This is a genomic window from Capnocytophaga sp. oral taxon 323 (genome assembly GCF_001278825.1).
Lineage (GTDB): Bacteria > Bacteroidota > Bacteroidia > Flavobacteriales > Flavobacteriaceae > Capnocytophaga > Capnocytophaga ochracea.
Genome location: NZ_CP012589.1, coordinates 346,028 through 403,698, shown reverse-complemented (window position 1 = coordinate 403,698; position 57,671 = coordinate 346,028). Strand labels below are relative to the sequence as shown.

Here is a 57,671-nt window from a genome sequence, read left to right as displayed (position 1 = left end):
TATATGAGACGACTCAATTTTATCGCATTGCTTTCTGCAATGTTTGTATTTTTCAGTTGCAATTCGCAAAAGAAAGCCTATAAAGATTTAGGAGATGGCTTATTTGCGGATATCGAAACTACTCAAGGAAATATTATTGTAAAACTAAACTACAAAGAAACTCCTGTAACAGTAGCCAACTTTGTTACTTTGGCAGAAGGTAAAAACACTTTCGTAAAAGCTGAATACAAAGGTAAACCGTTTTACAACGGAACAATTTTCCACCGAGTAATCAAGGATTTTATGATACAAGGAGGTGACCCTACCGGCACTGGAATGGGAGAACCCGGTTACCGATTTGAAGATGAGATAGTGCCCACTTTAAAACACGATAAAAAAGGAATCTTGTCAATGGCAAACGCAGGACCAGCTACCAATGGCAGTCAGTTTTTTATTACCCAAGTGCCTACTCCTCATTTAGATGGTCGCCACACAGTATTCGGCGAAACGGTGAAAGGTTTAGAAGTAATAGATGCTATTGCTAATACTAAAACAGTAATGAATGACAAGCCTGAAAAGGATATTAAAATCAATAAGATTACTATTATTGCTAATGGTAAAGATGCTAAAAACTTCAATGCTGTAAAAGTTTTTGAAGATTACTTCAAAGAAATTAACAAGAGAGAGCGAGAAAAAGAAGCTAAGACGAAAGCCGCTGCAGCTAAGTTCTTAGAAGAAGTAAAAGTACAGGAACCACAAGCTAAAGCACTTCCTTCAGGAGTAAAAATCTTTAAGTTAGTTGATGGCAAAGGCAAACAACCTAATCACACACATCAAGTAATGGTAAACTACGCAGGTTATTTGAAAAACGGAACCCTTTTCGATTCTAACGTAAAAGAAATTGAAGAGGCTTATGGTAAATACAACTCATTACGTGAACAACAAGGAGGATACCAAGCCTTCCCTATGCCTTATAACACTTCTGCGCAACTTATACCAGGCTTCAGAGATGCTTTGCTTACAATGAAAGTAGGTGATAAAATACGCGTATTTATTCCTGCTACTTTAGGATATGGCGAAAGAGGTGCTGGCGATGTGATTCCACCTAATAGCGACCTTATTTTCGATATTGAAATTACAGATATAGCTAAATAAGTATAGAAAATAAGAATATACAAACTTTGTCAAAGTCTCTAACAGCCTGTCGTGCTACGACCTTTGACAAAGTTTTTTACTAACAACTAAAATAACTAAAAACTAAAAATGGTATACAAATTCAGAGTGATACTTGACGTTAAAGAAGACGTTTTTAGAGATATTATCATTCAAGGAGAAGCTACTTTGGAAGATTTACACAATGTAATCAACCAATCATTTGGCTTTGCTGGTGACGAAATGGCTTCTTTCTATCTTACCGATGAGGATTGGAATCAGGGAGAGGAAATCACCCTTTTTGATGTATCAGAAAGTGGAGAAATGCGCTTGATGGAAGAGACAACCATCGAATCGGTAGTAAGTGAAGAAGAGCCTAAACTGTTGTACGTATACGACTTTATGTCGATGTGGACGTTCTTCGTAGAATTAGTAGAGATTGATGAAGAAGAAACAGGCGCCTCTTATCCTGCTTTGATATACGCTCACGGTTCTATTCCTGCTGAAGCTCCCGAGAAATCATTCGTAGCTGATGATTTTGATGAGTTTGAAGATGAATTTAACGATTTTGACCTCGACGAAGACGATTATGGAAGTTTCAGTGAAGAAGAATATTACTAATAATACGTAATAGTAACAGATAACAAGTAACTATGCTAAATTTATATACAACAAACATTGAAACACTTTCTATTCACAGGGTAGGTAATCTAAGCAAAGGAGAACCTTTATTTCTTTCAGAAAAACCTTATGCACTAAACGATGAGATTATAGGGCTACTGAAAGAATACTTCTTTAAACCTTTCCGTGAAAAAGAAGAAAACTACTTTCACTTAGTACACGATACCGATGTTGAGTTCAATGAACTTTACCAGCTAGTAACTCCTATTTTTGAGGACGAGAGCTCTATTCACGAGCAATCTAAGAAGATTGCGCAACACTTGTACAATCAGTCTAATCACCCACATATCAAAAACGGAGAGGTGTATGTAGCGCTTCTTCACGACAGTTATTTAGATAATGAAAAGGTAAAAGCAGTAGGTATCTTCAAATCGGAGATGAGGAACAGCTTTTTGCAGTTTGAAGAACAGGCTAACCAGTTGGAGATGATTATCCAAGAGGGAGTGAACATTCACCGATTGGATAAAGGTTGTATTATCTTTAATGTGAATAAAGAGGACGGATACAAAATACTTTCTATTGATAGTAATCGTTACGACACTAAGTATTGGTTGGAGAACTTTTTAAATGTCGATGCATTAATAGACGATAATTTCTATACTAAAAAGTACTTAAAATTCAGCCAAGACTTTGCCAAAGATGTAATCTTGCCTGCCGAAGATAAAAAAGAAGAGGTACTGTTTATGAACCGTGCGATTAATTACTTCGCTAAGAATGATGATTTTGAAGAAACCTCGTTTATGAATGAAGTGTTTGAAAATCCTGAATTAATACCAGAGTTTAAGCACTACAAAGTAGAGAAAGGACCTAAGTACCAAATAGAAGATGTATCAACCTTCCCGATTGTTAATAAGGCTGTATCGGATGTGCGCAAAAAAATTAAAAATGTGATTGATTTAGACACTAATATCCAAATACGTATGGACTTTATCAATCCAGAATCAGTTGATAAGTTTATTGAGAAAGGTTGGGACGAAGAAAAACAAATGTATTACTATTTGGTGTACTTCAATAAAGAACAAAAAAGCTAGATTTTAAATGGTAATAGCATAAAAAAAGAGTCTGATATCAGACTCTTTTTTTATGCTTGTATGTATCTTATACCTTCTACGAAAAATGTATAAACTTAAATTCAGTAAAGAAATTGTATTCTTCTTTAGGTCTTAACACTACATTATCGAACTGTGGATGTTTAGTAGCATCGGCATAACCTTGTGCTTCAAAACAAATTCCTCTGCTTTGCCCTATAGTTTTGCGATGAGGTGGTTGCAACTTAGGTAAATAATATCCTGCATAGATATGTAACACAGGGTGATTGGTACGCACTTCCATTGCCAATGAACCTTCTCCGTTAGTAATTGTAGCCATTACTTCCTCAGAGGGAATCTCACGTACAAACGAATTATCAGTATGAGCATATACCTTTTGCCCTTTTCGGTAATCCAAACGTGTGCCAGCCACAGGAGGGCGTTCACCTGTAGGGGTAAAGAACCCTTCTTCTAATGGCACGTACTTATCAGCTTTTATTTGTAAGGTATTGTTAAGCACATCGGTATTGTTTTCATTGAGGTTAAAATATGTATGCTGAGTGAGATTTAAAATAGTAGGTGCATCGGTGATGCCGTGATAATCAATGCGCAAACGGTTATCGGAAGTAAGCGTATAGGTTACACGCACCGTTACCTCTCCTGGGTAACCCTCTTCGCCGTCTTTAGAAACATATTGTAAGGTTACTGAAGAATTATCTTCTCCCCTATTTACTGCCACTACGTCCCAAAAGACACTATCAAAGCCTACTGAGCCTCCGTGTATTTGATTTTCTCCTAAATTGCAGCGTAATTGTACTTCCTTGCCATCAATAATAGCTTTTCCATACTTTATACGCCCTGCGTTACGCCCTATAATCGCACCAAGATACGGATACTCTTTGCGGTAAGCCTCACTTACGTACTCTTCAAACGTGTCGAATCCCAATACACATTCTACCTTTTTCCCTTTTACAGGCACTTTAATAGAGCTAATCACACCACCAAAATTAAGTACGATTACTTCCATACCTCCTTTATTAGAAAGAACAATAGTTTGTAATTTTTCTTTATGATATTCTTTTTTCATCAATAATTATTTTTTTAGATAAAGATATTGAAATAATGCGAATCAAGAGTTGGATTGAGTTGTATGTAAATGAAGTACGTTATTAAAATATATTCACTTCAAACTCCAAGGCAATGCCAAACTTTTCTTGCACTTGAGCTTTTACATAATTAGCCACCGCTAAAATTTCCTCACCTGTAGCTTCACCATAATTCACCAATACCAATGCTTGATGTTTATGCACTCCTGCATCTCCTTTCCGATAACCTTTGAGTCCTGAGCGATCTATAAGCCAGCCTGCTGGCACTTTCACTTCGGTTTCATTTACTGGATAACAAGGAATTTCAGGATATTGCTGTTGTAGTTTTTCGTAATCAGTTTTTAGAACAATTGGGTTTTTAAAGAAACTGCCACAATTACCTAAAACATTAGGGTTAGGCAATTTACTTTCGCGAATGGTAATAATCGCATCGGACAACTCTTCGGGGGTAGGTTTGGTAATTCCTCGCTCTGAAAGGACTTGCTGAATAGCCCCATATTGCGTGTGCAATTGGTGGTTCTTTTTAGTAAGTTTAAAAGTAACCGAAGTAATGATGTAATTACCCTTCTCTTTCCCCTTAAAAATAGATTCTCGATAAGCAAAAGCACATTCTGCATTTGTAAATATGCGTTTTTGCAGTGTATGAACCTCAATAGTCTCACAGCTCTCCATTACATCTTTTATTTCCACCCCATAAGCCCCTATGTTCTGTACAGGAGTGGTACCTACATTGCCGTAAATCAGTGAAAGATTTTCAAGTCCGCCATAGCCCTGTTGTAAAGTATAACGCACAAATTGGTGCCAATTCTCTCCAGCTTGTGCTTTAAGCCATATGTATTCATCAGTTTCTTTTACAGTGCTAATGCCTTTAAGCAAAATATGAAACACAGGTTGCGTAATATTTTTAGTGAGAAGCATATTGCTTCCACCCCCCAAAACAAATGGATTGTGATACTCTTGTAACGCACTGATGAGTTCCTTTTCGCTATGGATAGGAATATATTTTTCAGCTTGAACTTTAAGGTTAAAAGTGTTAGGTATTTGCATAACTTACGGTCTACTTACAAGTGCAAAGGTATGTAAAAAAAATGAATTAGCAAATGTGAAAAATTAGTAAATTAGCAAATGGAGATTGATGGCTTAGTAGTAGGGTCACGAAGAAACGGAAGATAACGGAGAGGTTCGGAAGATGGTTGAAGGGGATTTTGGTGAAAAAGGGTTATTAGGAGGGTATGCTTAGCTTATAGGAAGCTTATACGAATCTTGGAAGATTGGTATACAATAGCTATGTAAATAATTAAAAATGAGGAGTTAAGAGTTAATGAAAAACCGTAGTTTTGAGGGAAATAAAGCGATGTAAAACGAAAGGATAGACCGTTGTTTGCTCTTAGTCTGTAAGTCTCACAAAGTTATTAACAAACCCTTTTATTGCACTAAAAATAAATTTGTTACCTAATAAATTTTGGCTTTTCAACTTTTTTTTCTACCTTTGTGCCTTGAAAATGCCAACTACCTATCGAATAAGTAAAACACTACTAACAGTTTAAAACTAATAACAAATGGCTAAAATAGATTCTTTTAAAGAAACAATGCTCGCTGGATACTCCTTTAAAGGTGATTACATTACCTTAGGAGGGGCTATCTACGAAGGGCAACCTATTGAAAACGTATTGGTAAATTTACCTTTAAAAACACTTAACCGCCACGGACTTATCGCAGGAGCTACGGGTACAGGTAAAACTAAAACTCTGCAAGTTATCGCCGAAAACCTTTCTAAAAAAGGTGTTCCTGTATTGCTAATGGACTTGAAAGGTGACCTTAGTGGTATTGCTGAATCTGGTGAAGTAAAGCCTTTTATCTTAGAGCGTTTAGGTAAGATAGGCTTAGACTTTCAACCACAGGCATTCCCCACCGAACTACTGACCATTTCGGAGCAAAAGGGTGTGCGTATGCGTGCTACTGTATCAGAATTTGGCTCTGTGCTACTTTCACGCATTTTAGACCTAAGCGATGTGCAAGAAGGTGTTTTGGCAGTGGTTTTTAAATACTGCGATGACCACGCACTACCCTTGTTAGACCTAAAAGATTTAAAGAAAATACTTCAATATGCCACTGATGAAGGAAAGACCGACTTCGAGAAAGAGTACGGAGCGGTTTCTAAGTCCTCAACAAGTGCTATCTTGCGTAAAATTGTGGAATTAGAGCATCAAGGTGCTGAACTTTTTTTCGGCGAGCGCAGTTTTGAACCAGCTGACTTAATGAGAACCAATGCACAGGGCGAAGGTTATGTAAACATCATTCGCCTTACAGACATTCAAGACCGTCCTAAGATGTTCTCGACCTTTATGTTGAGTCTTTTGGCTGAAATTTACACTACTTTCCCCGAAGAAGGCGATATGTCGAAACCTAAGTTGGTTATCTTTATCGACGAAGCGCACCTTATTTTCAATGAGGCTTCCAAAACGCTTCTCAACCAATTAGAGAACATTGTAAAGCTCATACGTTCAAAAGGTGTGGGACTTATTTTCTGTACTCAAAACCCTACCGATATCCCCGATGCGATACTCTCTCAGCTGGGTATGAAGGTACAACACGCTCTGCGTGCTTTCACCGCTAAAGACCGTAAAGCCATTAAGCTGATTGCAGAGAATTATCCTTCATCAGAATTTTACGACACTACCGATACGCTTACTTCCTTAGGAACAGGAGAAGCACTGGTAACAGTACTGAACGAAAAAGGAATACCTACCCCATTGGTAGACACAATGATGCGCGCACCGATGAGTAGAATGGATATCCTTAGTGATAGTGAAATTGAAGCGTTGGTAGGGCGTTCGGAGTTAGTGCGCAAATACAACGAAGTTATCGACCGTGAAAGCGCTTATGAAATCTTAAATAAGAAAATAGAGGACGTGCGGAAAGAGGAAGAGAAGCAAAAAGAAGCTAAGGAAGCCGAAAAAGCTTCTGCTCCTAAGCCCACTACACAAAAAACCACTACTAAGCGTTCGGGTACTAATCCTTTGATAAAAATGGTTACAAGTGCGTCGTTCGTCAGAGGAGTTTTAGGAATATTAAATAAAATTATCAAGAAATAATGAAAAAATACTTTATCATCATTACTGTTCTTTTAACTATTGTGGCGTGTAACAATAAAAAGAATGAGTTCCTCATCACTAATAACAGTGTAGGAGTTCTCCAAAAAGGCACTCCCATACAAAAGTTAGATTCTATCTTTGCTAAGGACTCCATAGTAAACTCGACTATGGAAGGAGAGTTGCGTTATGCAAGTGCTGAGCGCATTACTATTTTAGACAAAGAAGGTAAAGAGCTTCTTGAAATTACTCCCACTACCAATGATAAGGGGGACAAAATAGTAGAAAGTGTATTGATATTGTGCGATAAATACGCTACCGAAAAAGGGATTTCGTTACAGAGTACTTTTAAAGACGTAAAGAGCAAATATCCCGATTTAGAAATTGAGCCTTCTATCAGTAGCGTAATGGTTACTCCAAAAGGAAAGAATTACTACTTTACTTTCGACAAATCGGCTCTTAAAACAGCTTTTGACCTTACCGATAATATCTCAGAAGGAGATATTGAGGAAAGCGCCAAAATCGCTCGTATTACAGTTAATTTTTAAGTTGAACGAAGATTAATAACTATTTATAATTTTAACACGAGTGATACACTCGTGTTCATTTTGTATAAAATCAATTGATAAAGATGAACAATATTAAACTAAACAGCATTGAAGAAGCTGTTGAAGACATAAAAAAAGGAAAAGTCGTTATTGTAGTAGATGATGAAAACCGCGAAAATGAAGGCGATTTTATTGCTGCTGCTGAAAAGGTAACTCCTGAGATGATTAATTTTATGATTACCAACGGTCGCGGGTTAGTCTGTGCTCCTCTTACTGAAAAACGTTGTGCTGAGCTTGACCTTCCGATGATGGTGCAAAACAACACCGTACTGCACGAAACTCAGTTTACTGTTTCAGTAGATTTAAAAGGTCAGGGTTGTACTACCGGTATTTCAGCTTTCGACCGGGCAAAAACTATTCAAGCATTAGTAGACCCAAAGACCACTCCTTTCGACTTAGGGCGTCCTGGACATATATTCCCTTTACGCGCTAAAGAAGGCGGAGTGCTTCGCCGTACAGGACACACAGAAGCAACTATTGACCTCACTCGTATTGCGGGACTAAAACCTGCCGGTATTTTAGTAGAAATCTTAAATGAAGATGGTACGATGGCACGATTACCTCAGTTGGTGGAAGTAGCTAAGAAATTCGACCTTAAAATCATTTCTATTGAAGACCTTATTGCTTATCGTATGCGCAAAGACACACTTGTGATAAAGAAAGAAGATTTCTTGTTGCAAACCCCTTATGGAGAATTCCGCTTGCGCGCTTATGAACAAACTACTAACAAGCAAATACACTTAGCCTTTACACAAGGCACTTGGAAAGCAGATGAACCTGTGCTTACGCGCGTTCATTCATCGTTTATCAGTAATGATATTCTGGAAGTTATAGCAGGAGATAAGGACAACCCTCTTGAACGCATTTTCAGAAAAATTAATGAGGAAGGCAAAGGAGCTGTGATAGTAATTAATAAAGAAGGTTATTCGAAAACGTTGTTACAGCACATTACCGAAATCAAAGAACACCAAACAGGACACCCTCTTCCTCAAGTAGGTAAAGATACCAAAGATATTGGGATGGGAGCTCAAATACTCAACGATTTAGGTATTAGGAAACTTCGATTACTTACCAACTCTAAAAATGCGTCTAATTACGTAGGAATGTCGGGCTACGGTCTTGAAATTACGGAAGAGATACCGTATTAATTAGAATGGGAAGATAGGAAATAATTATATGACACATATCATTATGAGAAAAATAACACTCTTTTTAGCCCTAATTGCCAGCTCATTTTCTTTTTCACAAGAGTTGAATGCCGTGGTAACGGTCAATACACAACAGGTAAATTTAAGTAATCGCTCAGTCTTTAAGACCTTAGAAAAATCTTTACAAGAATTTATCAATCAAACCCGTTGGACAGATTTGAAAGTGCGCGAAAACGAACGTATCCGTTGTAGTTTTACTCTGGTGATTAATAAGTTTGAAAATTCGCACTATGAAGCAAGTCTTTTGGTGCAATCTTCTCGTCCTGTATACAATTCAGCTTATCAATCTCCTGTATTTAACTTGCAAGATAAAGAAGTAGCTTTTGACTATCAAGAGTTTGCCCCTCTTACCTTCAATGAAAATGCCTTTGAGTCGAACCTCACGTCGGTAATAGCTTACTATGCCTATTTGCTATTAGGGTTCGATGCTGATACGTTTGCTGAAAATGCAGGGAGACCTTATTTCTTAAAGGCACAACAAATTGCTAATATAGCACAAAACAGTAGTTATACAGGTTGGGCTGATAATGGTAAAAACAACCGATTCTTGTTAATAAATGAGCTCATTTCAGAAAATTACACTGATTATCACAAAGCTTTATACCAATACCATCGTTTGGGCTTAGATATAATGAGCACCGATGAGAAAGGCGGAAAAGAAGCTATCCAGAATGCTATTATTTTACTTGAAAAAATACCAAGCCTACGGTTGAGCTCCTATGCAATGATATTGTTTTTTAATGCAAAAACTGATGAAATTGCCTCTATTTACTCAGGTGGAATGATTTTTAATACCAAAATGCTAAAAGAAGCCTTAATGAAATTAGCTCCCACCCAAGTAACTAAGTGGAATGAAATAAAATAAGGAATATGCTCAACACTCTATCTATAAAAAATTATGCATTAATTGATGACCTAAAAGTTGACTTCCCTAAAGGCTTTATTATTATCACAGGCGAAACAGGTTCAGGAAAATCTATAATGCTTGACGCTCTTTCCTTAGTATTGGGGAAACGTGCCGATATGTCTGCTTTGAGGAATAAAGATGAAAAATGTGTAATTGAAGCCGAATTTTCTTTGCAAAATTATGAATTTCAATCTCTCTTCAATGAGCTGGAAATAGATTATGACCCTCAAACTATTATACGTCGTGAAATTCTTCCTTCGGGAAAATCTCGAGCTTTCGTCAATGATTCTCCTGTAACATTAGACGTGCTTTCACGTTTAGGTGAAGTACTCGTAGATATTCATTCTCAGCATCAGACGCTTTCTTTAAGTGACACAGCTTTTCAGTTTGAAATTATAGATGCAATGGCTGAAAATAAATCTTTATTAGAGGAATACCAACGTCTTTTAGTACTACTTAAAAACGAACAAAAAAAACTACAAGAGCTCATAGATTTCCAACAGACAGCTAATAAAGAATACGATTACAATCTGCACCAACTCAAAGAACTGAAATCGGTTACTTTAGGAGAAGGCATTTTGGAGGAATTGGAAGAAAGCTATGAAGAAGCCTCTAACATCGAAGAGATAAAAGAAAATGTAGCTGAAAGTTTATATTTGCTCAACGATGAGAACATAGGTATCTTGAATAATTTGCGTGAACTGCGTCGCGCTTTTTCAAATCTTACAGAATACAAACAGCAATACCGCGAATTATACGAACGCATTGACTCAGCTTTCTTAGATTTAGAAGATTTGAGTAGAGATGTATCAGACATTGATGAAAACATAGAAACAGACCCAGAAAATTTAGAGGAAATATCTAAGCAACTCAATAAAATCTACTCACTTCAGCAAAAGCACAAAGTAACAACTGTTGAAGAGTTGATGAGTATTCAAGAGCGTTTAGAGAAGGCTGTTTCTAAAACTGAAAGCGCAGATTTCGACCTTAAAGAACAACAAGAGTTAGTTGCAAAACAACAAGCAGAAACCTCTAAAAAAGCAACTGAGTTACACAAAACTCGTGAAAAAGTAATTCCTACTCTCACTAAACAATTAGAGAACTTTATGCACGAATTAGGAATGCCCAATGGGCGTTTTGATATCAAGCTAACATCTACCTCACATTTCTTTAACAACGGAAATGATGAGCTCTCATTTTTATTTTCTGCCAATAAAGGGGGAGATTTTGGACCATTAAAGAAAGTAGCTTCAGGAGGAGAATTATCACGTATAATGTTAGCTGTAAAAGCTATAATGGCAGCACATACAGCACTCCCTACTATTATGTTCGACGAAATTGATACAGGAGTATCAGGTGAAATTTCTCAAAAAATGGGTGATATAATGAAACAAATGAGCAAAAACAGACAGGTATTTGCTATTACCCATTTACCACAGATAGCGGCTAAGGGTGCTTATCATTTTAAAGTGTTTAAAGAAGATATAACTGGTAAGACGACTACCCATCTTAAAATGCTCACCGAACAAGAACGCATTTCAGAACTCTCAGAAATGCTTGAAGGAAAAAATAGTGGTGAATCAGCTCGTAATCACGCAATAGAGCTTTTAAGAAAAGGATAAAAAACAGACAAGTATTAACTTTCTAGACTAATAATAAATTATTATGCTTCCCATTGAAGAGTATAAAACAGCTTTTTTACAGCATATAGAAAAAATTTTTACTCCCAAAGAGCCTATTCACCTCTATGAACCTATTCAGTACATTCTTAACTTAGGGGGAAAGCGTATTCGCCCTATACTTACTCTTATTGCAACCGATATTTTTGGTAAAGACTATCGCAAAACACTTAATGCAGCTACTGCCATAGAGGTTTTTCACAACTTTTCACTTATCCACGACGATATTATGGATAATGCTTCTCTAAGGCGTGGCAAACCTACTGTACATCAAAAATGGGATACAAATGTAGGTATACTTTCAGGAGATGCTATGCTTATCATTGCCTATAAATTATTAGAGGATTATCCTTCAGAAATATTTCAAGAATTAGTAAAAACATTAAGTGAAACAGCCCTTAAAGTATGTGAAGGACAGCAAATGGATATGGATTTTGAAAAGCTACAAGAGGTAAGTATTGAGGCATATATGCAAATGATTTCATACAAAACTTCAGTTCTTATAGGAGCTGCCTTACAAATGGGTAGTATTATCTCTGAAACTACTAAGGAAAACCAAATAAATATGTACAATTTCGGTTTAAATTTAGGAATAGCTTTTCAGTTACAAGATGATTATTTGGATACTTTTGGAGATGCTTCATTTGGTAAAAAAATAGGAGGTGATATTATAGAGAATAAGAAAACTATACTCTATTTAAAATCTTTAGCCCTAAGCAATGAAAAACAACGTGAAGAACTATTGAGAGCATATACTTTAAATGAAGTTGATAATAAAATAGCAAGAGTAAGAGAGATTTTTCAGATAACAAATGCAGACAAAGCAGTTCGCCAGCTGATAGAAAATTATACTCAAAAAGCTCTTATGATATTAGAGAAAATAACTATAGGAGATGATAAACGAGAATACCTCAGAACTTTTGCCCTACAATTAATGGATAGAAAAATATAAAACGGTATAGATTTTGTGCTTATAAAACAAGATTTCAAAACCTTTTAAATAACTTATGATATGAAAAAAACAACTGTTTTTATACTCCTAATTATGGCTGTTGTTCTTAGTTCTTGTGCTAGTGTATATGTAGCTACAGATTATGACCAACAGGCCGATTTTTCTGCATACAAATCATTTGCTTTCTTTAAAGAAGGTATTGATAAAGTTCCTATCTCAGATTTAGATAAGAAACGTATTTTACGAGCTATTGAGCGTAATTTAACTTCTAAAGGAATAACACTTTCTGAAAAACCAGACGTTTTAGTAAATATCTTTACACGTGAACAAGAAAATGTAGATGTATATAACAATTCTCCGTACTATTGGGGCTGGGGAATGGGTTGGGGGCCTTTTTGGGGAGGAGCAACCTATAATGTAGCTCGAAGTACAGAAGGTTCTCTTTATATTGAAATTATAGACGCTCATAAACGCGAACTTATTTGGCAAGGTAAAGGTATAGGTAACCTACCTCAAACAACGGAACGCAAAGAAGAAGCTATTAATAACTTCGTAAATAAAATATTAGAAAAATATCCTCCAAAACAGTAAGTCTCATAAATTATTCAAGTACTTACTCATAATAAAAGTTTCCAAAAATATGGAAACTTTTTTTGTTTATTAAGTTTTTTATCGTACCTTTGCCCCCGATTTAGAACAAACAAAAGATGGATTTAATTAAACTTTCTATTAAGCGTCCCAGTGTACTTATTGTGATGCTCTTGTTGTTGCTACTTGGTGGCTTCTATTCGTATAAGTTATTGAACTACGAGCTCATTCCTAAGTTTGAAGTGAATGTAGTTACAATCTCTACTGTGTATGCGGGAGCCTCTCCTTCGGAGATTGAGAGCACCGTGACAAAGAAAATCGAAGATGCCGTTTCGGCTTTGGAAAATATCAAAAAGATACAATCATATTCGTATGAAAGCCTTTCGGTGGTAGTAGTACAACTTACTAACGATGCGAATGTAGATAACACCCTTAATGAGGCACAGCGCAAAATTAATGCAATAAGAGCTGATTTGCCCGATGATGCTAAAGAACCATCATTGAGTAAATTCTCTCTTTCCGATTTGCCTATTGTGTCCATAGGGGTTACCTCTAATCTATCGGCACAAGAATTGTACGACTTGGTAGATAAAAAAATACAGCCGGAGTTATCACGTGTTCCAGGAGTAGCACAAGTGAATATAATAGGTGGTCGCAAACGCGAAATACGCGTGAGCATTGATGCTAAGAAGTTAGAAGGTTATGGTCTTTCTATAGCTCAAGTACAACAATTGATTGCAGCTTCGAATATGGAAATTCCTGCGGGTAAAATTAAAACTCGTGAGAATAGCACTTCTATACGTTTGCTTGGTAAATTACAAGATGTGAAACAATTACGCAACCTTATACTTGCTTCACAGAATGGACTAGAGATACGGCTTTCGGATGTAGCTGATGTGCAAGATACCGAAGAAGAAGCTACCAAAATAGCGCGTATAGACCAAGAAAATACTCTCTTGCTACAAGTATTGAAACAAACTGATGCTAATGCTGTATCGGTGAGTGAGTTGGTACGCAAGAAGATGGAACAAGTAGAGCAGACTTATAAAAATGATGGAGTAAAGATGCTATTGGCTGAAGATACTAGTGAGTTTACCTTGGAAGCAGCCAACTCTGTAATGTCCGATTTGATATTGGCAATTGTATTGGTAGCAGTAGTGATGTTCTTCTTCCTTCACAGCCTACGTAATGCTATTATTGTAATGGTATCTATACCTACTTCTCTCATTGCTACTTTTATAGGTATGTATTTCTTTGGTTTTACACTGAACTTGATGAGCCTTGTTGCCCTTTCGATGGTGGTAGGTATCTTGGTGGACGATGCTATTGTAGTATTAGAAAACATTCACCGCCATATGGAGATGGGTAAGAATAAAGTGCGTGCTGCTTTTGATGGTTCTAAGGAAATTGTGCTTACTGTAATGGCAATTACCTTAGTAATTGTGGTAGTGTTCGTTCCTATTTCATTAGGTAATGCTATTGTAGTAAAAGTATTGCGTGAGTTTTGTTTGACTGTAGCTATTGCTACAATGCTTTCATTATTGATGTCTTTTACAGTAGTCCCTTGGTTGTACTCTAGGTTTGGAAAATTAGAACACGCAAATCCCAATTCATTTTTAGGAAAGATGACCATAGGATTTGAAGGATACCTCAAACGCTTTACACAGTTCTTCTCTGACTTATTGGTATGGGTATTTGCCAATAAATGGAAAACTATTATTTTGGTATTTTTCCTTTTTGTAGGTTCTTGTTCATTGATTCCTACTGGATTTATCGGATCTGAGTTTATGCCTAATATGGATAGAGGAAAGTTTTTAGTGCAGTTTGAATTGAATAAAGATGCTTCCTTAGAGCAGACTAACTTTATGACCCAAAAAGCTGAAAATTATCTTCGTAGCTTAAAAGTTGAGGGTACCAATAAACCTTTGGTAGAGAGTATGATTACTACTGTAGGACAGTCTACCAGTGGTATGGGAGCTTCACAAGCAACCCCTTACAAATCGGAAATACAGCTTACTATTATCGATAAGAAAGAACGTAATGAATCGACTAACGTAATTGCGGCAAAGCTGAAACGCAAACTGAGTCAGTATTTAGTAGAAGCTAAAGTGAAGACTGTACCGGTAGGATTGATGGGAGCTGAACAATCCCCAATTGCTTTGGTAGTTACTTCTGACAATGTGGAAGTAGCCCAACAGTACGCTGAGAAAACAGCTGAGCTTCTTAAAACTGTTGAAGGTGCTACTGAAATTAAGCTTTCCTCAGAATCTGGTAATCCCGAAATAAATGTGCAGATAGACCGCGATAAGATGGCAATGTTAGGACTTAATATTGCTACTGTAGGGGGAACGATGCGAACCGCTTTTAATGGTAATGACGACAGTAAGTTCCGTACAGGAGATTCAGAATACAATATTAATATAGTGTTTGAAGAAGGTAGCCGTCAGTCTATAGACGATATAGAAAATATGATGTTTATCAACTCGGTGGGACAACAGGTAAAACTATCACAATTTGCTAATATTGTTTATGCTTCAGGACCTACACAGCTAGAACGTTATGACAAATCGCCTTCGGTAACCGTAAAAGCTCAATCGGTAGGTCGTCCTACAGGTACTATAGTTTCAGAATGGAAAACTAAGATAGACCAATTAGAAAAACCTGCTAACGTACACTTTGTGTTTACAGGTGACCAAGAGATGCAAGACGAAGGTTTCGGTACCTTGTTTATATCGCTCTTTGCAGCTATTCTCTTAGTTTATATGGTAATGGTAGTATTATACGACAGTTTTTCACGACCTTTTGTGGTATTGTTCTCTATACCGCTTTCGTTCATTGGAGCTTTAGTAGCTTTGGCATTAGCCAATATGTCACTCAATATCTTTACTCTTTTAGGTATCATTATGCTTATTGGGTTAGTTGCTAAGAACGCAATTATGTTAGTAGACTTCGCTAACCACCGCAAGCAAGAAGGGGAAGATACTGTAACTGCATTAATACAAGCAAACCATGCCCGTTTACGCCCTATCTTGATGACGACTATCGCAATGGTAGCAGGTATGATTCCGCTTGCTATTGCCAATGGAGCAGGTGCCGAAGTGAACAATGGTTTGGCGATTGTAATTATAGGTGGACTTATTTCGTCATTGTTCTTAACACTTATTGTAGTGCCTTTGGTATACCTTATTTTTGACAATATTGGCAGACGTTTCGGTAAAGGTACTAAGACTGATTACGAAAAACTGATGATTGCCGATTACGAGCACAGAGACATCAAAGGCGAACACGAAGTATAACTATAATTCATCTTATTTTTTACTTATCTCTTAGACGGTGTGAGGTCGTAGCACGACAGGCAGATAGAGCGAGACGCATAGGCAGATATAGTGAAAAGACGAACAAAAGACGAACAAAAGACGAACAAAAGACGAAGGAATGACAGACCTAAGAGGATATTAAGTTGAACTAATGTTAGTCAGTTCATTTATTACCGCAACGGTATGACAGGCTACTATGGCTGCTGTTTCGGTGCGTAAGCGAGTATCTCCTAATGAGATAGGCACAAATGCTTGTTGCAAAGCGGTGTTTATCTCATTAGTAGAGAAATCGCCTTCAGGACCTATAAGCACGGTAATACGCTCAGGAAAGGACTTGAGTGCGCGAGAGAGCAAGCGCTTTTCATTTTCTTGACAGTGAGCTATATATTTAGCTGAACTATCTGTCAGCATCGTTTTGAAAAACTGAGCTGATGCAATAGGAGCATTCAGTTTAGGCAAATAGCATTGCAACGATTGTTTCATTGCTGAAAGGAGTATCTTTTCAAAACGTTCTACTTTGATAGTGGTACGCTCAGAATGTTCACAGATAATAGGAGTAATTTCATCAACGCCTATTTCGGTGGCTTTCTCCAAAAACCACTCATAACGTTCATTCATCTTGGTAGGTGCTACCACCAAATGTAAGTAGTAAGGACGGGGAAGCTGAGGAGTACATTTCAGTATAGACACCTCACATTGTTTAGGTGTAGCGAAATCTAATTTTGCTTCAAAAAGAAGTCCTTTACCATTGGTAATATGGAGTGTATCGCCTGCTTTTTTGCGCAGTACCTTTACTATATGTTGGCTTTCTTCCTTATCAAAAAAGCAATTTGTGCTACTTGAATGAAGGTTGGAGTGGAAAAATAATTGCATACTCATAATTTTATTTTCTTAGAAAAAATGGGCTTTATTGCGGGACAAAGATACAACAAAATAAAAAAAAGTAGATTTTTTATTTTGTAATTATAAAAATTGACTTACTTTCGCCCCGTGAAAAGTAATATTAATATGAAACGTGTAATAGTAGACTACAACAAACTAACTAATGAGATTCTCTCAATGTTGGTAGAGAAATACCCCGAAGGGTATACAGATGCAGATGTGATTCGTTTTAAGAACGCTAAAAATGAAACAGTTGATGCCTTGGAAGTCCGTACTGATGACACTATATATTTAGTGAAAGTAAGTACCCGCTTAGCTGACACTATGGAAAACTTCGACGAAGATGATGACTTTATGAATAACGAAGAAGATGATATGAGTGTAAGCAATTTAGATATACCTGATGACTCTTCATTAGACGACGAATAATAAAACACTAAAAAGCGTATGATTACCGCTTATATTCCTTATCAAAATATTCGTTTTTTCTCTAAACTCATCACTGATTATGTAGGTGAGAATAAAAAATTACGTCCTTTTTATCATAATTTCCCTTCATTGTTAGAATTTAAAAAGCAAATAGAAGAAAAAGCTCTTGATTTTACTGAGGAGAAACGCCATATTTTGGTCAGTAGTTTAAAAGAACAATACGCTGAGGTAAAAACTACTCCGAAAGTACTTAAAAACATCGAACTTTTATCCAAAAGTAATACTTTTACCATCACTACGGGACATCAATTAAGTCTTTTTACAGGACATCTTTACTTCATTTTCAAGATAATTTCGGTAATTAATACTGCTAAACAGCTCGCCGAAAAGTACCCTGATAAGCACTTTGTACCTGTATATTGGATGGCTACAGAAGACCACGATTTTGAGGAAATTAACCACTTTCACTTCAACAATCGCACAATTTGCTGGAATAGCGACCAAACAGGAGCCACAGGCAACTTTGCTACTGACACACTTGAAGCGGTGTTTCAGACTTTTGACAAAGCCATAGGTCTAGGCAAAAATGCTAATACTTTGCGCACACTCTTCCACGATAGTTATCTGAAAAATAAAGATTTAGCCTCTGCCACTCGTTACTTAGTAAATGCTCTCTTCGAAACATACGGAGTTGTAGTAATAGATGGTAACGATAAAGCCCTAAAAAGGCAATTTATCCCTTACATAAGCGATGATTTACTACACAGTGTGGCACATACTGAGGTTACTAAAAGTATTAAGGCTTTACAGACTGTAAATAGCTCTTATCCCGTGCAAGTGAACCCTCGTGAGGTGAATATGTTTTATCTTACAGAAGGAGGACGACATCGCCTTGTGCGCAGTGCGGACGGCTTTGAAGTACACGGTACGGATATTTGTTTTTCTGAGGAGGGGATTTTAGAGGAACTACGCACCTATCCAGAACGATTTTCGCCCAATGTAATCTTACGACCTTTATATCAAGAAGTAATATTACCCAATTTGGCATATATTGGTGGAGGCGGTGAAATAGCCTATTGGCTGGAATTAAAAGGCTTTTTCAATAAGGAGAAAGTACCCTTCCCAATACTAATGTTGCGTAATTCAGCAATGCTTATTTTGCAAAGACAAGCTGAAAAACTACAAAAACTACAACTTTCAGTAGAAGACTTATTTCTAAAACCAGAAGATTTAAAAAACAAGAAAGTAAGACAGTTAAGCGAATTTCCTATAGATTTTACTCCTGAAAAAGAGTTACTACACAGACAGTTTGAGCATTTATATGAGTTAGCTAAACGCACTGATGTTACTTTTGAGAACGCTGTAAAAGCACAAGAAGTAAAACAGCTGAAAGGGTTAGACAAACTGGAAAAACGCCTCTTAAAAGCCCAGAAAAGAAAGTTTGCAGAGGAATTGGAACAGACTATTTTTTTACAAAATGAACTCTTTCCTAACGGAGCCTTACAGGAGCGTTTTGCTAACTTCACAGATTTCTATTTGATGAAAGGAGAAGAACTCATTCCTGAGTTAATAAAAGACTTTAATCCGTTTGATTTTAGGTTTGTGGTAATACAATGAAAATGTTGTATCTTTGCACCCAAAATAACGAACAATGAAAAGTATTCTTGAAATAAGAACAGACTTCCCTATACTCTCACGCACTATTCATAACAAACCTCTTATCTATTTTGATAATGGAGCAACTTCGCAAACGCCTACACAAGTGATAGAGGCAATAGTGCATTATTACAGTTACCAAAACGCTAATATACATCGTGGAGTACACACTCTCAGCCAAGAAGCTACCGATGCTTATGAAGAAGCGAGGAAGAAACTACAACGCCACTTCAATGCCCGTAAAAGCTCTGAAATTCTTTTTACTGCGGGAACTACCCACAGTATTAATTTAGTGGCTAATGGTTATGGCGCACTGATGCAAGAGAGAGACGAAGTAATTATTTCGGCTTCAGAACACCACAGCAATATAGTACCTTGGCAATTGGCTTGTCAACGGAGTGGGGCTACCCTAAAGGTAATCCCGATGAATGAAAAAGGAATTTTGGACTTAGAGGTGTATAACCAACTGCTAAATAAACGTACGAAGATAGTGTGTGTACAGCACGTATCGAACGCCTTAGGAAATATTCACCCTATAGAAGAAATTATAGAAAAAGCACACCGCGTAGGAGCTGTTGTATTAGTAGATGGAGCACAAGCAGCCCCACATTTGCAACCCGATATGCAAACTCTCGATGTTGATTTCTATGCTGTTTCAGCTCATAAAATGTACGGACCTACGGGGGTAGGAGCGTTGTATGGTAAAGAAGAATTACTATTACAATTACCTCCTTATCAAGGAGGGGGAGAAATGATAAAAGAAGTGCATTTTGAAGAGAGTACTTATGCCGACCTCCCTTATAAGTTTGAAGCAGGTACTCCTAATATTTGTGGAGGTATTGCGTTTGGATCTACAATTGACTATATACAGCAATTGGGAATGGAAGCTATTGCTACACACGAACACAAATTATTAGAATATGCTATCGCTAAATTACAAAATATAGAAGGCATTACTCTTTACGGTAATGATGATTTGAGTAAGCGTACCGCTGTTATATCATTTAACTTACAAAACATTCACCCTTACGATGTAGGTGTAATTCTCGACCAATTGGGAATTGCTGTACGTACGGGGCATCATTGTGCCCAACCTATTATGGACTTCTACTGCATACCAGGTACAGTTCGAGCGAGCTTTGCTGTTTACAATACCTTTGAAGAAATAGATACCTTTGTAGAAGCTGTAAAAAAAGCTCAGAAAATGTTAAGCTGATAAACGTATAAAAGGAATTTAAGATATAAATACTATAGTTTCTCGTAAAAAGGTCTCTCTATATCAAAGATTTCTTGCAATAGTTGCTCGGTATACTGACTGTACAAAGCGAGAGTTTGAGCGGTTACATCATAGTCTTTTACCTTGTTGATATAGGTGTGGAAACGCAAGAATCCTTTTTGCAAACGCTTAAACGATAGGTTGGCAACTATCATCGGTTCATCAATCTTGAAATGCTGGGTAATCATATAAGCATAAGTGAGGAGTTGGAAGGCTTTGCCATACTTAATATCGGTAATGAGGTTATTCCAATCTTTGATGCGCACATCGGTTTCTTCTACAATACCTGTTTTGTAGTCGATGATGTGCAACACTCCGTTACGTCTATCCACCCGGTCGATAATCCCTTTGAAATTAACAAGAAAAGGCAAGTGAGAAGCTTGGAAAGGTATTTTTATCTTCTGTTCTAAATACAGAGGAATAATTTCAGTACCACTCTTTATTTCGTTGAGTTCCAAAGTTAAAAAACTACGCACATATTTCTCTATTACATTGAAAATAAGCCAGTTTTTACCCGTCCTAAAATCAGTACTTCTGTACTCTTCTTCAAAGCGTTTTTCGATAGTAGGGAGTACCAAAGGTTGCATTTTTTTGATGTGCTCTTCGGTGAGTATTTCGTTTAAAAAAGGTGTGTACAAATCTTCTAAAGTGCCGTGTACGATATTTCCAAAAGTACGGGCTTCAACAGTTTCTTCTACCTCTTTTTCTTCGTATACCTGTAGTACTTGTTGCTCGTAGAAAGTGAGTGGGTTGCGGATATAGGTAGTTAGTGCTGAAGGTGAAATGCCTTTCTCCGCAAGTGCCTTTAGTGCATCGATTACAGCGGTCGTTTTTTTGATATTAAGAGGTCGCAACACAGCAGGATATACCTCAGGTGCCTTAATTTGATGCACTACCTTGTGAGTGGGAATTTTCTCTGCCAACAATTGGAGGATAAACCTACTTTTTTCCTTACTTTTCAGACTATTCATCTCGGTATCGTAGAATAGGTGTACTTGTTTGGCGCGCTGTAAAATGCGGTAGAAGTTGTAACTGTACACCGCATCACGCTCTTTGTAGGTAGGCAATTCCAGTTCGTACTTCACATCATAAGGAATCAGAGAGCTGTCGCTTTTGCCTAAGGGTAATACACCTTCGTTTACCGAAGTGATAATCACGCGTTCAAAATCTAAACTACGGCTTTCCAGTACTCCCATCACTTGCAAGCCTTCCAAAGGCTCACCGCGGAAATTGAGCGAACTCTTCTGTAATACATCTAAGTAAAAATGATAGAGCGTTTTCACCGAATCGATATAGTTGTACTGCTCTTGCAACTGCTTCAACTGATTGAATAACTGGAAGAAGCGATAAGCATACTCTTGAGTGAGTAGGTGAGTATTGCTCTTAGGGTCGATTTGTGCTTTTAGGCGATAGATAAGCGTAATAGCATTGTCGATAAGAGTAATGATGAGTGCTTTGCCTTTGGCATCGGGGAATAGTAAAGTGAGCATCTCGTGTTCAGTATCATCTACCGACTCGAATAGCTTTTTACGGGTGATATAAGTGAGGTTATGCGTTTTGATGTGCTGCGAAATATGGCGCACCACATCTTCTTTTAGCAAGGTGTGCAAGAAAGGTTGAGAGAGCAGGTTCAGTATATCTTTATGGTAAAAACTCTTGGAAAGATGCAAGCGAAAATAGGCAACAAAAAGGTCGTTGAGAGGAGTTTGTTGCAAGGGGTAGCCCATAGTAATGTTCACACTTGTTTTGGGTTGCACGGCTTGTAGTACAGGTATGAGCAAATTCTCATCGGCGATGATGAGGGCGGTTTTTTCTAATGCTTTGGCAGGGGTATTTTTGAGCAGTTCGGCTACACTATGTGCCTGATTGATGCTTTTGGGTACCCCCGTAAGATAAAGTTCTTTCTCTTTTTCGTAATTGCTTTGTATGAACTTAGGTTTATGGGTTTGGTAATAACGCCAACTGTTAGTATATTTGCGCAAGAAGAACCCTGCATCGTGAGTAGGATTGTTCAAAAAATAAGTATCACCATCCCAATAAATTTCACCACCTATATCCATTAATATAGATTGAATCACGTGCTGTTCGGCTTTGGAAAGGGCGTTGAAACCGACGAATATATGAATGCTATTGCTGTGTGTTTGTAGGTATTTGGGGAGTTCTTCTACAGCTTTTTTGGCGATGAAACCACCATAACCTTTACCCATTTTGGTGAGTTTACTGCTGAGGGCAAAATAGTAATCGCCGAGGCTATTCCAGAATGCTAAGTGTTTCTTCTGCATCTCGCTAAGCTCGTCCATACCCGACCAATGTTCGACTTCTTTGAGGGCGTGAATATAAGGGAATATCTTATCGGGATTTACCAAATACTGGTCGATTTCACTAAAATCTTTGAGAGCCGTTTGTCCCCAGCTGAGGAACTCTTCAAAGCTATCAGGGGTATCTTTGCAAGTTTTTACATAACAATCGTAAAACTCAAAGAGCAAAGGCAAATTGCTGATAGGTTGCACGTCCGAAATACGCGTAAATAGGTCGGCTATTCCGATGAACTCAGGGGCAATAGTAGCGTGCTTTACTTGCTCGGCAAAGTGTTTTTTGAGGAAGAGTGCAGGGCGTTTACCCGTAGTAACAAACACAAGACGCTCTATCTTATCGGGATAGTTTTCTAAAACATCGGTAATAACTTCTTGTAAATAACTCATAATGATTTGCTAATTTTCTAATTTCCTCATTTCTTCAGCAATCGTACTCCCATATAGCCCAAAGGCAATGCCATTACTCCCAAATAGAAAGCGTGGCGTATCACTACCTCAGGAGCGTAGATTATTACTACTGCCAAGCCAAAGAGTGCCCCACCTAAATGAGCTGCGTGTCCTAAATTGTCTCCTTGTTGTGGGTTGAACATCATAAATACCGAATACCCAAAGTATAATGCTCCAAAGAGCCATCCTGGCAAGAAGTTTACACTCAATGCTGTAGGATATAGAGCAATAGCTGCAAAGATAATCCCCGATACAGCTCCCGAAGCTCCTATGGCAGAATAATAGGGCTGTTTTTTGTAAATGTACAAACTGAACACACTCCCCAGTAGCATTGAACCAAAATAGATAAGCAAGAACATTAGGTTCCCCATAGAACCGATAATCACATCTTGAAAGAAGTAGAGTGAAATCATATTAAAAATGAGGTGTTCCCAGTTGGCATGCAAGAAGCCTGAGGATACCAATCGCACATAATCGCCCTTTTGCACTGCTCCTACATTAAACTTATAACGGTTGAAAAAAGTAGGATTCTTAAATCCATAATAACTCATTGCTATAGTCGCAAGAAGAATGATAATAAAAGTGATATTCATAAGTTTTATATTTTAAATCCACAATAAGATAGTAAGTACTACTGCAAAGATAATCACCAATGGCATACAAAACTGCAACCACTGTTTGTAGTTAATATTCACCATTGCTAGTGAAGGTAAGATAAGTCCCGTAGGGGTGATAAGCCCCATAATACCCATTCCAAAAAGATAAGCACTCACCACACTGTGTCCTTCTACTCCCACAACCGAAGCCAGTGACCCTATGATAGGCATCGTGAGTACCGCCATTCCTGAGGAAGAAGCTATAAATAAACTCAGTACACCAAATACTAACATCAGCATTGGCAAAAAGACCATTGGCGACATTCCTTGTACAAGGTCGGTGGCATAATGCAAAATCGTACCCGATATTTGTCCGTCGTTCAGTATAAACGATACCCCTCTGGCTATTCCTATAATGAAGGCTACGCTCAGCAAATCACGTGCTCCTGCCATAAACTGACTGATAAACTGTTGTTCACTACTGCGTTGTAAGATAGCAATCACAACAGCAGCTACCAAGAAGAGAGCTGTCATCTCTTGAAACCACCATTCCCATTGCGATACACCTACAATCATCACTATAAACGAGAGCGCAAATACTAAGAGCTCTATTTTAGTAGAAAGCTCTAAGGAAGTGGTCTTTTCTGGGGTATTAGCACTGTAGATTTCGGGAAGGACTACTCCATACACAATTGACTTTTCGGGGTGTTTGCGTACTTTTTCGGCATAACGAATAATATAAATAATACTTATCAGTACACATACCGCTAAGGCTATCACACGTATGCTAAGCCCCGACGTCCAATCTACTCCGGCGGCATCTGAGGCAATAATCACCGCAAACGGATTGGTAGTCGATGCCATAGAGCCCACATTTGAACCTATGTAAATCACTGCTAAGGGTACCATTAGGTCGTAGCCCGCTGCTAAAAAAATAGGCACTAACATAGGGTAGAAAGCAAGCGTCTCTTCGGCTAATCCAAAGGAAGTGCCTCCCAGCGCCAACAGAGTAGTGAGCAGAACGATAAGGATACCCTCGCGCCCTTTGAGTCGGTGTGCCAAATAGCCTACGCCCATATTTAGTGCTCCCGAACTGTTGAACACCCCTATAAAGCCTCCTAATATGAGTACGAAAAGAATCACCTCTATACTGTCGTAGATTCCTCGTATAGGTGCAAAAAGCACAGATTTAGCTCCTTGCGGGTGAGGTACGCTCTGCACATAAGTATTAGGTATCGAAATAGGCTTCTTAATCTTTTCATCTTTAAACTTGCTCAACTGAATATGAATACCCAAGTCGTCGAGTTGTTCTTGAGTAGCAGGTACAGTATAAGAATTATTTGCAGTGTGTATCACAAAAGTGTCTTGTTGTTTATCATATTGCAAAGTGCTATACGAACCCGATGGCAACAAAAAAGTAAGGCTGGCAGCCAACACTATCACCAACATCAGGACGGTGTAAGGGGTAGGGAATTTGAGTTTTTTCATCAGTTCTGTTCAAGGTTATTAAAAATCGACTTGTCTCCAAATATTCATTAGGCAAAGATATGGTTTATTTTTTTATTTGAGCAAATTTTTAATACTTTTCTGAACCAAGTACATTAAATTTGCTCCAACTTATCTTTGCGTTAGATTCACTTTATCCCCATCCTTTCTTCGTTCATTGTTCGTCTTTTGTTCGTCATTCCTTCGTCATTTGTTCGTCTTTTGTTCGTCTTTTGTTCGTCTTTTGTTCGTCTTTTGTTCGTCTTTTTCCCATCTGCCCGTGCGGCTCGCACCGTCTTTTATTCGTTCTTTATTTGTCTTTTCCGCATCTGCCCGCGTCGCTCGCACTCGTAGAATATACTTTTTCGCTTTTCACTTTTCACTTTTCACTTTTATTCGTACCTTTGCCACCCAAAAATATATAATTCAAAACTCAAAAAATGTCTAAACGTTATACCATTACGGCAGCCCTACCCTATACCAATGGACCTATTCACATCGGTCATTTGGCGGGAGTATATGTGCCAGCTGATATTTTTGCACGTTATCAACGCTTAAAAAACAACGATGTAGCCTTTATTTGCGGAAGCGATGAACACGGAGTAGCCATCTCTATCAAAGCTAAAAAAGAAGGTACTACCCCACAGGCTATTATCGATAAATACCACGCGATTATCAAGCAATCATTTGCTGATTTTGGCATTTCATTCGACAACTATTCGCGTACTTCTGCCCCTATCCATCACCAAACAGCTTCCGATTTCTTCAAAAAACTGTATGAACAAGGTGATTTTATCGAAGAAATATCCGAACAACTCTATGATGAAGAGGCACACCAATTCCTTGCCGACCGCTTTGTGATTGGTACTTGTCCGAAATGTGGCAATCCTGAGGCTTATGGCGACCAATGCGAGCGTTGTGGTAGTTCACTCAACGCTACCGACCTCATCGACCCTAAATCGTCAATCACTGGTAGCAAACCTACGCTAAAAGCTACCAAACACTGGTTTTTGCCCCTCAATCGCTACCAAGAGTTTTTGGAAAAATGGATATTAGAAGGTCACAAATCCGATTGGAAACCCAATGTATATGGGCAAGTAAAAAGTTGGCTCGACGATGAACTCAAACCGCGTGCTGTAACCCGCGACCTCGATTGGGGAATTCCCGTACCCGTAGAAGGCGCTGAAGGCAAAGTACTCTACGTGTGGTTCGATGCGCCTATCGGTTATATCTCTTCTACTAAAGAGTGGGCTGAACGCGAAGGCAAAGACTGGCGTCCTTATTGGCAAGACAGTGATACCCAGTTGGTGCATTTCATTGGGAAAGACAATATCGTATTCCATTGCATTATCTTCCCAGCAATGCTCAAGGCTGAAGGTAGCTTTATACTGCCTGCAAATGTGCCTGCAAATGAGTTCCTAAACTTAGAAGGCAACAAGCTCTCTACCTCTAAAAACTGGGCTGTGTGGTTACACGAGTACTTGCAAGATTTTCCTAATCAGCAAGATGTATTGCGTTATGTTCTTACCGCCAACGCTCCCGAAACCAAAGACAACGACTTTACTTGGAAAGACTTCCAAGCGCGTAACAACAACGAGCTTGTGGCTATCTTTGGGAATTTTATCAACAGAGTGGCAGTGCTAACACAGAAATATTATGAAGGAGTTGTACCACAAGCAGATACTTATAATAACGTAGATAATGAAACACTTCGTCAAATCACAGAATTTACCGAGAAGATAGAACAATCATTAGAACGTTACCGTTTTCGCGAAGCCCAACAAGAGTTGATGAATATGGCACGCTTAGGCAATAAATATTTAGCTGATGAAGAACCTTGGAAACTCATCAAAACTGACCCAGAGCGCGTAAAGACTGTAATGTACATAGCTTTACAAATTGCAACAGCTTTGGCAGTTGCCAGCGAACCTTTCTTGCCTTTCACTTCCGAGAAACTCAAACGTATGTTGCAATTGGGATCTATCACTTGGGAGAACCTAAAAACAAATGCTACTGAGCTCCTCAAAACAGGACATCACATAGGCGTTGCAGAACTTCTTTTTGAAAAGATTGAAGATGCCGCTATCGAAAAGCAATTACAGCGTTTAGAGAACACTAAATTAGCTAATAAGCAAGAAGCCCAAGCCAATGCTGAAACTGAAGTAGCTCCACAAAAAGAACTTATCAGTTACGATGATTTTGCAAAGATGGATATTCGCATTGGTACTATCTTGGAAGCTGAAAAGATGCCTAAGGCAGATAAACTCCTCGTTTTAAAAGTAGATACAGGTATTGATAAACGTACTATTGTTTCGGGTATAGCCCAAAGTTTCGCTCCTGAAGAGATTATAGGTAAAAAAGTAACCGTATTGGTAAACCTTGCTCCACGCAAACTACGCGGTGTGGAAAGCCAAGGAATGATACTAATGGTAGAAAATTCCGAAGGCAAATACACCTTCATCAATCCTGATGCCGATGGAATTAGTAATGGTACAGAAGTAAAGTAAGAATATTATAAAAGTAGAGTTACATTGTGTCTCTACTTTTTTCTTTTTAAGATATCTATCATTACTGCAATGATAATGAGTAGTACTCCTATAATAAGATTTGTTGTAAGACTTTCTTGCTGGAATATCCAAATACTGATAGCTACTGCTACAATGGGTTCCATTACCCCAATGATAGCTGTGGGCGTTGAACCTATTATTCTGATAGCATAAATAAGGGTGATGATAGAAAACAAGGTAGTTACTATACCGAAACTTGTGAGCAGTAAACTCATTTTTACTTCGGGGATAGGGAGAGGGGTACCTATAACCCATAGTTTTACAAGAAAATAAACTGAAGAAAATAAGGTAGAATAAAACGACACTTTTATTCCTGAAGCTGATATTTTTGACTTATTGACAATAAGCATATAGAGTGCATACGAAATTGCCCCAAGTAATGATACTCCTGCCCCTATATAGTCGATTGAAAAGTTTGTAACATCTTTTACACTAAGCAAGAAAACACCTATTAATACAATAAAAAGTGCTAAAATTGTAGGAAAAGTAATGCGTTCTTTGAAGAAAACACCCAAGGCAAGTGCTACTATAAGCGGATACATAAAAAATATAGTAGAAGCAATTCCCGGGGAGAGCAAATCATAAGCAATAAAGAGAAACTCAGCTGAAATGGCATATAAAAGCCCTAAAATAAGAAAGAGAAATACTTCACGAGGGGTAATACGCAGTGTTTCCTTTCGGTAGAAAAGATACCCCATAATAAAGAGACTTGTTGTAATGAAACGATAGAAAAGTGCTGCATCTACTGAAAAACCTTGTTGTTTGATAGGAATCATAAACAGCGGAATCATACCATAAGTAACCGCTGAAATAAAAGCTGCTAAATACCCTTTTACTATATCTTTCATAGTAAAAATTAAAAGAGTTCCATTACATAAGGATAATAGATGATACAGAGCACAATGCTTACAGGTATCACTGCAAAACCTACACTTCCGGCAGCAACATCTTTGATAATCCCAATAGTTTTATGATGATCGGGGTGGATGAAGTCACAGAGTTTCTCAACGGCTGTATTGAGACCTTCAACTGATAACACTATAGCGATACACAACAGTTGTACAATCCACTCATTGGTAGTAATGCCGAAACAAAAGCCTAAAATCACCCATACTAAAGAGATGACAATGTGTACCATCACTGGAGGTTCATTCTTTATTAAATAAAACAAACCTTGAAATACATATTGTAAGCTTTTGAGTCTTTTTCTTATAAATTCCATAATTCTTTATGCTGATTTATTTCTTAAATCGCATTCCGATAACGCCAAAGATAGCTTCACGGATAATGCTTTTATTCATTTTTGATTTTCCTTTAATTCTATCGGTAAAGATGATAGGTACTTCTGTAATTTTAAACTTTTTAAGATAAGCACGGTACTTCATTTCTATTTGAAAAGCATAACCCACAAATCTAATAGTTTTGAGATTGATATGCTCTAATACCCTTCGATGATAACACACAAAACCAGCGGTAGGGTCTTTGATTTTCATTCCTGTAATCACCCTCACATAGATAGAAGCTCCATAGGATAACAAGATGCGTTGCAAAGGCCAATTCACTACATTCACACCTTTTACATAACGCGACCCAATCGCAACATCAGCACCTTGCTGACAAGCCTCATAAAGTCGTAAGAGGTCAGTGGGGTTATGAGAAAAATCGGCATCCATCTCAAAAATATATTCATAGTCACGCGCTAATGCCCACTCAAAACCGTGAATATAAGCTGTTCCTAAGCCTTTTTTCTCAGTCCGTACCTCTAAAAAAAGTCGGTTAGGGTAAATAGTTTGTAATTCGCGTACCTTATTGGCAGTACCATCAGGTGAATTGTCGTCTACAATAAGAATATGAAACTCATCACTTTGGGCAAATACTGCCTTTATGATAGCTTCTATATTTTCAATTTCGTTATATGTAGGAATGACAATTAACAATGGACAATTAATAATTTAACAAGGTGGGCATACACAAAAACTTTGCCAAAGTTGGTCGTAGCACAGTAAGCTATCTCACTTTGGCAAAGTATTTTTTTCAATTTAATAATTAATTACATATCTCCCATTTCTTTAGTAAGTTCAGCATTCATAGCGCGGTATACGCCTGTTTCGAGTTTCTCACGAATCGCTGAGAATGCTTCCAAAGTACGGTCGATATCTTCTTTACTATGTGAAGCGGTAGGGATAATACGCAAGAGTATCATTCCTTTTGGAATCACAGGATAAACTACTATTGACAAGAAGATACCATAGTGCTCGCGTAGGTCGTTTACCATAGCCATTGCCTCAGGAATACTACCGTGCAAGAATACAGGCGTTACGCAAGTATTGGTATTACCAATATTGAACCCACGCTCTTTAAGTCCGTTTTGCAAACGATTTACGTTATCCCATAACTTTTGTTGTAGTTCAGGCATTGTTTCCATCATTTCCAAACGTTTCAAAGCACCTTTTACATAAATCATCGGAAGTGATTTAGCAAACATTTGAGAGCGGAGATTGTATTTGAGGTAGTCCACTACTTTAGCATTTCCAGCGACGAAAGCTCCAATACCTGCCATTGATTTGGCAAAAGTAGAGAAATAAACATCAATTTCATCTTGTACGCCTTGGTGAACACCAGTTCCTTCTCCACGAGGGCCTAAGGTACCAAAACCGTGCGCATCGTCTACTAAAAGACGGAAAGGATATTTCTTTTTAAGGGCTACGATTTCTTTAAGTTTGCCTTGTTCGCCACGCATCCCGAAAACACCTTCTGAAATCACCAAGATACCGCCTCCTGTAGTTTCAGCTAATTTGGCAGCACGCTCTAAGTTTTTCTCAAAGCTCTCCATATCGTTGTGTTGATAGGTATAGCGTTTACCAAAGTGCAAGCGTACCCCATCGATGATACAAGCGTGTGCATCAACATCGTATACAATCACATCGTTTTTGGTAACCAAAGCATCGATAATAGACACCATTCCTTGGTAACCGAAGTTGAGCAAATAAGATGCTTCTTTGTGTACAAATTTGGCTAAACGTTTTTCGAGTTCTTCGTGCATAGTAGTATGCCCGCTCATCATACGAGCCCCCATAGGGTAAGCTGCACCATACTCGGCAGCTGCTTCGGCATCTACTTTGCGGACTTCAGGGTGGTTTGCAAGTCCTAAATAGTCGTTGATACTCCAGTTGAGGATTTCTTTTCCTTGAAATTTCATATGAGGGCCTAATTCGCCTTCCAATTTAGGGAATACATAATACCCTTCGGCGTGGTCAGACCAGCGCCCTATACTTCCTTTATTTGCATAAATATGCTCAAATAAATCTTTCATTCGTTCTTTATCTTATTTTGTTAATTGATAATTATTAGTCAATAAATCCTTGTTTTTTCATCCAGTCGTCGCTGTAGATTTTGTTCATATAGCGCGAACCGTGATCGGCGAGGAGGGCAACTACAATACTATTTTCGTCGAATTTACCTGCCTCAGCATATTGTTTTACGGCTTGCATTGCTGCTCCACTGGTGTAGCCCATAAAAAGTCCTTCAGTACGTGCTAATTTACGAGCCATAAGTGCTGCATCTTTATCGGTTACTTTGATGAACTCATCAATAACATCAAAATCAGTAGCAGTAGGAATCAAGTTTTTACCCATTCCTTCTATTTTGTATGGATATACTTCAGCAGGGTCAAACTCTCGGGTTTCGTGATATTTTTTGATAGCCGAACCATAGGCATCTACCCCTAATACTTGCACTCTTGGGTTTTGCTCTTTTAGGTAGTGGGCAATACCTGAAATGGTACCGCCTGTTCCACTACATACCACCACGTGAGTAATCTCGCCTTGTGTTTGTTGCCATATCTCACGACCTGTCTGGTAATGAGCTTCAGGGTTGAGCGGATTGAAATACTGATTGACATAGATAGAATTAGGAGTTTCGTTGTGGATACGTTTTGCTACTTCGTAGTAAGAGCGAGGGTCATCGGGAGCAACATTTGCAGGACACAAATGTACTTCAGCCCCTAAAGCTTGTAGCATTTCCACTTTGTCGTGAGAAGATTTATCGCTAATTGCAATGATACAGCGGTAGCCTCTTAGAGCACTTATCATTGCCAAACTGTAGCCTGTATTACCTGAACTGGTTTCTACAATAGTATATCCCGGTTTGAGAAGCCCTTTGCGTTCGGCGTCTTCAACGATATACTTGGCTACTCTGTCTTTAGCGGAGTGACCTGCATTAAAAGCCTCAAGTTTAGCAAAATAACGCCCTTTGAGACCTTTGGTAATTTTGTGCAATTCCAATAGAGGTGTATTGCCAATGAGTTGTAGTAAGCTGCTATGTACGTTCAATGATTCATTTATTTTCATTGGTTACTTTCTTTATTTTTGAGTGGCAAAAGTACGAATAATTTGTCAATTAGCAAATTTGTCAATTAGCAAATTTCGATAAGCCCTTGAAAGTTGAGTTTATAAGGTTCATCTTTATATAGAGGGAGGGTTTCATCTGTTACATTGCTAAGCCCTACACCTGCATAGAAAGTGCGAGCGTTATGTTTTTCGGCGTGTTTGCGCACCACTTCCATAAATACGATATCATATTCGGTAGGGTCGTCGCCATAAGGGACAGCCCGCACAATGATGAAGTACTTTTGGTTGTTTTTATCTACACATACAAACTGAGGGTCGCGCTTGAGTTCACTATTTACCAATAGGAATTCCCATTGTAGTTCCTTTTGTAAGGCTTCACCTACAATGTTCATCGCTAAATTGTGGAGTTCTTGACCTGTGAGAGGTGTCATATTCACTTTTTATATAGCGACTATTTTGCCAATTGTTCTAAGCCATACACTATCAAGTCTTCTACTACTTTTTTAGTATCCTTAGTGAAAGTACCTGTAGGGCGGTTGGCAATGATAGCATTGAGTGAAACAGCTTGGTGTCCTAAGAGTTTAGAGAGCCCATAGATGGCTGAGGTTTCCATTTCGAGGTTCGTCATACGATGACCATTGTGATTGAAGCTATGGAGCTTGTCGTTGAGGTCAGGGTCTTGCACTGGCAGGCGCAATACGCGTCCTTGAGGACCGTAAAAACCTGGAGCAGTACCTGTAATACCTTCAAATACTCTATCGGTGAGGAGGCGTTTTTTGAGTTCCTGTCCGCAAGCGATGATATAAGGGCGACCTTTGAGAGGATTCCAACCTGTATGAGCAATAAAAGCCTCTTCCATAGCGAGTTCACGTACCTTAGGACTATCTTTATATGAATGGAACATATTGTCCATACCCAATCCGTAAGAAGAGAGTACAAAACTATCTACGGGTATATCGGCTTGTAGAGAGCCCGAGGTACCGAAACGCACTATATTGAGCGATGTGAGCTGTTCTTTGGGCTGGCGCGTATGCAAATCGATGTTGGCAAGGGCATCGAGCTCGTTGATCACAATGTCGATATTATCAGGACCTATACCAGTGGAAATTACAGTAAGGCGTTTACCTTTATAGGTACCTGTATGGGTACAGAATTCGCGTTTTTGGGTGCTAAATTCTATATTGTCAAAATAAGCGCTCACACGAGGTACACGATTAGGGTCGCCTACCAAAATAACAGTATTGGCTACTTGTTCAGGTCGCAAATTGATGTGGTAAATACTACCATCGGAATTCAAGATAAGTTCAGATTCTTTAATCATAGTATGGTGGGTTTTAATTCTAAAATATTATTACTTATTATATTTGACTTATTGCATTATTTTCTTTAAATAACTTTCAATAGCTGGTTTGCATTCATTGTTAAACAGCTGTTCTAACTTATGAATTTGAGAATGTAAATCTGAAATGCTTTCATTAGTTACCTTATTTAAGTAGATAAGTATTTCGGATTCACGCTTGGCATTTATCTGTGCAAACATACTAGTCATTTTATGAGCTATTGCCTTAATACCTTTGTAATCCTTATTATCAACATAGATTTTTAAGTTTTCCAAGTTAGTATCTGTTTCGGCTAAGAAATGTTGATAAATATTAACAATACCTTCTATATCATCTCCCATAAAGTTCTCCAATACCTCAGGAGTATATCCTCCTGTGGTAACATTATCGGTTAAGATAATTGTCTTTTGTTCTACTTTGGTGTCGAGTTTAGGGAAAAAGACTTTTAGTTTCTCATAAAACTGCTCAGGAGTAAAGGGTTTAGGAAGGATACCGGAGAAGCCACTCTTCATATAAAAACTTTCGGGCACGTCGCGTCTGCCTGTAATGGCTAATACAGGAAGCGGGTTGTTCTTATACTGTTCATTGAAGAGCGTTACAAAGTGGAAGCCATTCATTTCGGGCAATTGTATATCGGTAATTACCAAGTCGAAATTATGGTTAGTCATTTGAGTAAACGCATCTTTACCATTGTTAAACGTAATAGCGTTAATATTTTTCTGCTTTAACAGTTCTTCAATGAGACTAAGGATAGAGAAATCGTCATCAATTACTATAATTGAAATCTTATTGGCGGGCTTGTTTGAGGTTATAATTTGAGGTGCTTTGGTTCGCTCTACTACTTTTTCGGCTAAGAAGCGTAAGGTAAAGGTACTGCCCTTGCCTTCGTTACTCTCTAAATATATCTTACCTCTGAGCAAATGTGCTAATTTTTGAGAGATATGCAAGCCTAAACCAGAACCTCCATAACGCTTAGAAATCTCATCGTTGGCTTGAGTAAACTCATCAAAGATGTGTTGTTGCTGTTCTTTCTTTATACCAATACCCGTATCGGTAACGGCAATACCTATTTCATACACATCGTTGTTTAACGGACGTGCATCGGCTTGTATGTGTACGTTGCCACGTTCGGTAAACTTAAAGGCATTAGAAATGAGGTTATACAATATCTGCTTCACACGATAAGCATCACTTGAAAAGTTTAGATTATTTACCGTTTCGGAAAAAGTAAAGGTAAGGTTTATTTCCTTAGTTTTATAAGCTGACTTCACATTATTGGCTACCTCATCAATAATTTCGGCGGTATTGAAAGGAACTTTTTCAACAGATATTTTTCCTGCCTCGATACGAGTATAATCTAATAGTTCATCTACTAATTTAGATATATATTCTGATGAATACTTGATATGTGAAAGATAATTCTTACCCTTATCGGAGATTTTCTGTTTGCTAAGCAATTCGGAATATCCCACAATAGAACTCAATGGAGTACGCAAATCGTGGCTTACCATAGAAATGAGTTGCTCACGGTTTTTCAGTAGGTTATACGATTTCCGGTTAGCGGTTTCGAGTTTACGACGATAACGTTGAGAGGTGACAAAATCATTGATAATCACAATAGAAGAAATGGCTATAATGCCCAAAGCTACCAAAAAGGCTAACATCAATAGGTTTTTACTATTCTCAAAAATAGCTCGACGCTCTTGACTTAGCTTTTGTGAATTAGCCAATACCTCTTCTTCAAAATTATGTAGTAGGTCGTCAAGTTTTTGAGATAAACGCACATCGTTTTGCCAAAGGCTTTGCATTCGTTCATTAATTTGGCTTTTAGACTCTTGCGTATCTTCATTTACCTTATTGAGCAAGGTAAGCGTTTCCATTACTACCTTATCGAATTTGGTATTTTTGAACGTTTTTGGAATCTTAATGTTCTTATATTTCTTTAAGATAGAAGCAATATCAGTAGCGGGAACAGGGGTATATTCTCTATTTTTACGTCGGGAATAGGTTTTGTTATATACTTCATAACCTAAATAAGGTTCCAAACTTGAGAGCTTACTGATGGCACTGCGAATAATGATAGAAGTACTGTCGCTTTCTTGAAAAGCTTTTAACTCCTGTAAGTTTTCACTTTTAAGATTTAGCAAAGAAGTAATAGTATCGAGGGTTAAGAGCTGTCTTTCGGAAGTAATATCACGACGAAATTTTAGTACCTCATTCTGTAAAGTAACATTCTTTTCTAAGAAAACTTGAAGCGCTTCTCTATCATCGGTACGTATAGCGACCCTTCCTGCGCTTTCGGTATCGTTCATCAGGGTGAGTATCTTGCTAATTTGGATAATTTTATTTCTGTCTTGCTGGTTAATTTCTTCTTGGTGTGAGAGTTTTTGTATTTCTTTATAGACTACATATCCTGCTACAATAGACACGCAGATAAGCAACACATAGCTCACAATAACTTTAAGAGTTACTTTGTTTGACTTCATTTTGAGTATTTTAGTGCGTAAAAAAGACATTTATTAACCGACAAAAGTACGACTTTTTTTTAAATGTACAACTATAATAGGAAAAATCTATATTTTTAAGAAGTAAAAGATAAAAAAATAGTTAATGATTAATGGTGAATGGTTAATGGTGAAATTAGGAGAGGATTATAGAAAGCTTATAAGATAGTTGAACAATGAGTGGCTCTACAGTGGCTCTACAGTGGCTCTACAATGAATAAAAGACGGTGCGAGTTGCACGGGCAGATAGAGAAAAGACGAACAAATGACGAACAATGAACGAAGGAAAGACGAACAATGAACGAAGGAAAGACGAACAATGAACGAACAATGAACGAACAATGAACGAACAATGAACGAACAAAAGACGAACAAAAGACGAACAATGAACGAAGGAAAGGCGAAGGTAAGTTAACGTTAAAACAGAGATAAAAAGAAGGTTATTGAGAGGACTTCTACTCTGCCAAAGTTAAATCTTGGCAAAGTCCATAACAGTAAAGCGAAGATAAGATTGAGAGCAGAAGATAATTTGTTGTAGAGCTGGTGTTTATAAGAAATGATTTATACAAGGGGATTTCCAGGGTGAGAAAAAAAGAAGAAAAATTTATTTTTTTTATTGTATGTATTAATATTTTTTCTACTTTTGTGGCATTAACTTAAATATTCAATGTTTATGGAAACAAAAAATGTAAATTTCCTAAGTATTGCACTTAGAAACGGTATTTTATTAGGGGTTGCTTGTGTAGTTTTAAGCGTATTGCTGTACGTAACAAACCTTTTGTACACTGGAAGTTTTTTGATAGGTGCTATCACTTGGCTATTAAATTTAGCTATCTGTGTAGTTTTTATCGTGATGGCTGTTCAGCAGTACAAAACGGCTAACGACGGTTTCTTAACTGTAGGTGAAGCTATTAAAGTGGGGATAGTAACCGCTCTCGTGGGAGGGGTAATCGCTGCTATTTACAGTGTAATCTACACTACTGTTATTGACCCTAACTATTATGAAAAAGTAGTAGAGGTTACAATGGAAAAAATGAGTGCTTTTACCTCTAATTTCAGTGAAGAACAAATGGAAGAGCTCCGTGAAAAAACACTTGAGAGCAAGCCTTCTGTGGTATGGACATTCTTTTCATCGATATTGGGCTCTGCCATTGGAGGTGTTATTATCTCGGCTATAGTAGGGGCTGTGAAGAAGAAAGAACGCCCAATGCCTCTTTAGTGGTTGCTCCTTCTCAATAGATAAAAACAACTGATTATCAGTAATAAAACTTTGCCAAAGATTGTAGCGCAACAAGCTATTGAAACTTTGGCAAAGTTCTTTTATAATAAAAGAACTAACATTGCTCGTTGCTTGTTGATGCTATTAAGTCAAACACATAAAATTTTCTTTTAAAAAGAAGAAACAGAAATTGAAACAAATTAGTTTCAAAATTTTAAAAAAATCGGTAGCAAGCTACCCAAAATACTTTGCTAAAACCTTTCACACAAGGGGAAACCTCAATTTTTGTTTAATTCATAATGACGTAAGCCTCACTTCTTTACTCATTGAATTTCGTACGTTTTCCTTAGTTAGTTCTTAACTATTACTTGCTAATTGTTATTTATTTTGTACCTTTGCACTCTCTTTATGATATTAAGATTATGGAAAAAATAAAGAAATTCAGACTTGACTTCATAGATGTGATTCGCGCCTTTGCTATCTGTATGATGCTACAAGGGCATTTTATAAATGGACTACTTGCTGACCGCTACCGCGACGAAAATAACTTTATATACTGGCTATGGCACTACTGCACTGGTATTACCGCTCCTGTGTTCTTCACTGTTTCGGGGTTTATCTTCACTTTTTTATTGGTAAAAGAAAGTGATGCTACAAAAGTAGGCTGGAATAACCCTCGCGTGAAGAAAGGTATTAGGCGTGGACTGATGCTCATCGGTATTGCTTACTTCTTGCGTATGAGTTTCCAAAGTGTAGATGTACTGCACTGTATTGGGCTTTCACTCTTGTTGCTCATCGCTACTTACTTACTTTCATATAACCGCAAGTCGTGGGTAATGCCTACGATATTGCTCACCACTACCCTACTGGCGTTCACTTTTGAGCCTTTTTACAAGGATTTGCGCTTTGATTCACTACCCTTGCCTATTGCTAATTACCTGACTCGTGCACACGGTAGTTTCTTTCCTATTTTTCCTTGGTTTGGTTATGTGTCGTTTGGAGGTTTTATGGGATATCTATTTCAGCGATATAAAAATCACCCTCACCTATACCGTAATGCTATTCTGCTATTTCTAAGCGTAGGAGCATTCTTGTTGTGGGGTTCTCACTTTGTGATAGAACAATTGTTCTATATCAACCATTCGCCATTTTTTGAGCGATTAATGCAGGACTTTGCTTATTTGCGTTTGGGGAATGTATTACTCGTGTTTGGTTTCTTTGCCCTAATGCGCAATGTGATTACTTCACAACTGATTAAAACTATTGGGCAAAACACCCTATCGATTTACGTTATACACTGCTTTATCATATATGGTAGTATTACCTCACACGGGCTTATACAGCACTTCGGAGGGCAGTTGAAACCTTATCAAGTGGTATTAGGAGCGCCTGCCTTTATAGCCGTGTGCGTATGGTTATCATTTATTTACAACCGGATAAAACCTGTTATCAAATCAGGAATTGCTTTTGTATTAAAAGAAATCAGAGCATTTTTGGTAGAGAGTTACCAATTTATTGTAAAACTATTAGGAAGGCTTGTTGCCTTATTTGTTAAGGAATGAAAAAACATCTTATTATTTTAGCTTCGGTTATGGCATTTAATAGCATACAAGCACAACAACCTCTCACCCCCGAAAAACTATGGGAACTACATCGCGTGAATGGTATAGGTATTACCCCCGACCAGCAATATGTATTGGTGAGTGTGAGTACTCCAAATATAAAGGAAAATACTTTTAACAAAGAATACTATAAACTTGCCGTAAAAGGAGGTGTTCCCATTCCTATAAGCAAAGAAGAGGTAGAAAAGCTCACGGCTAAATACAATACTGATAAAAGCCTAAAATTGACTCATAAGGAAGTAAAATTAAAGTCGGTTTTAGGGAAAGACTTCTATACCGACTTAGAAAAATCATCAGGGAAGCTGTACAATAGCTTAGACCACCGCCATTGGGACACGTGGAATGAAGGTAGTTACAATCACGTGATGATAGAAGATAGTAATGGTAAGCAAACTGATATAATGGAAGGACTGCCCTATTACTGTCCGCAGTTGCCTTTTGGAGGTGATGAGGATTATATATGGAGTCTCGACGGTAAAAAGGTACTTTATGTTACCAAAGCCAAAGTAGGCACTGATTATGTACTGAGCACTAATACTGATATCTATGAGTACGACCTCACCTCGAAAAAAACAACAAACCTCACCGAAGGAATGGTGGGGTATGACACCAACCCTCAGTATAGCAAAGAGGGCGTACTTGCGTGGCTCAGTATGGCACACGACGGTAATGAAGCTGATAAAAACGACCTTTATATATTGAAGGACGGCAAGCGCATTAACCTTACAGCTAACTGGGATAATACTGTTTTCAGTTACCGATGGAGCAACGATGGGAAGCAAATATACCTAATTGCGGCTACCCAAGGAACAGAGCAAGTGTTTGTAGTAGCTCCTTTTAGTAAAGATACTTCTCCAAGACAACTCACACAAGGCGTATTTGATGTGAATAGTATAGTAGGACAAGCAGGCGACCAATTGGTTATGATGCGCACGGATATGAACCACGCAGCTGAACTGTATACTATCAATTTAAAAGAGAAAAAAGGACGGATAACACTATCACAGCTTTCACATTTTAATGATGAGCTATACAAAGGGATTGCTGAATGTCCTATTAAGGAGCGTATCATCAAAACTACTGACGGCAAGAGAATGCACGCTTGGGTAATTTACCCACCCAACTTTGACCCTAACAAGAAGTACCCTACCCTACTCTACTGCCAAGGAGGACCACAATCTGTTGTAAGCCAGTTTTACAGTTTTCGTTGGAACTTCCAAGTAATGGCTTCACAAGGTTATATAGTGATAGCTCCCAACCGCAGAGGATTACCAGGCTTTGGAGTAAAATGGAATGCGGAAATTAGCGGAGATTGGGGCGGACAGCCGATGCGCGATTACCTATCGGCTATTGATGATATAGCCAAGGAACCTTATGTAGACAAAGAACGATTGGGAGCTATAGGAGCCAGCTACGGAGGATATTCAATCTACTACTTAGCAGGTATTCACCAAAAACGTTTCAAGACGTTTATTGCCCATTGCGGAGTATTCAACTTACAAAGTATGTATGGCACTACCGAAGAGCTCTTCTTCAACAATAACGAAATAGGAGGTGCTTATTGGGATAAAAAGAACGCTGTAGCGCAAAAATCGTATAAAGAGTTCAATCCTATAGAAAAGATTACAGAATGGGACACCCCTATTCTCATCATTCACGGAGGGAAAGACTACCGAGTACCCGAAGAACAGGGATTCCAAGCTTTTACAGCAGCTCAACTGAGAGGCATCAAGAGTGAGTTACTTTATTTTCCTGATGAGAACCACTGGGTATTACAACCTCAAAACGGACTCTTATGGCAGAGGACGTTTTTCAAATGGCTAAAAGAAACATTATAAAACTAAAAGGAGGCTACCATAATCGGGTAGCCTCTTTTTTCTATATATTAGAAGAGTCCTTCTACTGACCAATAGCGTTCGCCTGTATCATAGTTTACAGTAAGGACACGTGCCTTAGGGTCTTTTTTGAGCACTTTGGCTACGGCTGCCAAAGAAGCTCCCGTAGAAATACCAGCTAAAATACCTTCTTCTTTCGCTAACTTGCGGGCATATTCAAAAGCCTCATCTTTACTTATTAATAGAATATCATCTACAAGCTTCGCATCATAATTCTTTGGTACAAAACCAGCACCTATCCCTTGTAGAGGGTGAGGACCAGCTGCCCCTCCACTGAGCACGGGTGATAGTTCAGGTTCTACGGCTATGGTTTTAAGATGAGGGAAGTGTTGTTTAAGCACTTTGGATACTCCAGAAATATGTCCACCAGTACCAACTCCTGTTACAAAATAATCAAAGCCATCGGGGAAGGATTGCAAGATTTCTTGAGCAGTAGTGCGCTCGTGTACCTCAGGGTTAGCAGGGTTCTCGAACTGTTGAGGCACCCAATAGTTAGGTTTACCTTCGGCTATTTCGAGGGCTTTGGCAATGGCACCTCCTGTTCCTTTTTCTTTTGGAGTTAATACAACCTCAGCTCCATAAGCCGATACCAATTTACGGCGCTCTATACTCATAGATTCGGGCATTACCACAATGAGTTTATAACCTTTTACGGCAGCTACTAAGGCAAGTCCAACCCCTGTATTACCTGAGGTAGGCTCTACAATCACAGTATTTTTATTGAGGATACCTTTGTTTTCAGCATCTTCAATCATTGCGAGTGCGATACGGTCTTTAATACTACCGCCTGGGTTCAAGCGTTCTAACTTGATAAATACGTTGGCATCTTTACCAAACAATCGATTAATTTTCACTTCGGGAGTACGCCCGATAAGTTCTAAAACATTTTTGTACAACATTATATAATTATTTATTAGTTACGTGTTTGTTAATAGTTAGTGGTTAATGATTAGTGAATTGGTATTAGGGACTAATGTTTAAAGACTAAATTACAAAATTAATAGGTTCTTCATACACTTCGTTGTCTTTTACTATGATTTGACTCTTGTGGAAAACTTTGGTAAAAGGTTCTATGCTATGGGTAAGCCATACGTTCCCGCCAATAACGCTATCGTGACCTATTACGGTTTCACCCCCTAAGATTGTGGCACCTGAATAAATTACCACATTGTCTTGAATAGTAGGATGACGTTTGGTATGAGCCTTATCTACCGATACTGAGAGTGCCCCTAAGGTAACCCCTTGGTATACTTTTACGTGGTTACCTATAACCGTAGTTTCACCAATAACAATAGCCGTACCGTGGTCTATCATAAAAGGGACGCCAATGGTTGCTCCTGGGTGAATGTCGATACCTGTTTTGCTATGGGCGTATTCGGTGAGTATACGGGGCAAGAGTGGTACTTCGCGCGTCCATAGTTCGTGAGCGATACGATATACCATAATAGCAAAGAAACCAGGATAGGTAACTTGTACTTCTCTCAGAGAGGTAGCTGCTGGGTCACTATCGATAAAATACTGAGCATCTTGTTTTAATTGAGCATAAATAGTGGGCAAAATACAATCATAATAATCAGTCAGTTGCTCTTTCTGAGGTTCGTTTTGCAGAAAATCATCTACAATACTGATAAAATCATAACGCAATTCCTCATAGCGTGCTTCTATATTCGATTTAGAGAGACAAGTACGCTCATCTATGAGAAATAAGAACTGAAAGAGTTCTTCTACAAAGGCGTTAATACGCTGTTTGCTTACGTGATGTTTGATATTTTTACTTTCTTGATAGAGTTCGATAATGAAACTCTCGGTGCAATTTACTTTTGTCATTATTATAAAAAAATAGCCCCACTACCTATTATGAGCAGTGGGGTGTTGTTATTTCGTTTACTAAAATATATATACTGATACTTTCAAGAAATAACGAGCCTTGCACCGCTCACAGGGAAGGTACAACACATCATCATTATTTGAAAAGTATACAGTTTCATACAGTACTATTCTATTAATCGGGGCAAAGGTAAGAATATTTTTCTAACTACCAAAGAAAAACTGAAATATTTTTATTTTTTTGTTATACAAAAAGATATAATCGGAGTTCTAGGATTGTCTTAGAAAAGAGATGAGGAAGCAGAAAGATAGCGAAGAGGAACGGAAGAGGTGATTCAGGTAAAAGATAAAAGATAAGAGGTAAAATGGGTGTGGTTAGCTTATAGAGAGCTTATAGAGAGCTTATAGGAAGCTTATACGAATCTTGGACGATTGGTATAGAAAGGGTATATAAGTAATTAACTCATAGTATAATACAACAGGGTTAGAAATGGTAAAAACAGGGTTTCGAGGCGAAAGAAAAGGAAGGATAAATTAGAGAATTAGTCAATTTGAAAGTTAGGAAATTTGGAATTTAATAAATGCAAAAGTGACTTATTGGAGGTTTCGGGAAGACCTTGAAAGAAATGGAAGGAAGGGGATAGTAGGAGGTGCAAAGGTTAAATGAATTCGATGAGGGATAATATAGTGATGCAAAAGCGATTGAAAAAATAGTATTCTGTTATATTTAATAGATGTTAAATTAAGCATTTTTATAAGTTTGATATTAATATTATTTAGATTTGTTTTATATAATTCAAAAAAAGTACTACCTTTGCAGTCCGATTTAGTGAAGAATGAAAAGTGAAAAGAAATATACACAATCATTACGATACCAAAGGTTCATCTCTTTGGCACTCATTGTTTTTCCTATTTTTTGCTCGGCTCTTTACGCTCAAACTGCAACTCTCACCACTGTTTCTCCTACTACTATTTCTGATACTACACAACCTATTCAGTTAGAAGAAGTGGTAGTAACTGCCAAAGAACTTCCTGCTCCTACCTCTACTTCGCTTATCGACCGAAAGGCTATGCGACATCTCCAGCCGTCCAGCTTTGCCGATTTGGTGAGTTTGCTTCCTGGTCAACAAGTTACGACTCCCTCACTGAACTATGCCAATACTCTTACGCTCAGACAAGCAGGAACGCCTATGGACGGCTATAGTATTTCCTCTTTAGGCGTAGGCTTCAATATTGATGGTGTTCCCTTAGATGTAAATAACAATATGCAATCTACGGTAGGTACCGGAATGATTATCACCCCTCAATCGAATTACGCCGATAAGAAGCGCAACACTACCCGCTCGGGAGTGGATATGCGCACCATCGCTACCGATGATATTGAAACAGTGGAGATTATACGCGGAATCCCATCGGTGAAATTTGGTGATATCAGCAGTGGGGTAGTAACAATTCACCGCAAAAAAGGCTATACTCCCCTTAGGGCACGCGCCAAAGCCGATGGTTTTAGCAAACTTTTCTATATAGGTAAAGGTTTCAGTTTTTTTGAAAATAGCCTTAAACTCAACTTTAGTTTGGATTATTTGAATGCACAACCCGACCCGCGTAACAGCTTTGAAAACTACAAGCGTTATACTGCTTCGGCTCGTGCCGAAAAACACTTTAATACCGAAAATCCGCTTACGTGGAATTTCAGCATCGACTATACGGGTACTATCGACAAGGAAAAACGCGACCCCGATGTAGGTTTTGATCGCTATGATGCTTATCAATCTACTTACAACAATATCCGTATCGCCAATGAGCTGAGTTGGGAACTCCACAAAACATTCTTCAAAACATTGGTACTCAAAACTAGTTACTCGCAGAGTTTTGACCGTATTGAACAAGACAGATGGGTGCAAATCACCAATGCGCGCCCTGTCTTCACAAACACAGAAGCTGGTGAATTTTATGGCGCATTTTCCGACCCTAACTATGTGTCGCACTTGCTCGTAGATGGCAAACCGCTACACCTTTATACCGACTTTGCAGCAGGAGGTTATAAACGTTTTGCAGGATTCCTTAACGAGTTTCTTATAGGGCTTACTTACAACTACAACAAAAACAACGGTCTGGGTCAGGTATACGATTTGGCGCACCCACCTTCACCTGAAATGACTACACGTCCGCGTGCTTTTAAGAGTATTCCCGCGATGCAGGATATGTCTTTTTATATTGAAGAACAGTTAGAAAAAACCTTTTGGCATACCGATTTCCTCTTGCGTGCTGGTTTGCGCGCCAACACCCTTTTAGGACTTGATTCACGCTACGCATTGCATAACAAGGTGTGTTTCGACCCACGCGTGAATATGAAAGTTACTTTCCCTAAAATTGAGTTTGCTAACCAAAAAGCTCTCAGTATCAGTCTTACAGGTGGTTGGGGCAAGCACAGCAAACTCCCTACTCAAGAGATGCTCTACCCTCAAGAAAAATACGAAGATTTTGTTCAGCTAAATTACTATCACAGCCAAAGGGCATACCGCCAATTGCACTATAAAACGTATATTTTTCCGCAAGTGAACTACAGCATTATTCCCGCGGTGAACAGCAAAGCCGAAGTGCGTCTTGGCTTGGAATACGACCACCATTCGCTGTTTATCACCTATTTCGACGAGCGTATGCAATCGGGTTTTCGAAAAATGAGCGATTATCACAAGGTATTCTATAAAAAATACGATGCTACAGGGCTCAATCACAATGCGATTACTGCCCCTCCTTTGGTGGAAAATCTGCCCTATACAGTGCAAGACGCCCTGATACTCTCAGATATGGAGAGCAATGGCTCAGCTATCGATAAACAAGGGGTGGAATTTCAGTACAGTAGCAAGCGCCTACAATTGCTCAACACTCGTTTTACACTCAGTGGCGCGTGGTTTCACAGCTTGTATTACAATTCATTACCTGTATATCGTCCTGCCGATAAAGATGTCATCAACAACCGCAAATATTACAATCTGGGAGTATATCCTGAAATGGAGAAGTACGACTGTGAACAGTTACAAACCAGTCTCGTAGCCGACACTTACCTCCCTGAACTGCATCTCATCACCTCTGTGCGTTGCGACCTCACTTGGTATGTTATCAACAGCAGTCCATCTCTTAGTCGTGTGCCCACTCACTACATCAGTGAAGATGGTGTGCGTCACCCATATACAGCGACAGAAGCGAGTGACCCCGTATTGCAATGGCTCATACGCCCTACAACTATAAGTCTCAGTGATAGAACCCCATTATCAATGAACATACATCTAAAAATATCAAAAGAATTTTATAAATATTTTACCCTTTCGATATATGTAAACAATCTGTTCAACTTTTACGAGGACTACCGTGTGAACAGACAATACATCAACCGTCGCGGACTTATCAACCCCTATTTTGGAATGGAGATGAACATTTCTTTAGGGAAGAGTAAATTAGCAAATTAATAAATTAACATATTATGAGACATTTAAAACAATTTTTAGCTTTAGCACTTACTTTAGTGCTCTTAAACGCTTGTAAGAAGGATGATGATAATATCAATACCATCGTTACTACACGCAATCTTACCCTTCAGCTACAAAATCCTGATAAGGTAACCAATGTTCAGTATGGTACGCTCACCCTTACTCTTACAGAACTCAACAAGAATGAGAAAATAGAACGTATTTTTACTAATCTTTCTCAAAATGAATTAACCCTTCCTCTTTTGATGGGGAGCTATGAACTGCGCATTGCCACCACTGCTACTTATACCCTTGATGGCAAGACCGTAGCAGGTGAACTCAGTGCTTTCGTTAGCAAAATAGATGTGCTTAGCGATAGCTCTTTTAAAATACCTTTATCTATTAAAGCTAAAGGTAATGACTTTATTATAGAAGAAATCTTTTTTGTTGGCACTTTAACTCCTGAAGGAAAACAATACTTTGGTGACCAGTATATCAAACTTTATAACAATACCGATAAAGTGCTTTACGCCGATGGTTTGGTATTAGCAGATTCTAAGTTTTTAACGGTAACCAAAAGAGATTACACCCCAGATATAATGAAAGAAGCCTTTGCAGTAGAAGGTATGGTGCAAATACCTGGTACAGGCACTCAATATCCCGTGCAACCAGGTGCTTCTATTGTTATTGCTGAACAAGGAATTAACCATAAAGAAAACAATCCTAATTCTTTAGATTTGAGCAAAGCTAACTTTGAGAATTATTATCCTCCAAGAGTAAAAGATATAGATAGCCCTACTGTTACCAATAACATCAATTTGTATGGTATTCTCATATTCAATAATCGAGGTAATAGAAGCTATGTGATAGCGCGTTTCCCAGAAGGTACTGCTACTTCTACGCTTAGATATGACTATGAATATGAAGTTAATGTTAAAGGCAAAATAGTTAAAAAGACAGGAAGTACGTTGAAAATTCCTAATGAGTGGATAGTAGATGCCGTAAATCTAAGTACTGAAAAAGGTTTCGAATGGTTGGTGACCGATACTTCTTTGGATTCAGGCTATACTTATGTGACTAAAGATGAGGAAGACAAAACTCGTTATGGCAAATCTGTACGCCGTAAGGTTCTTTCTGAAAACAATGGTAAGCCTATCTTTAAAGATACTAACAACTCTACTGAAGATTTCGAAATCCTCACTACACCTACACTTAAAAAGTGAAAAGTGAAGAGTGAAATATTGCTTTTGCAGATTTAACTTTGCCAAAGTTAAACTTTGGCAAAGTTTGTAGCATTTTTTATTGACAAATCAATGAATTAGAATTGACACATCGTCCACTCAACATATTATTTTTATTTTTTCTCTGCGAGATGATTGCTTGGGGGCAAGATACCATCGATACCCTTCTGCTGAAACTGAAAGAGCAACAAAGTGTTCAACGCATTTATAAAGCTTACTTTCAGAATCCGGCAGCAATGACAGATTGGGGAAAATATCGCTTTTCGTCGGTGCAAACAACTTACGAGGGAAGCGATAAGCAGGCGTATGCCCAACAGTATCCTGAAGGTCATACTGCTTTCTCAGTAAAGGCGAGCTCTTATTTTCCTTATGACAGTACGCGTACGCTTTGGGGTGATGCGTCGTATATAAATCGAACCCTAAAGCACATTCGCTGGAACGAGTCGTTAGATAGTGAGTTGCTGTATCCTTACTTCACTGCTGATGCCATAGGAGGAGATTTGCACAGCGAACAATACGTCTTTACGGGTGGTTTTGCCAAACAATGGCAACGCCTGCATTGGGGTATCTCTTTGAATTACCAAGCTGAATTAGCAAGTAGGGATAAAGACCCGCGTCCTAAGGATATTACTTCGCAATTGCAATTGCAATCGGGTTTTATGTGGAAGGTAATGCTGTGGAAGATGGGTGTTTATGGCACTTTTGTGAAATATACCCAATCAAACGAACTGAGGTTCTTTAACGAATTAGGGGTGCCTACAGTGTATCACCTCAATGGCTTGGGGTATTACAACCATTTGCTAAAAGACAATAAACTAAGGGCTTTTTACGAAGGTTATGGTTATGGTGGAGGAATGGCTATCAGCAGGGCGGACGAGTTTTTTCTCACGGGTGATTATCATCAACTAACGATTGAGAAGTATATGACTGATGACAATGGGATTGTTGCAGTAACCCTGACCAATAGGGTACTCAATACAGAACTTACCAAATTGTTTCGTCGTGCTCACTATCACTACGGATTCAAATTAGAATATTATCAGCAAAGTAAAAAGGGCGTAGAGCCTATCCTCTCGGGACGCAATAACAATTGGACGGAGGTTATTGCGAAGAACAAAAACTATACCCTTAAATGCGAGCAATATCAGTTAGGTGTGCTTTTTGGTTTCGACAATGCTGTGCAGTATCGTATAATGCCTTATGTGAGTTATGAAACTTATCGTGAGGATTATACTTTAGTGAGAAGTTTTCAACATTTTGATTATCTGAATGTTGGAATGACGATAAGTGTTGTGGCACCCTTAGGGGAGAAGAGTATAGGGGTAACAGGCGTGCAGTATCAGTATCGGAAAGTATTACACGAGAATTATCTATTGCGCAATGACCGCAATGAAGCTGAGCTCAGCACAATGCTTTTGCACAATGCCCGCTTTCTTGCCTTGGATAGACAGCGTTTTGAGGTGAGTTTGCAATACCATCACAAACTTTCGCCTTCATTAAGCTATTTTGTAGGGTTTAACAGTGAAATAGGAGTATTTACGAGTCAAAAAGTGAATACTTTTCATCAATTTAGTGTAGGGCTTACTTTCTGAGTTTGATATAAGGGGGAGTACTATGCGAGCAGTGGGTTATTAATGAGGAAATTAGAAAATGAGGAAATGTGGGAATTAGTTGGAGAATTTCGGAGAGACTCAGAGAAGGGGTTTAGACTTCGGAGGAAAACGAAAAATATCAGAAGTGGACTGAGAGGGATTTTGAAGGAAAAAGGGTATTAGGAGGGTGTGGTTAGCTTATAGAGAGCTTATAGGAAGCTTATACGAATCTTGGACGATTGGTATAGAAAGGGTGTATAAATAGTTGATTCATAATATGATACAATAGCGCTAAAAATGTTAAAAATGGGGTTTCGAGGCGAAAGAAAAGAAAATTAATGACGAGTGAAAAATGAGGAATGTCAAGGATAATGGGAGAGTGTAATTGGTGCAACAAAGAGATAAACAAAAAGGTAAAGCGAAGTATGTTTTGGCTCATAAAATAAAAAAACATATCAAGATACTTGCAATTACGATTAATATTCGTACCTTTGCACCCTGAAAAGTTAGAAGTTTTTATACCTTAATACACTTACTGATAAAAATGTTTAGTGAAACCACCCCTAATTCAAAAATCTTTGCTTGCTCTAAAAGCATAGAGCTGGCTGAGAAAATTGCGCAAAAATACGGTACTCAGCTCGGTGAAGTTAAACTTTCTTATTATAGTGATGGTGAATTTCAGCCCTCTTATGAAGAATCGATTAGAGGGGCACGCGTTTTCTTAATATGCTCTACTTTCCCTAATTCGGATAACTTGATGGAGCTTTTACTAATGATAGACGCTGCCAAACGCGCTTCGGCAAGGCACATCACAGCAGTAATGCCTTACTTTGGGTGGGCTCGCCAAGATAGGAAAGATAAACCCAGAGTGCCAATAGGGGCAAAATTGGTGGCTAATCTTTTGCAAGCGGCAGGTGCTACTCGTATTATGACGATGGACTTGCACGCTGACCAAATTCAAGGATTCTTTGAGCGCCCTGTAGACCATCTTTTTGCTTCGAGCATTTTCTTGCCTTATTTACAGGGGTTGTACTTAGACAATTTGTGTATTGCTTCGCCCGATATGGGAGGCTCTAAAAGGGCTTATGCTTATTCTAAGTTCTTGAAATGTGATGTGGTGATTTGCTATAAACAGCGCAAACAAGCCAATGTGATTGAAACAATGGAGCTCATAGGTGAAGTAGAAGGTAAAAACGTAGTATTGGTAGACGATATGGTAGACACGGCAGGTACTTTGGTGAAAGCTGCCCAACTGATGAAGGACAGAGGAGCTATAAGTGTAAGAGCAGTAGCTACTCACCCTATACTGAGCGGAAACGCATATGAGCGCATAGAGAATTCGGCTTTAGAAGAGCTTATCGTGACTGATTCGATTCCACTAAAGCAGCCTTCGAGCAAAATAAAAGTACTGAGTTGTGCTGATCTTTTCGCTGATGTAATGCATCGCGTACACCACAACGAGCCTATCAGTTCTAAATTTATAATGTAGCAAGGTGAAAGGTTAAAAGTAAAAGGTAAGAATTGATGTTTAATTCTAACAAAACCTAACACCTAAGAACAAGTAACTTAATAATTATTTATAAATAAATGAAATCAATTACAATCAAAGGATCTCAAAGAGAAAGCGTGGGCAAAGCTGCGAGCAAAGCCTTACGTAATGCTGGACAGGTTCCTTGCGTACTATACGGGGGAGACAATGTTCTGCATTTTTCAGCACCTGAATTAGCATTCAAAAACATCGTGTACACTCCTAACGTATACACCGCTGCGATTGAATTGAATGGTAAAACCTATAACGCCATTCTACAAGACATTCAGTTTGACCCTGTATCTGATAAAATTATCCACATCGATTTTTATCAGCTTCAAAAAGACAAAGAAATTACTATTGAAGTGCCAATTCAAATTGAGGGAACTTCACCAGGTATTATGGCTGGGGGTACTTTGCGTATTGTGAACCGCAAACTGAAAGTAAAAGCTCTTCCTGACAATTTACCTGATTTTGTTCCTGTAGATATTTCGGGCTTAGAAATGGGTAACAAGCTATACGTTACTAAATTAGCACAAGATAAATACAAGATTATGCACCCAGATAATACTGTGGTTTGCCAGGTAAGAGTATCTCGTGCTGCAATGAAAGCCGCACAAGATGCTGCAAAAGCTGAAAAAGCTGCCACTAAGAAATAACTCTTAACAAATAGACTTTCTATAAAGAAGCCATAACAAACAATTGTTTGTTATGGCTTTTATATTGCAGTTTAGCAAGTTCTCTTTTTCTCATAGCATTCATTTATTTACTTTTTCTAAAAGTAATACCATAAAATTTATTATCCCAAAACAATTCTGTTTTCTTTTCAGCTACAGAAAGAGGAATACATTGTTCTATGGTGTTCAAATCGACTGTTTTGCCTTCAAAATAAGATTTGGAGAAGACACTTTTCTTGTATTGGGTCTCCACAAAGTCAGCTGTTTCATCAGCAATAAGCAATTTGCTTCCCTCTTTAGCCACTCTAAGCATTTCACTCATTGCACGAGTTTTGTCGTTAAAAAAGTTAATGCCTCCATTGTGAAAAACAATATCAAAAGTATTATCGGCAAAAGGTAATTCCTCGGCGGGGCATTGCACGAGTGTAAGGTTTGTTTTCTTTTGCCACTCCTTTTTGCATTTTTTAAGCATTCCCATTGAGATATCTGCTCCTACAAGGTCTATCGTTTTCAAATCAATTCCTTGTGGCAGGTAATGCAAGTCAGCTCCTGTACCTATGGAAACATAAAGTACCGAAATATTGTTTTTCCATTCCAAACGGCTCATCAACTCGGTACGTAGATGGTCAATAGCGTGTCCATACTTGAGTCTTCCTATCCATTTCTCTCCAAAATCATAGAAAAAAGACATCCAATCGTACATTTTCATATACTTTTGGTTATCTCCACTAATGAAATAGTCATTCATATAGCACAAAATACCATTTTCTTGTTTCAAATCTTCTACTTTTATATCAGATTTTAGCTTTTGAGATATATCTGTCATCATACTTAATTATTTAAATGAGTTTTATAATCCGTATTTTTTCCAGCCTCCGTCACGCCATTGGCACTCGTCAATCTTCCAAATACCGTCTTTTCGGATAATCAGGAAGCGATACTGAAAGTTTAACTCGTCTTGGGTATAAATATATATCTTATTCTTGGTAAGAGTTTCACTATCTATAATTTGATGATTGCCATAGGTACCACCTTTTGTCATAGAAAAGCTAATCCACTCAGGACGATAGCCTATGCGGCGTTTGTCGGTGCAATATTTTTTAAAAATCGCTTTACATTTTTCTTCTATCAAAAGGTCATCCACTTCTGTTTCATCATTTTTTGTAGCGAATTCTTCCCACTGGGTCATCGCCGAGAAAAAGTTTAAGAGCAATTGTTTCACTACTTGCAAATCATCAGCATTGGTAGTAGTAGGTTTCTTCTTTCCCGCCGTGCGTTGGGCTTGCTCAAAGGTTTTTATTTGTTCCTCGGTGAAAAACTTATCAAGATAGAACTTTATTCTGCTATAATGCGCCACAGCCATTAGCCCCTCGAAAGTAATGTGGGTACGGCGCAATGAAATAGACTTCAGGCGAGGCACTTGCAAAACAATTTTCAAGGTTTCATCGGTTACGGGGCAACCGTCCAACGAAATGTGGTCAACAGGTTTCGAGGTAAAGTATTTGAAGCCTTCGCCTGTGAGTTGCTTATTGTCTTCTAAGAAAAGGAGTTTTAGTTTGGGCAAAGTAGCCAAGTATTTGAGGGCTTCATCGGTAATATCAGTATTGATAAAACCCATATTTACTAAGGATTTTACTTGTACTATCTGCTCTACCATCGCATCGGTGAGAGCAACATCTTTATAATGATGCCCTTTGCAGAAGCGCTCTTCGGTTACTTCTTTTAAAGCGGCTTCTAAGGTAATAGGGTGTTTGTAAGCTGCCATAGTAATGTGATTGTTATGAGTGCAAAAGTAGACAAAATAGCATTTAAAAACAAAAAAATATGAATAGTTTCTTGCTAATACTTAATTATTTGCTATCTTTGCGGGCGTGATGAATATGAAGATATTAGAAACACCTTATGGAATATGCCATTTGAGCGTTGTTCCCGTACGTTTAGAGCCCTTTGAGGGGGCTGAGATGATTACGCAATTACTCTTCGGAGAGTTGTTGCAAGTAATTGATAAAGAAGAGCATTGGAGCTATGTACGCTTGCTGTTCGACAATATTGAAGGCTGGGTGGCTAACAGTCAGTTTACAGAAATTTCGGATAAGGACTACAAAAAATCTCTAAAAAAGAAAGAAAAATACGCTCACCGATGGCTTACAAAACTCCGTTTGAAAACCGGAGACAACCTCTTTCTGCACATACCCAAAGGTGCTACCTTTTCTCACAATCATCTATTACAAACTTCACAATCTACCCAAAGAATACCTCATCAAGGCATTATTCCCACTGCTTTGGAATATTTAAACGTACCTTTCTTAACAGGAGGCAAAACTCCCTTTGGGATAGATGCCGCCGGACTGGTGCAAATGGTTTTCAAACTCAACGGCATACACCTACCTCGTACGGCTAAAAAACAGGCTACTTGTGGTGTTTCTCTTAGTTTTATAGAAGAATGCCAAGCAGGTGATTTAGCTTTTTTCGACGACGAAGAAGGCAATATCATTCACGTGGGCATTCTCTTAGGCGACAACAGGATTATTCACTCTTTTGGCAAAGTGCGCATCGACCGGTTAGATCATATCGGTATTTTTAATAGTGAACTGCGCAATTACACTCACCAACTACGACTCTTGCGAAGAATCTCAACGACTGAAAAGTAGTATAAATTCAAGATTCCTATATCTTAGGTTTGTTTATCGTTCATCTGTTCGTGCAGCTCGAACCATTTTTCGTTCGTCTTTTCTTTATCTGCCCGTGCGGCTCGCACCGTCTTTTGTTCGTCTTTTGTTCGTCTTTTCTTTATCTGCCCGTGCGGCTCGCTCCGTCTTTTGTTCGTTCATTGTTTATCTGCCTGTCGTGCTACTACTACTTTGTGTGTTTTAACAGAAGAAATAAAATATTTAATTTATAATAGTCAATTATGAAAATAGCTTTACTCGGATATGGCAAAATGGGTAAAACCATTGAACAAATAGCCATCGCTCACGGACACGAAATCGTGTTAAAAATAGATAATGCCGAAACTTTTTACGACATTACAATAGCCGATGTGGCTATAGAATTCAGCACCCCCAGCAGTGCCTTTGCTAATATTAGCAACTGTCTCACACACAAAGTACCCGTGATTGCAGGTACTACCGGTTGGTTAGCCCAATACAACGAGGCAGTAGCTTTGTGCCAAAAGCACCAAACCGCTTTTCTCTACGCCTCTAATTTCAGTATAGGGGTAAATGTATTTTTCGCACTGAACAAAACCTTAGCCAAACTGATGGCTAAACTCAAAGACTATGAGGTAGCTATCGAAGAAATTCACCACACTCAAAAGCTCGATGCTCCCAGCGGTACTGCGATTACTTTGGCAGAAAGTATTATCGCTGAAACTGATAAAACAGGTTGGCATTTAAACACAGCTACCGAGAACGAAATCCCTATCGTAGCCAAGCGCATAGATAGTGTCCCAGGCACTCATATCATCACCTATACCAGTGAGGTAGACACCATAGAAATCAAGCATACTGCTCACAATCGCAAAGGCTTTGCTCTCGGTGCCGTTATGGCAGCCGAATGGATTGTAGGTAAGCAAGGAGTATTTACGATGAACGATGTACTCAACCTTCATTAAGCGTATTTTTTAATCAAAAAACTACTTATCTTAAAAAAAGGCATTATCTTTGCACTCTAATAACTCATAATTTTTAACATAGAACTCTTAACTAAAAGAATGTATAAAATTATCTTTTCTGATATCGATGGCACTCTATTAAGTGGTTCGCGAACCCTTACGCAGAACACCATTCACGAAGTAAAACAACTGAAAGACAAAATACCTTTCATTTTAGTATCTTCACGTATGCCTGAGCAAATGTATCACATACAAAAAGACTTAGGCATCGCAGGTTTACCACTTATCGCTTATAATGGCGGATTAGTGCTCAATGGCGAAAAGGTGCTACACTCTACTACTATCCCCTACTCTATTCTCGAAAAAGTAGTCGCCCTCAACGAACAAGAGTTCAATGCTCAGATACACATTAGCTTTTATTATAACGACGAGTGGTATGTACCCGCCAACGATGAATGGGCACAACGTGAAGAAACAATCACCAAAGTAACTCCTACCGTGCGACCCAATCGCGAAGTACTCACTCAGTGGAAGCAAGCAGGACACGGCGCTCACAAGCTAATGTTAATGGGAGAAGAAACTCTTATAGAGCGAATGTTCAAGCTACTAAACGAGAGATATACAGAGGTAATGCAAATCTATCGCGGGAGAGAAACTTATATAGAACTATCAGATATCAGTATTTCTAAACTCACAGGAGTGAAAATAGTATCACACGAGATATATCACTTACCTTTGAGCGAAGCAATAGCTTTTGGCGATAACTATAACGATTTGGAGATGCTCAAAGACGTAGGTTGTGGTGTAGCAGTTGCTAATGCTCGCGACGAAGTAAAAGCTGTAGCCAAATACATAACGCTTCACCACTCCAAAGATGGTGTGGCAACATTCTTAAAACAGTTAAGAGAACAAAAAGTAATGAACCTTTAAACGTTAATCATTCATCATTATGATATATTTATATATTTTAATCATTGCACAGCTCATCAATGGGCTATTCTTTTGGAAAGGATATGAAAAAGCAGGTTACAAAGCGTGGCAAGCCTTTGTTCCCTTTTACAATACCGTTATTTTCTTACGTATTATCTCTCGCCCTTGGTGGTGGGTATTCCTGCTGTATTTGCCTGTAATAGGTAATATTATGGTAATTGTGATGACTTACGAATGGTTACACGTATTTAACTATCGCAAGAAGCGTTACACCTTGCTATCAATAATTACTTTGGGACTTTTTGCTGCCTACATAACCTATTTACCTTCTACACACTACGTAGGTAAAGATGTAGAAGCCATCAAAAAGAATGTTTCCTCTTGGGTGAGTGCTACTATCTTTGCGGTAGTAGCAGCTTCGGCTATTCACACCTACTTTATACAGCCTTATATGATACCTACTTCTTCTTTAGAAAAAACCCTCTTGGTAGGCGATTTTCTTTTTGTAAGTAAGTTTCACTACGGAGTGCGTGTACCTATGACTCCACTATCATTGCCTATGGTACACGATTCAATTCCTATAATAGGCACAAGATCGTATATCAAAACGCCTCAGTTACCTTATTTGCGTTTACCTGCTTTGCAGAAAGTACAGCGCAATGATATTACGGTATTCAACTGGCCTACTGATACGGTAAGGTACTTCCGAGACAATTCGGGTATTCACGTAGATAAGCCCATAGATAAGAAGTCTAACTATGTAAAACGCACAGTAGCTATCCCTAACGATGTATTAGAAATCAAAAACGGCGATGTATGGATAAATGGTAAAAAGGAAATCTATCCTGTACGTGCCAAGTTACAAACTTCTTATATAGTGGTTACACAACCCAATTTATTCAGTCATCCCGATGAGTTTAGAGTAGTGATGTACCAACAGTACGGTGTTACCGATCCTGCTTATCCCATCAACAACGACACTTATATTTTTACTTCCCTTACAGATGACGTAGCTAAGGCTTTGGAAGCTAACACGAGTATTGTGTCAGTTACTCGCAATATAAATAAGGCTGGGGTCTACAATCCTGCAATCTTCCCTCACAGCCCTACTTTTGCTTGGAATGAGGATAATTACGGACCTATTACCATTCCTGCCAAAGGAAAAAACGTAATACTTACTAAAGAGAATTTGCCTTTGTATAAACGCATTATTAGTGAGTATGAACACAATAAATTAGAAACAAAAGGTGATGATATTTACATTAATGGGCAGAAAGCTTCCTCTTATACCTTCCAACAAGATTACTACTGGATGATGGGAGATAACCGTCACAATTCTGAAGACAGTCGTTTTTGGGGTTTTGTGCCTGAAGATCACGTACTTGGTAAACCCGTACTCATTTGGATGAGTTTAGACAAGAATGCCTCAGGATTTAAGAAAATACGTTGGCAGCGTTTGTTCACTACCGTAAATGGTGAAGGTGAACCTGTGTCCTACCGATATATTGTATTTGGGTTACTTGGTTTGTGGCTGGTATATAGTTTGGTTAAAAAGAAAAAAGTAAAAGAATAATATGGTAGAACAAGTATTATTACACCCTACTTATTTTCCTTCTATTGCTCAATTTCACTTGATGTTGAACACACCTTGCGTTTTAGAAGTCTCTGACAACTATCAGAAACAAACCTTGCGCAATCGTACATATATTTACGGTGCCAATGGCAAACAATCCTTAAACTTACCTATTAAGCACGTAGGAGGTGATACCGGACGACAGTTGTTCAAAGATGTGAAAGTAGAGAATAATTTTCTATGGCAACGTCTGCACTGGAAAAGTTTAGAGACAGCCTATCGCACATCTCCTTATTTTGAGTATTATGAAGACGATTTGGTACGTATTTTTGAAAAGCAAT

47 protein-coding genes (1 of these 47 cut by a window edge) are annotated in these 57,671 nt (G+C 38.3%); 28 read left to right on the top strand and 19 right to left on the bottom strand.

What is annotated here, in order from left to right; genetic code table 11:
• Positions 1-3 precede the first annotated feature (3 nt).
• The 3 genes from AM608_RS01760 to AM608_RS01750 all read left to right on the top strand — a co-directional run bounded on the left by AM608_RS01760 (position 4) and on the right by AM608_RS01750 (position 2,843).
• Entirely contained in the window at positions 4-1,134 is a 1,131-nt protein-coding gene (locus AM608_RS01760; RefSeq protein WP_053580573.1) for a peptidylprolyl isomerase, read from the top strand.
• A 108-nt stretch (positions 1,135-1,242) separates the two neighbouring features.
• Positions 1,243-1,752: a hypothetical protein gene (locus AM608_RS01755; protein WP_009418287.1), complete on the top strand. Its 510-nt coding sequence runs from the start codon at positions 1,243-1,245 to the stop codon at positions 1,750-1,752.
• Between the two features lie 32 nt (positions 1,753-1,784).
• Positions 1,785-2,843 carry a nucleoid-associated protein gene (locus AM608_RS01750; protein WP_053580572.1) on the top strand — a complete coding sequence of 353 codons (1,059 nt, stop codon included), beginning with the start codon at positions 1,785-1,787 and terminating at the stop codon, positions 2,841-2,843.
• Positions 2,844-2,919: 76 nt separating this feature from the next.
• Here the strand turns inward: AM608_RS01750 and AM608_RS01745 are convergent, their stop codons facing one another.
• Positions 2,920-3,927 (bottom strand): aldose epimerase family protein, encoded by a 1,008-nt coding sequence (locus AM608_RS01745; RefSeq protein ID WP_053580571.1) that lies wholly within the window; start codon positions 3,925-3,927, stop codon positions 2,920-2,922.
• An 82-nt stretch (positions 3,928-4,009) separates the two neighbouring features.
• Positions 4,010-4,993, bottom strand: a complete 984-nt coding sequence (murB, locus tag AM608_RS01740) for a UDP-N-acetylmuramate dehydrogenase (protein ID WP_053580570.1) — start codon at positions 4,991-4,993, stop codon at positions 4,010-4,012.
• Positions 4,994-5,505: 512 nt separating this feature from the next.
• On the opposite strand from murB, the gene AM608_RS01735 reads away from it, so the two are divergent.
• The 8 genes from AM608_RS01735 (at position 5,506) to AM608_RS01700 (ending at position 16,276) form a co-directional block, all read left to right on the top strand.
• Positions 5,506-7,041 carry a helicase HerA-like domain-containing protein gene (locus AM608_RS01735; protein WP_009411808.1) on the top strand — a complete coding sequence of 512 codons (1,536 nt, stop codon included), beginning with the start codon at positions 5,506-5,508 and terminating at the stop codon, positions 7,039-7,041.
• Positions 7,041-7,586: a hypothetical protein gene (locus AM608_RS01730; RefSeq protein ID WP_053580569.1), complete on the top strand. Its 546-nt coding sequence runs from the start codon at positions 7,041-7,043 to the stop codon at positions 7,584-7,586. The genes AM608_RS01735 and AM608_RS01730 overlap by 1 nt, the downstream gene beginning before the upstream one ends.
• Positions 7,587-7,669: 83 nt before the next feature.
• Entirely contained in the window at positions 7,670-8,794 is a 1,125-nt protein-coding gene (gene ribB, locus AM608_RS01725; protein WP_053580568.1) for a 3,4-dihydroxy-2-butanone-4-phosphate synthase, read from the top strand.
• Positions 8,795-8,822: 28 nt separating this feature from the next.
• On the top strand, positions 8,823-9,719 hold the full coding sequence (locus AM608_RS01720; protein WP_015782878.1) for a DUF4835 family protein: 897 nt from the start codon (positions 8,823-8,825) through the stop codon (positions 9,717-9,719).
• Positions 9,720-9,724: 5 nt separating this feature from the next.
• Positions 9,725-11,383, top strand: a complete 1,659-nt coding sequence (gene recN, locus AM608_RS01715) for a DNA repair protein RecN (RefSeq protein WP_053580567.1) — start codon at positions 9,725-9,727, stop codon at positions 11,381-11,383.
• 43 nt (positions 11,384-11,426) lie between these two features.
• Positions 11,427-12,392, top strand: a complete 966-nt coding sequence (locus AM608_RS01710) for a polyprenyl synthetase family protein (RefSeq protein ID WP_053580566.1) — start codon at positions 11,427-11,429, stop codon at positions 12,390-12,392.
• Between the two features lie 60 nt (positions 12,393-12,452).
• Positions 12,453-12,983: a DUF4136 domain-containing protein gene (locus AM608_RS01705; RefSeq protein ID WP_009411802.1), complete on the top strand. Its 531-nt coding sequence runs from the start codon at positions 12,453-12,455 to the stop codon at positions 12,981-12,983.
• Between the two features lie 116 nt (positions 12,984-13,099).
• The gene (locus AM608_RS01700) at positions 13,100-16,276 is read left to right on the top strand and encodes an efflux RND transporter permease subunit (protein WP_053580565.1); all 3,177 of its coding nucleotides are present in this window, start codon (positions 13,100-13,102) and stop codon (positions 16,274-16,276) included.
• Positions 16,277-16,435: 159 nt separating this feature from the next.
• Here the strand turns inward: AM608_RS01700 and AM608_RS01695 are convergent, their stop codons facing one another.
• Positions 16,436-17,176 (bottom strand): 16S rRNA (uracil(1498)-N(3))-methyltransferase, encoded by a 741-nt coding sequence (locus AM608_RS01695; RefSeq protein WP_053580564.1) that lies wholly within the window; start codon positions 17,174-17,176, stop codon positions 16,436-16,438.
• Positions 17,177-17,305: 129 nt separating this feature from the next.
• Here AM608_RS01695 and AM608_RS01690 point away from each other — a divergent pair, with 129 nt between their 5' ends.
• From AM608_RS01690 to AM608_RS01680, 3 genes are read left to right on the top strand one after another with little or no spacing between them, the layout of a single operon-like run.
• The gene (locus tag AM608_RS01690) at positions 17,306-17,608 is read left to right on the top strand and encodes a hypothetical protein (protein WP_002671767.1); all 303 of its coding nucleotides are present in this window, start codon (positions 17,306-17,308) and stop codon (positions 17,606-17,608) included.
• 18 nt (positions 17,609-17,626) lie between these two features.
• Positions 17,627-19,225, top strand: a complete 1,599-nt coding sequence (bshC, locus tag AM608_RS01685; protein WP_053580563.1) for a bacillithiol biosynthesis cysteine-adding enzyme BshC — start codon at positions 17,627-17,629, stop codon at positions 19,223-19,225.
• Between the two features lie 34 nt (positions 19,226-19,259).
• A complete protein-coding gene (locus tag AM608_RS01680) occupies positions 19,260-20,480 on the top strand; it encodes an aminotransferase class V-fold PLP-dependent enzyme (protein ID WP_053580562.1) in 1,221 nt (406 codons plus the stop codon).
• Positions 20,481-20,512: 32 nt separating this feature from the next.
• Here AM608_RS01680 and AM608_RS01675 read toward each other — a convergent pair whose 3' ends face one another.
• The 4 genes from AM608_RS01675 to AM608_RS11965 form a co-directional block, all read right to left on the bottom strand.
• A complete protein-coding gene (locus AM608_RS01675; protein ID WP_053580561.1) occupies positions 20,513-23,242 on the bottom strand; it encodes a PD-(D/E)XK nuclease family protein in 2,730 nt (909 codons plus the stop codon).
• Positions 23,243-23,268: 26 nt separating this feature from the next.
• Positions 23,269-23,895 carry a rhomboid family intramembrane serine protease gene (locus AM608_RS01670; protein ID WP_015782870.1) on the bottom strand — a complete coding sequence of 209 codons (627 nt, stop codon included), beginning with the start codon at positions 23,893-23,895 and terminating at the stop codon, positions 23,269-23,271.
• A gap of 12 nt (positions 23,896-23,907) precedes the next feature.
• A complete protein-coding gene (locus tag AM608_RS01665; RefSeq protein WP_053580560.1) occupies positions 23,908-25,386 on the bottom strand; it encodes a YfcC family protein in 1,479 nt (492 codons plus the stop codon).
• A 146-nt stretch (positions 25,387-25,532) separates the two neighbouring features.
• A complete protein-coding gene (locus AM608_RS11965) occupies positions 25,533-25,676 on the bottom strand; it encodes a hypothetical protein (RefSeq protein WP_157466223.1) in 144 nt (47 codons plus the stop codon).
• A 147-nt stretch (positions 25,677-25,823) separates the two neighbouring features.
• Between AM608_RS11965 and metG the strand changes: the two genes are divergently transcribed.
• Positions 25,824-27,890, top strand: coding sequence for a methionine--tRNA ligase (metG, locus tag AM608_RS01660; RefSeq protein WP_053580559.1), 2,067 nt, complete (start codon positions 25,824-25,826; stop codon positions 27,888-27,890).
• A gap of 32 nt (positions 27,891-27,922) precedes the next feature.
• On the opposite strand, the gene AM608_RS01655 is transcribed toward metG, so the two are convergent.
• The 8 genes from AM608_RS01655 to AM608_RS01620 form a co-directional block, all read right to left on the bottom strand.
• Positions 27,923-28,798: a DMT family transporter gene (locus tag AM608_RS01655; RefSeq protein WP_053580558.1), complete on the bottom strand. Its 876-nt coding sequence runs from the start codon at positions 28,796-28,798 to the stop codon at positions 27,923-27,925.
• Positions 28,799-28,806: 8 nt separating this feature from the next.
• The gene (locus AM608_RS01650) at positions 28,807-29,172 is read right to left on the bottom strand and encodes a diacylglycerol kinase family protein (RefSeq protein ID WP_009418724.1); all 366 of its coding nucleotides are present in this window, start codon (positions 29,170-29,172) and stop codon (positions 28,807-28,809) included.
• 16 nt (positions 29,173-29,188) lie between these two features.
• Positions 29,189-29,887, bottom strand: a complete 699-nt coding sequence (locus AM608_RS01645) for a polyprenol monophosphomannose synthase (protein WP_053580557.1) — start codon at positions 29,885-29,887, stop codon at positions 29,189-29,191.
• 113 nt (positions 29,888-30,000) lie between these two features.
• Positions 30,001-31,263 (bottom strand): aminotransferase class I/II-fold pyridoxal phosphate-dependent enzyme, encoded by a 1,263-nt coding sequence (locus AM608_RS01640; protein ID WP_009411789.1) that lies wholly within the window; start codon positions 31,261-31,263, stop codon positions 30,001-30,003.
• Positions 31,264-31,297: 34 nt separating this feature from the next.
• Positions 31,298-32,299, bottom strand: a complete 1,002-nt coding sequence (locus AM608_RS01635; protein WP_053580556.1) for a PLP-dependent cysteine synthase family protein — start codon at positions 32,297-32,299, stop codon at positions 31,298-31,300.
• A 65-nt stretch (positions 32,300-32,364) separates the two neighbouring features.
• The gene (locus AM608_RS01630) at positions 32,365-32,730 is read right to left on the bottom strand and encodes a hypothetical protein (protein ID WP_009418728.1); all 366 of its coding nucleotides are present in this window, start codon (positions 32,728-32,730) and stop codon (positions 32,365-32,367) included.
• Between the two features lie 20 nt (positions 32,731-32,750).
• Positions 32,751-33,620 carry a nucleoside phosphorylase gene (locus AM608_RS01625; protein ID WP_053580555.1) on the bottom strand — a complete coding sequence of 290 codons (870 nt, stop codon included), beginning with the start codon at positions 33,618-33,620 and terminating at the stop codon, positions 32,751-32,753.
• A 48-nt stretch (positions 33,621-33,668) separates the two neighbouring features.
• Positions 33,669-36,125: an ATP-binding protein gene (locus AM608_RS01620; RefSeq protein ID WP_253273498.1), complete on the bottom strand. Its 2,457-nt coding sequence runs from the start codon at positions 36,123-36,125 to the stop codon at positions 33,669-33,671.
• A gap of 685 nt (positions 36,126-36,810) precedes the next feature.
• Here AM608_RS01620 and AM608_RS01615 point away from each other — a divergent pair.
• The 3 genes from AM608_RS01615 to AM608_RS01605 all read left to right on the top strand — a co-directional run bounded on the left by AM608_RS01615 (position 36,811) and on the right by AM608_RS01605 (position 40,822).
• A complete protein-coding gene (locus tag AM608_RS01615; RefSeq protein WP_015782863.1) occupies positions 36,811-37,362 on the top strand; it encodes a DUF4199 domain-containing protein in 552 nt (183 codons plus the stop codon).
• A 422-nt stretch (positions 37,363-37,784) separates the two neighbouring features.
• On the top strand, positions 37,785-38,924 hold the full coding sequence (locus AM608_RS01610; protein ID WP_053580553.1) for a heparan-alpha-glucosaminide N-acetyltransferase domain-containing protein: 1,140 nt from the start codon (positions 37,785-37,787) through the stop codon (positions 38,922-38,924).
• Entirely contained in the window at positions 38,921-40,822 is a 1,902-nt protein-coding gene (locus AM608_RS01605; protein ID WP_053580552.1) for a S9 family peptidase, read from the top strand. Before AM608_RS01610 ends, AM608_RS01605 begins: the two co-directional genes overlap by 4 nt.
• A 47-nt stretch (positions 40,823-40,869) precedes the next feature.
• Here the strand turns inward: AM608_RS01605 and cysK are convergent, their stop codons facing one another.
• Together cysK and AM608_RS01595 are read right to left on the bottom strand one after the other, a co-directional pair.
• Positions 40,870-41,778, bottom strand: a complete 909-nt coding sequence (gene cysK, locus AM608_RS01600) for a cysteine synthase A (protein WP_002671722.1) — start codon at positions 41,776-41,778, stop codon at positions 40,870-40,872.
• An 85-nt stretch (positions 41,779-41,863) separates the two neighbouring features.
• On the bottom strand, positions 41,864-42,706 hold the full coding sequence (locus AM608_RS01595) for a serine O-acetyltransferase (protein ID WP_009420883.1): 843 nt from the start codon (positions 42,704-42,706) through the stop codon (positions 41,864-41,866).
• Positions 42,707-43,542: 836 nt separating this feature from the next.
• Between AM608_RS01595 and AM608_RS01590 the strand changes: the two genes are divergently transcribed.
• From AM608_RS01590 to AM608_RS01570, 5 genes are all read left to right on the top strand, one after another.
• Entirely contained in the window at positions 43,543-46,176 is a 2,634-nt protein-coding gene (locus tag AM608_RS01590; RefSeq protein WP_053580551.1) for a TonB-dependent receptor plug domain-containing protein, read from the top strand.
• A 14-nt stretch (positions 46,177-46,190) separates the two neighbouring features.
• On the top strand, positions 46,191-47,399 hold the full coding sequence (locus AM608_RS01585) for a DUF4876 domain-containing protein (RefSeq protein WP_053580550.1): 1,209 nt from the start codon (positions 46,191-46,193) through the stop codon (positions 47,397-47,399).
• Between the two features lie 101 nt (positions 47,400-47,500).
• Positions 47,501-49,009, top strand: a complete 1,509-nt coding sequence (locus AM608_RS01580; protein ID WP_253273497.1) for a DUF6850 family outer membrane beta-barrel protein — start codon at positions 47,501-47,503, stop codon at positions 49,007-49,009.
• Between the two features lie 544 nt (positions 49,010-49,553).
• A complete protein-coding gene (locus AM608_RS01575) occupies positions 49,554-50,498 on the top strand; it encodes a ribose-phosphate pyrophosphokinase (RefSeq protein ID WP_053580548.1) in 945 nt (314 codons plus the stop codon).
• Between the two features lie 98 nt (positions 50,499-50,596).
• Positions 50,597-51,196, top strand: coding sequence for a 50S ribosomal protein L25/general stress protein Ctc (locus tag AM608_RS01570; RefSeq protein ID WP_002671716.1), 600 nt, complete (start codon positions 50,597-50,599; stop codon positions 51,194-51,196).
• Between the two features lie 103 nt (positions 51,197-51,299).
• Here the strand turns inward: AM608_RS01570 and AM608_RS01565 are convergent, their stop codons facing one another.
• Together AM608_RS01565 and AM608_RS01560 are read right to left on the bottom strand one after the other, a co-directional pair.
• The gene (locus tag AM608_RS01565; protein WP_172672737.1) at positions 51,300-52,043 is read right to left on the bottom strand and encodes a class I SAM-dependent methyltransferase; all 744 of its coding nucleotides are present in this window, start codon (positions 52,041-52,043) and stop codon (positions 51,300-51,302) included.
• Between the two features lie 21 nt (positions 52,044-52,064).
• Entirely contained in the window at positions 52,065-52,979 is a 915-nt protein-coding gene (locus tag AM608_RS01560) for an NTF2 fold immunity protein (RefSeq protein ID WP_053580546.1), read from the bottom strand.
• A gap of 109 nt (positions 52,980-53,088) precedes the next feature.
• On the opposite strand from AM608_RS01560, the gene AM608_RS01555 reads away from it, so the two are divergent.
• From AM608_RS01555 to AM608_RS01535, 5 genes are all read left to right on the top strand, one after another.
• Positions 53,089-53,865 carry a C40 family peptidase gene (locus AM608_RS01555; RefSeq protein WP_009418743.1) on the top strand — a complete coding sequence of 259 codons (777 nt, stop codon included), beginning with the start codon at positions 53,089-53,091 and terminating at the stop codon, positions 53,863-53,865.
• A 260-nt stretch (positions 53,866-54,125) separates the two neighbouring features.
• The gene (gene dapB, locus AM608_RS01550) at positions 54,126-54,827 is read left to right on the top strand and encodes a 4-hydroxy-tetrahydrodipicolinate reductase (protein ID WP_053580545.1); all 702 of its coding nucleotides are present in this window, start codon (positions 54,126-54,128) and stop codon (positions 54,825-54,827) included.
• A gap of 99 nt (positions 54,828-54,926) precedes the next feature.
• Positions 54,927-55,757, top strand: coding sequence for a Cof-type HAD-IIB family hydrolase (locus AM608_RS01545; RefSeq protein WP_053580544.1), 831 nt, complete (start codon positions 54,927-54,929; stop codon positions 55,755-55,757).
• A 19-nt stretch (positions 55,758-55,776) separates the two neighbouring features.
• Positions 55,777-57,330, top strand: a complete 1,554-nt coding sequence (lepB, locus tag AM608_RS01540; RefSeq protein WP_053580543.1) for a signal peptidase I — start codon at positions 55,777-55,779, stop codon at positions 57,328-57,330.
• A 1-nt stretch (position 57,331) separates the two neighbouring features.
• Positions 57,332-57,671 carry the 5' portion of a WbqC family protein gene (locus AM608_RS01535; protein ID WP_009411415.1) on the top strand. 284 nt of this gene lie beyond the right edge of the window, so only the first 340 of its 624 coding nucleotides appear in the window; it begins with the start codon at positions 57,332-57,334; the stop codon falls past the right edge of the window.

Bases quoted from the DNA above. Each gene is read 5' to 3' on its own strand.
- AM608_RS01605 (WP_053580552.1), top strand. From the start codon at position 38,921: ATGAAAAAACATCTTATTATTTTAGCTTCGGTTATGGCATTTAATAGC.
- dapB (WP_053580545.1), top strand. From the start codon at position 54,126: ATGAAAATAGCTTTACTCGGATATGGCAAAATGGGTAAAACCATTGAA.
- AM608_RS01720 (WP_015782878.1), top strand. From the start codon at position 8,823: ATGACACATATCATTATGAGAAAAATAACACTCTTTTTAGCCCTAATT.
- AM608_RS01710 (WP_053580566.1), top strand. From the start codon at position 11,427: ATGCTTCCCATTGAAGAGTATAAAACAGCTTTTTTACAGCATATAGAA.
- AM608_RS01545 (WP_053580544.1), top strand. From the start codon at position 54,927: ATGTATAAAATTATCTTTTCTGATATCGATGGCACTCTATTAAGTGGT.
- AM608_RS01705 (WP_009411802.1), top strand. From the start codon at position 12,453: ATGAAAAAAACAACTGTTTTTATACTCCTAATTATGGCTGTTGTTCTT.
- AM608_RS01585 (WP_053580550.1), top strand. From the start codon at position 46,191: ATGAGACATTTAAAACAATTTTTAGCTTTAGCACTTACTTTAGTGCTC.
- AM608_RS01625 (WP_053580555.1), bottom strand. From the start codon at position 33,620: ATGATTAAAGAATCTGAACTTATCTTGAATTCCGATGGTAGTATTTAC.
- AM608_RS01640 (WP_009411789.1), bottom strand. From the start codon at position 31,263: ATGAAAGATTTATTTGAGCATATTTATGCAAATAAAGGAAGTATAGGG.
- AM608_RS01620 (WP_253273498.1), bottom strand. From the start codon at position 36,125: ATGAAGTCAAACAAAGTAACTCTTAAAGTTATTGTGAGCTATGTGTTG.
- AM608_RS01675 (WP_053580561.1), bottom strand. From the start codon at position 23,242: ATGAGTTATTTACAAGAAGTTATTACCGATGTTTTAGAAAACTATCCC.
- AM608_RS01610 (WP_053580553.1), top strand. From the start codon at position 37,785: ATGGAAAAAATAAAGAAATTCAGACTTGACTTCATAGATGTGATTCGC.
- AM608_RS01745 (WP_053580571.1), bottom strand. From the start codon at position 3,927: ATGAAAAAAGAATATCATAAAGAAAAATTACAAACTATTGTTCTTTCT.
- AM608_RS01670 (WP_015782870.1), bottom strand. From the start codon at position 23,895: ATGAATATCACTTTTATTATCATTCTTCTTGCGACTATAGCAATGAGT.
- AM608_RS01695 (WP_053580564.1), bottom strand. From the start codon at position 17,176: ATGAGTATGCAATTATTTTTCCACTCCAACCTTCATTCAAGTAGCACA.
- AM608_RS01635 (WP_053580556.1), bottom strand. From the start codon at position 32,299: ATGAAAATAAATGAATCATTGAACGTACATAGCAGCTTACTACAACTC.
- AM608_RS01570 (WP_002671716.1), top strand. From the start codon at position 50,597: ATGAAATCAATTACAATCAAAGGATCTCAAAGAGAAAGCGTGGGCAAA.
- bshC (WP_053580563.1), top strand. From the start codon at position 17,627: ATGATTACCGCTTATATTCCTTATCAAAATATTCGTTTTTTCTCTAAA.
- AM608_RS01565 (WP_172672737.1), bottom strand. From the start codon at position 52,043: ATGATGACAGATATATCTCAAAAGCTAAAATCTGATATAAAAGTAGAA.
- AM608_RS01755 (WP_009418287.1), top strand. From the start codon at position 1,243: ATGGTATACAAATTCAGAGTGATACTTGACGTTAAAGAAGACGTTTTT.
- cysK (WP_002671722.1), bottom strand. From the start codon at position 41,778: ATGTTGTACAAAAATGTTTTAGAACTTATCGGGCGTACTCCCGAAGTG.
- AM608_RS01560 (WP_053580546.1), bottom strand. From the start codon at position 52,979: ATGGCAGCTTACAAACACCCTATTACCTTAGAAGCCGCTTTAAAAGAA.
- recN (WP_053580567.1), top strand. From the start codon at position 9,725: ATGCTCAACACTCTATCTATAAAAAATTATGCATTAATTGATGACCTA.
- AM608_RS01750 (WP_053580572.1), top strand. From the start codon at position 1,785: ATGCTAAATTTATATACAACAAACATTGAAACACTTTCTATTCACAGG.
- AM608_RS01680 (WP_053580562.1), top strand. From the start codon at position 19,260: ATGAAAAGTATTCTTGAAATAAGAACAGACTTCCCTATACTCTCACGC.
- AM608_RS01590 (WP_053580551.1), top strand. From the start codon at position 43,543: ATGAAAAGTGAAAAGAAATATACACAATCATTACGATACCAAAGGTTC.
- AM608_RS01665 (WP_053580560.1), bottom strand. From the start codon at position 25,386: ATGAAAAAACTCAAATTCCCTACCCCTTACACCGTCCTGATGTTGGTG.
- lepB (WP_053580543.1), top strand. From the start codon at position 55,777: ATGATATATTTATATATTTTAATCATTGCACAGCTCATCAATGGGCTA.
- AM608_RS01575 (WP_053580548.1), top strand. From the start codon at position 49,554: ATGTTTAGTGAAACCACCCCTAATTCAAAAATCTTTGCTTGCTCTAAA.
- AM608_RS01735 (WP_009411808.1), top strand. From the start codon at position 5,506: ATGGCTAAAATAGATTCTTTTAAAGAAACAATGCTCGCTGGATACTCC.
- AM608_RS01615 (WP_015782863.1), top strand. From the start codon at position 36,811: ATGTTTATGGAAACAAAAAATGTAAATTTCCTAAGTATTGCACTTAGA.
- AM608_RS01655 (WP_053580558.1), bottom strand. From the start codon at position 28,798: ATGAAAGATATAGTAAAAGGGTATTTAGCAGCTTTTATTTCAGCGGTT.
- AM608_RS01555 (WP_009418743.1), top strand. From the start codon at position 53,089: ATGAATATGAAGATATTAGAAACACCTTATGGAATATGCCATTTGAGC.
- AM608_RS01690 (WP_002671767.1), top strand. From the start codon at position 17,306: ATGAAACGTGTAATAGTAGACTACAACAAACTAACTAATGAGATTCTC.
- AM608_RS01630 (WP_009418728.1), bottom strand. From the start codon at position 32,730: ATGACACCTCTCACAGGTCAAGAACTCCACAATTTAGCGATGAACATT.
- AM608_RS01760 (WP_053580573.1), top strand. From the start codon at position 4: ATGAGACGACTCAATTTTATCGCATTGCTTTCTGCAATGTTTGTATTT.
- AM608_RS01650 (WP_009418724.1), bottom strand. From the start codon at position 29,172: ATGGAATTTATAAGAAAAAGACTCAAAAGCTTACAATATGTATTTCAA.
- murB (WP_053580570.1), bottom strand. From the start codon at position 4,993: ATGCAAATACCTAACACTTTTAACCTTAAAGTTCAAGCTGAAAAATAT.
- AM608_RS01700 (WP_053580565.1), top strand. From the start codon at position 13,100: ATGGATTTAATTAAACTTTCTATTAAGCGTCCCAGTGTACTTATTGTG.
- AM608_RS01595 (WP_009420883.1), bottom strand. From the start codon at position 42,706: ATGACAAAAGTAAATTGCACCGAGAGTTTCATTATCGAACTCTATCAA.
- AM608_RS01730 (WP_053580569.1), top strand. From the start codon at position 7,041: ATGAAAAAATACTTTATCATCATTACTGTTCTTTTAACTATTGTGGCG.
- ribB (WP_053580568.1), top strand. From the start codon at position 7,670: ATGAACAATATTAAACTAAACAGCATTGAAGAAGCTGTTGAAGACATA.
- metG (WP_053580559.1), top strand. From the start codon at position 25,824: ATGTCTAAACGTTATACCATTACGGCAGCCCTACCCTATACCAATGGA.